Genomic DNA, 57,061 nt, shown 5'->3' with positions numbered 1-57,061 from the left:
GACGACGCGCTGGTCCCAGTCGTCACCACCGAGGTGGTTGTCACCGTTGGTGGCCTTCACCTCGACGACGCCGTCGCCGATCTCCAGGAGGGACACGTCGAAGGTGCCGCCACCGAGGTCGAAGACGAGGATCGTCTGGTCGTCCTTGTCCAGGCCGTAGGCCAGGGCGGCCGCGGTCGGCTCGTTGACGATGCGCAGGACGTTGAGGCCCGCGATCTCACCGGCCTCCTTGGTTGCCTGACGCTCGGAGTCGTTGAAGTACGCCGGGACGGTGATGACCGCGTCGACGACCTTCTCGCCCAGGTACGCCTCGGCGTCGCGCTTCAGCTTCTGCAGGATGAAGGCGCTCATCTGCTGCGGGTTGAAGGACTTGCCGTCGATGTCGATCTTCCAGTCGGTGCCCATGTGGCGCTTGACCGACCGGATGGTCCTGTCGACGTTGGTGACCGCCTGGCGCTTGGCGACCTCGCCGACGAGCACCTCACCGTTCTTCGCGAAAGCGACGACGGACGGCGTGGTCCTGGCGCCCTCGGCGTTGGTGATGACGGTGGGCTCGCCGCCTTCCAGAACGCTGACGACGGAGTTAGTCGTGCCCAGGTCGATGCCGACCGCACGTGCCATTTCGATTCCTCCAGCTGACTGCTGACTACCGACTTACTTGAGTGGAACTGACTCAAGGATGCACGACGAGATCGAGTGCGTCAACAGACCTGAGTGGAGCCGACTCAACTCTTCGTCCTGAGGCTCACTCAAAGAGGTGGCGGGGGCGCGTCGGTCCACGGCTCGAGGCCGTACGGCGTGAGAGAGTCCGGGATGCCCTCACAGGGCAAAGCGGGCGTAGCGGTCACATGCGCATACACCCGTACATCCATACACCCCGAATATCCCATGAATGCCACGTGAGCGAACGTCACCCGAAAGGGCGTGGGGAAGCGTCATGACGGCCAAGCGCGCACTCGACCTCTTCGGCGGACTGATCCTGCTGGCCCTCCTCTCCCCACTGATCGCCGCCGTCGCCCTCTCGGTCGCACTCGCGACCGCGGGACCGGGCGGGGTGCTGCGCCGCAGGACCGTCGCCGGCCGGCACGGGCAGCCCTTCACGATGGCGACCTTCCGCACGAAGAGCCCCCTGGCCGCGCTCCCGCTCCTCGCACATGTCGTACGGGGCCAGATGTCCCTGGTCGGCCCGTGCCCCCTCACCCCCGGCCACCGCGAGTGCGTCGGCGAGTCCCGGCGCCGGCTCTCGGTGCGCCCGGGCATGACCGGGCTCTGGCAGATCAGCGGGCGCTCGGAGCTGCCCTGGGAGGAGCGCGAGCTGCTCGATCTCCACTATGTGGACCACCACTGGCTCGGAATGGACCTGGCCATCCTGGCGCGTACGCTTCCAGCAGTCCGCCGACGTCGCGCGGCGAGCGGCCCCACGGCCGGGCGGACCCGCCCGGCAAGGCTTGCCTGAGCGACACAGATCACCGCAGGCGCCGCTACAGCGCGGAGCCGTGAAGGGGTAATCTCGGCACGGACTGAATAAGTTACCGCTTAGTAGCGCCATGCTCAGTAGCGTCGCACTCGCCACACTGGAGAGTGCGGGCGCTCCGCCTCGCAGGCCCGCCCGAGGAGCCCCTCATGCAACTCGCCGCGATCATCGTGTCGATCGCCATCACGGTGGTGGCCGTCGCGCTGTTCGGCCGCGCCACCGCGCAGATCTACCGCTTCGTGATGCTCGGCCAGCCCGTGCCCGCGGGCACGCGCACCGGCGACCCGAAGCAGCGCACCATCACGCTGGTCAAGGAGTTCCTCGGCCACACACGCATGAACCGCTGGGGCGTCGTCGGCGTGGCGCACTGGTTCGTGGCGGTCGGCTTCTTCTCGCTGCTGCTGACGATCGTCAACGCCTTCGGCCAGCTCTTCCAGGCCGACTGGCTGATCCCGATCATCGGCGACTGGCTGCCGTACGAGATCTTCACCGAGTTCCTCGGCCTGATGACGGTCCTCGGCATCGTGACCCTCATCGTGATCCGGCAGCTCTCCAAGCCGACCAGGGCGGGCCGCAAGTCGCGCTTCGCGGGCTCCAAGACCGGCCAGGCGTACTTCGTCGAGGCCGTCATCCTCATCGTCGGCGTCTGCATCATGACGCTGCGCGCCCTCGAGGGCGTCCAGCACCACGTGACCAGCTGGGAGCCGGGCTTCTTCGCCTCGTACCCGCTGATCGCGCTCCTCGACGGCCTGGACCTCTCCACGATCCAGCAGCTCACCTACTTCTTCGCGGCGCTGAAGATCGTCACGTCCTTCACCTGGATGATCACGGTCTCGCTGAACACCAACATGGGTGTCGCCTGGCACCGCTTCCTCGGCTTCCCGAACATCTGGTTCAAGCGGAACGCCGACGGCTCCACCGCCCTCGGCGCGCTCCAGCCGATGACGACGGGCGGCAAGGAGATCGACTGGGAGGACCCGGCCGAGGACGCCGTCTTCGGTGTCTCCCAGGTCGAGCAGTTCTCCTGGAAGGGCATCCTCGACTTCTCCACCTGCACCGAGTGCGGCCGCTGCCAGTCGCAGTGCCCCGCCTGGAACACGGGCAAGCCGCTCTCCCCCAAGCTCCTGATCATGTCGCTGCGCGACCACGCGCACGCCAAGGCCCCGTACCTGCTGGCCGGCGGCGGCAAGACGATGGAGGGCGAGGAGAAGGCGTCCGAGGAGCAGCTGGCCGGCGTGCCCGCCGCCGCCCTCGCGGAGGCCGAGCGCCCGCTGATCGGCACCGCCGAGGAGAACGGCGTCATCGACCCGGACGTGCTGTGGTCCTGCACCACCTGCGGTGCGTGCGTCGAGCAGTGCCCGGTCGACATCGAGCACATCGACCACATCGTCGACATGCGCCGCTACCAGGTGATGATCGAGTCCGCCTTCCCGTCGGAGGCCGGCACGATGCTCAAGAACCTGGAGAAGAAGGGCAACCCCTGGGGCCTGGCGAAGAAGCAGCGCGTCGAGTGGACCAAGGAGGTCGACTTCGAGGTCCCGATCGTCGGCAAGGACGTCGAGGACCTCACCGAGGTCGACTACCTCTACTGGGTCGGCTGCGCCGGCGCCCTGGAGGACCGGGCCAAGAAGACGACGAAGGCCTTCGCGGAGCTGCTGCACATGGCGGGCGTCAAGTTCGCGATCATGGGCGGCGAGGAGAAGTGCACCGGTGACTCGCCGCGCCGCCTGGGCAACGAGCCGCTGTTCCAGCAGCTCGGCCAGGAGAACGTCGCGATGCTGAGCATGGCGTTCGGCGAGTCCCTCGACGAGGACGGGGGGGTGGACGAGTCGACGAAGAAGCCGAAGTCGGCGAAGAAGATCGTCGCGACCTGCCCGCACTGCTTCAACACGATCGCGAACGAGTACCCGCAGCTGGGCGGCGAGTTCGAGGTCATCCACCACACGCAGCTGCTCCAGCACCTCATCGACGAGGGCAAGCTGATCCCGGTGACCCCGGTCGACGGCCTGATCACCTACCACGACCCGTGCTACCTGGGCCGCCACAACAAGGTCTACACGCCGCCGCGCGAGATCATGACGGCCGTCCCCGGCCTGCGCCAGCAGGAGATGCACCGCCACAAGGAGCGCGGCTTCTGCTGTGGCGCCGGTGGCGCGCGGATGTGGATGGAGGAGCGGATCGGCAAGCGCATCAACAACGAGCGCGTCGACGAGGCCCTGTCCCTGAACCCCGACATCGTCTCGACGGCCTGCCCGTTCTGCCTGGTCATGCTCACGGACTCGGTCAACGGCAAGAAGAACGAGGGCAAGGCGAAGGAGTCCGTCCAGGTCGTGGACGTGGCCCAGCTGCTGCTCGAGTCGGTGAAGACGAAGCCGGAGGACGCCGAGGGAACGGCGGACGAGCCGGAGCCGGTGTCGGCGGAGTAGGACCCGGTACGCAGACACGGCAGAAGGGCCGCCCCGCGCGAGACGCGCGGGGCGGCCCTTCCGTGTTCCGTGTTCCGGCTTCCGTCAGCGCTCCTGGCGCTGCCCGCGCCGCTGGTAGAGGGCGAACCCGAGCCCGGCGGCCCCGAGGGCGGCGAGCCCACCACCGGCGCCGACGAGGGCGGCCTGGCTGGAGAACCCGGCGACGTTCTCGGCCCCGGCCTTCACGGCGCCCTTGGGGACAGTGCCCTGGGGGACGAGGTGGGTGGAGGTGGAGGTGACCTTCTCGTCGGCGGCCTTGGTGGGCTTGGCGGGCTTCTTCTGGACCTGGTACTTCTCGACCAGTCGGCCGTGGAAGTCGTACACCCAGCTGTTGCCGCCCTGCTTGGGGGTGTCGATGACGACGAACCTGTACTGCCCCTTGCCGACGACGACGATCTTGTAGGTCCAGCCGTCGTTGGTGGCGGTGGGGTTCCTGAGGTCGAGGGTGCCGAGGTGGTTGCCGTTCGGCATGGAGATCACGGCACGGGGCCCGTGCGGCCCCTGCACGAGCTTGGCGACGCGCCCGTCGGGCAGGGTGATCCGAACGGAGGAGACGTCCTTGTGGCCGTCCTTGTGGCCGTCCTTCTTCTTGTCGTCGGGCTTGGGCTCCGGCTTGGGCTCGGGCTTGGGACCGCCCTCGACCCAGGAGGTGACGGTGCCGTCGGGCTGGAGGACGACGTGGAGGCCGTTGTTCTGCCCGTAGGCGGGGCTGCCGGTGGTGGTGAGGGTGTCGATCAGCGACCCACCGGCCCAGATCTCGGCGGCGTACTGGTCGGTGCCGGTCTGGTAGACCTTCGCGACGGAGCCGTCGGCGAGCTTGAAGGACTTGATGAAGGCGCGCTCGACGGGCGGGTCCACCTGCGGCTGCTGCTGGTCGCTCTGGCTGCTCTGGCTGCTCTGATCACTCTGGCTTCCCTGATCACCCTGTTCGGCAGGGTTGTCGGCGGCGAAGGCGCCGGCGGTGGGGAGGGCCAGGGCGGCGATGGTGCCGGTGGCGATGGCTGCCGTACGGATGGTGCGACGGGTGACGCGCATGAGGACCCCTTGAATACCTGTTCAGTGCGTTTGGCGCGCTTGGCGCTCTTTGGTGCGTTTCGTCCTGCAACACCCACAAAGCTACGGATGCGATGTATAGGCCACCCCTCGCCCGTGTAACAGTCGGCCCGGGAAAGCCCCTAGGGGATGTCACAGCTCAGTGGCAGCTACGGGGCTGAGGCACGGACCCCGCGCGTGAACGGGTACGTTCAATGACGTGGCTGGATTCAGGAACGGACGCGGCGGCCGGAACAACAACCGCCCCCCGCAACAACAACCGCAGCAGGCGCCGTACGGGTACAACAACGCGCCTCCGAGCCCCCACCACCCGCAGCAGTGGCCCCAGCAGGCCCCGCAGCAGGGCGGCGGCGGGTACGGAGAGCCGGAGTACTTCGGGGACCCGTACGGAGCGCAGCAGCAGCACCATCAGCAGCAGCAGTACGCGGCGAACACGCCGGGGCACACGCAGATGTTCAGCGTGAACGAGGACCCCTACGGCGACGCGGCCACGTACGACGCGGGCGGCGGCGCCCCCGTCCCCACGGGCCCGCGGCTGCCCTGGAAGGCCCTGCTCAGCGGCATCGTGCTGCGCCCGGGTCCGACGTTCCTGCAGATGCGCGACCACGCTGTCTGGGGCCCGGCGCTGACGGTGACGTTCCTCTACGGCCTGCTGGCGATCTTCGGCTTCGACAAGGCGCGTGACGAGGCGATCGACGCGCCGCTGTCGATGGCGATCCCCATGATCCTGATGACGGGCGTGGGCTTCGTCGTGGCCGGCCTGATCATGGGCGCGGTGACGCACACCCTCGCCCGGCAGCTGGGCGGCGACGGCAGCTGGCAGCCGACGGTCGGCCTGTCCATGCTGATCATGTCGATCACGGACGCGCCCCGCCTGCTCTTCGCGATGTTCCTGGGCGGCGAGAACGGCCTGGTCCAGGTCCTCGGCTGGCTGACCTGGCTGGCGGCGGGCGCGCTGTTCACGGCGATGGTGAGCCGCTCGCACGACCTGCCGTGGCCGAAGGCGCTGGGAGCGTCGGCGATCCAGCTGGTGGCGCTGCTGTCACTGATCAAGCTGGGCATGCTGTAAGCCGTAAGCCGTACGCGTCGACGCGAAAGGCCCCCGCCGACCAGGGCGGGGGCCTTTGACGTACGCACACACAGTCATCGACTCAGGCGTCGAGAACCTGACCCTCGCGACGCACGACGGGCGGCTCGACGGACCATGGCAAATGGACTGTATGAGGGTAGTAACCTCATCCTGCATCGTCGGAGTGGTCGCAGGCAGGGGAGGCCCCGATCGTGGCACGCAAGGTGGGGATCTACACCCGTATCTCTCGCGACGACGAGGGGGACGCACTCGGCGTGGCCCGCCAGCGCCAGGACTGCGAGCGTCTGGCGGATCTCCGTACCTGGCAGCCGGTGAAGATCTACGAGGACAACGACGTGTCCGCGTTCAAGCGGAACGTCGTCCGCGAAGAGTTCGAGCTCATGCTCAAGGATCTCCGAGCCGGCCTGATCGACGGAGTCGTGGCGTACGACCTCGACCGCCTGGCCCGCCAGCCCCGCGACCTTGAGCGCCTGATCGAGATCTTCGACGAGCGCCCGCGGCTGGAGTTCGCGACGGTCACCAACGATGTGAATCTCGGCACGGCCGACGGGCGGACCATGGCCCGGATCATGGTGGCGTTCGCTAACAAGTCGTCGCACGACACGTCGCGGCGCATCAAGCGCAAGCACTTGGAGCTGGCACAGCAGGGCAAGAGCAACGGCGGTCCGGCACCGTACGGGTGGCGGAAGGACGACCGCGACAAGGTGGACCCCGAGGCGGCAGCGCACATCCGCGCGGCACAGAAGGAAGTGCTTGCCGGGGTGCGCATCGGCACCATCCGCACGCGGTGGCAGGAAGAGGGACTGGGCAACCCTCGCGCCGGCACCAAGCGCATGGCCCACCACCACGTCGAGCACATCCTGACCAACCCGAGGTTGGTGGGATACCGGACGTACCACGGCGAGATCCTGCACGGCGAGGACGGCAAGCCCGTCAAGGGCGAGTGGGAGACGATCAACACCCCGGAGGAGTGGGAGGCCGTCTGCGCGGCCATCGCCGAGCGCAAGCAGAACAAGACCGGCCAGTCCCTCGCGCGTAAGTACCTGCTCTCCGGGATCGCCCGCTGCGGCCTGTGCAAGAACAAGATCCGGGGGCAGGTCAACGCCAGATGGAAGCCGGGTTCCAAGGGCGCGCAGTACACCTACCAGTGCTCCGGGGTGAACGGCGGCTGCGGCAAAGTCGGCCGCGTCGGCGAGCCCGTGGACAAGCTCATTGCCCGCCTCGTCCTCCAGGAGCAGCGAGAGAAGGCCGCCACAACGGCCGTGCCGGCCGAGGAACGGTGGCCCAAGGAAGAGGAGTTGGAATCTCTTCTTCTCGACATCGCCCAGCTCATCGAGGCGGAGAAGGCCAAGACGATCACCGTCTCCACGCTCCTCCAACTCCTCCCCGACAAGGAGCGTGAGCGGGACGCCCTGAAGCTGGAAAGAGCCCGCTTCTACAAGGAACAGAAGCAGGCGGAGGCCAAGGGGAACACGGCAGATCTGACCGAGGCAGAGTTCTTCGATCTCCCGATCGAGCGCCAGCGAGAGATCGTGCTGCACAGCCTCACAGCCGTGATCGTCCACCCCGCAGGGCGAGGCAAGAGGAAGTTCGACCCCGATCTGATCGACCCAGTCTGGCGTTGAGCGAGAGAGCCCCCGGCCACACGTGGCTCTCCCCATCTCCCTGCGCCACTTGGTCCTTCGCCAGCGTCGGCCACTAGCCGCCCCTGCAATAGCAGTCGTCTGCTGCCAGCGCCGCGTAGGTCACGCCTTCGATGCTATTGGGTTCCTGGGACAACCGGGTCTCAGCCTCGTCCTGTAGGTAGTCGCGGACAAGAACCGCACCACCAGGGCGTGCCCGTAGTTGGTCTAGGCGGTGCGCCACGTCGCAGATGACTCGGTTCGCATCGACCGCGTAGCGATGGCCCAGACTGAAGACCTTGAAGTGGTGGTCGATCCGCGCCCGGAGCGTGCTATCCCACGAGGTCGGGTGGCTGACGAAGAACTCCAGACGTACAGAACCGGAGTCGTGGACTGCCCGGGCATCCAGCCACCGTTGGTGGGCTATTCGGTCGAGGTAAGGATGCATGAGTGTGTTCTCAGCGCGGTCTGGACTCATGTTCCCTTTGATCGAGTTGCACTCACCGCACACCGGGACCAGGTTGAGCGGGTCGACACACAGCGAGGGGAACAAGCTCTTGGGCATGAAATGGTCGAGCTCCCGGACGGCGCCCTGCCGACACAGTGGGCACCGGTCGTTTATCGGAGCAGTCATCAGCTCGTCACGGATCTTCCGGCCGGCGACGGTCTGCATGCCGTTACCGTATGCCCACTTCACGAAGTCCTCAGTGGGGATCTGAGGGACAGCGAAGTCCTCTCGATCGAGGTCATGCAGAGACTTGGCGGCTGCGGCTTGACGAAGAGCCTGTCCGGCCTTCCGTACCGTGCTTGCAGCCTTCAGCAGTCGCTTACGGCGTTCGGCCTCGGCTGTTTTGATGACGCACACCAGGTAGCTGCGATCTGCCTGACGGAGGGGTACTGGCAATGGCCACATCAAAGGAGCCCGTCTCTTTTCTCCGAGAGCAGGATGCGCACGAGCCCCTTGGCCTCTCCGCCGAGATTGCCGCCAAAGTGGGCCAGAACCTCCTCGTAGGAGTCCCGCTGGGCCACCGCATCGGCGATCTCGGAGTAAAAGCCCGACTGCATGACCTCCAGCCCGAAGACCTCGTGGGTCAGTACGCCCACGTTCTCGCCGTACGTCTCAATCTGCGGGCGCTCAACACGGCTGGCGTCGCCGTGCCGGATCAGCTTGTACACGCAGGAGCGAGGGACCGTCTGGAGGACCACAGGTGAATGCGTAGCGATCACTGCGACGCCGTTGCGTTCAGTCAGCAGATCGGAGATCGCCTGAACGAAGGAAGCAAGTAGCGGTGGATGCAGGTGCGTCTCGGGCTCGTCCACAAGCACCAGAGACTGCTCAGCCACACGTCCTACGAGCTCTGTCATGGTGAGTACCACTATTGCGTGCCCCGAACTCAACCGCCCGAAGGCATCACTCAAGGCATCCAGGTGGGAGTTCATGATCTTCATGCCAGCGCGCATATTGCCGGCGTAGGAGGCGATCGCGGTTTCGGCGAACTGCGGGTCTCGGCCGAGCGTCAACACTGCGCGACGCCAAGACGAGAAGTTGTGTGCTTGGCGGACGTGCGCAATGGCGTCGCGGAAGTCCGACCGGAGACGCTCATGCTGAGGTGTTTCCAGCCCCCCGGTGGTGCGCGCTGAGCGGTGAAGGCCGACATAGGTGTAGGCAACTGCATTCGGAGGCAGTGGGACACCAGGCCGGCCGAGTGTCTCAACGGTCGTGAACGGGTCGAATGCACTGAAGGTCACCGAGACCACGTTGACGAAGCGTTCTCCCACTGGCGAAGTGGAAGTAGGGGACATCGTCACACGCCCGAACTGTTCGTGCATGTCCGGGCGTACGACGGCGGAGGCGAGTCGTCGCAAGAGGTGGGTCTTGCCCACTCCGTTGCGACCGATGATTACATGGACATTGCTTGACGGTCGGGTATCTGGGGTGACGTCAAAGCGGAGGCGGTTGTCTGCATCCTGGCTCGGTCCGACGTAACTGAATCGGTACTCGCTCAGCCGAGCCCCGCCGCGCGCGATCCGGTTGAACTGAACCCTGACCGTCTGCTCCTCCACGGACCGCAGTAGCGACGTGCGTACCACCTCATGCGTCTTCGCCTCTTCGAAGCGGTCGAGGCTGTAGGCCAGATCGCCGAGAGTGTGGAGGATCTCGACGCGCTTCTCAGAGCCGAGTTTCCTGATGTTGTCGTAGTAGCCATCGCTCAGGCCGAGCGAGAAGATTGGACCTGCCGGTGGGTCGTAGTAGGTCCCGTACTGAAAAGGATGGGGGCCCCTCTCCTGCCCGGCGACAGCGACCTTGACGTATCCCAGATTCCTGAGATCGGTTGAGTTGCGGTACCAGAGGGTGAAGCTGGTCCGGAAGCCGAAATCGTCCCAATCGCCAGCTTCCAAGACCAGGGCCTCGGAACCGACGTGCACGGGCTGGCCGTCTGCCTGAACGATGAACTGCACGGCTTCTCCCTCGTCGCGGGAGAGTGAGCTGTCAGCCCCCACGGCACCGTCCCGCCTCCCAGATCCTATGCCGCGGCTCCAGGAGGCGGACGGCAATCACTGCTTTCCCTGAAGCAGCAGTGCGCGGCGGATCCACTCCTCGTCACGTTCGGGGGCACGGGCCAGGTGTCGCTTCAGCCACGCAACCTCTCGCTCTGCTTCATCGTCACTAGCCATTGGGCGTAGCTGAACGGGCGGTTGGATTGCGACGCTCACCGCCGGGGCTCCCCTTCCGTCCTACAGCGTTCGGAGTCGGCGAGGTCTTGGCGAACCTGGGCAGCAATGAGTTCTTCGCCGGGGCGGTAGCCGGAAGCGAGGTAAGCCCAGGAGGATTCCGTCACGAGGGTGGTGTTCTCGTCGGGGGCCGGGTGGCCGGCGCGGACGCGGGCTGCCTCGGCCTGGGCAGTGCGCCAAGCGCGGCGTACGTCGCGGAGCGCGCCGAGGGTGGTCGAGTAGGCGCGGGACTTGGTGGAGAAGTGGCCCCGGAAGCCGAGCATGTGGGCCCACTTCCACAGCTTGAGGTCCGCGAATTCCGGCAGGTGGCCGAGCGCCCAGGCGGTACGGATCATCTGCCGCACGTGCTGCTGCACCCGGAGGTCACGCAGCGGTTCGGCCTGCCCAGTGCCGTCGCAGTCGGCGCACAGGTCCCGGAAGCCATCCGGACCGCTGGTGTAGCCGCGTCCAGCGCAAGCACGGCAGACAAGGGTGCGGTCAACCGTTCCGGAGCCCTCGGCGCTCTTGGTGGCGTACTTGGCGACGTAGGCCGCCACCTTCTGGTCAGTGAGCTCGCCGTCCCCCAGGGCCTTGATCTCCCGCACGTCGATGCGCTCGCCCCAGGCGATGACGCGTTCGCCCACGGCGTCCGACTCGATGGTGAGCTGAGCGCGTCGGGCAGCGGCGCGTGCGGCGTGGTCCAGGGCATCGAGGGTGGCCCAGGGCGGGGGCGCGGTGGTGTGTCCGTCGGGGCCGTCGAGGCGGATCACGGCGTGGAAGTGGACCAGGCCGCGCTTCTGGTACTCGGCGACCTTGGCGAAGGAGACACGCAGAGCAGCCTTCAACGCCTTCTGTGTGATGCCCAGTTGGGCAGCGAGTTCGCGTCGGAGGTAGATGGTGAAGCGTGCCCAGAGCGCCCCGGCATGCGCGTTCCAGAGCACGGCGCCGGTGTAGTCGTACGAGGCCGGGGCGAGCGGCGTGCCAAGGACGGGGGCGTCTTCGGCGTGGTGCCGGCCGCAGCGGCATTCCAGGGGCTTGCCCGAGGGTGTGGTGGGACGGTTGTGGACCGGGCCGAAGGAGGGCGCGGTGAGCGTGGCGAAGACGCGGGGGTGGGTGCGGACGTCTTCCGCGACGGTCTTGCCACCGGAGAGTCCGGCCTTGATCAGGTGGTAGGTGTCTGCGGCGTAGACGCGGGAGCAGGCCGGGCAGCGGGAGGCGCGGCGGTTGCCGCAGGTGGTGAGGAGTCGGCCGATGGGTTCGTCGGCGGTCGAGTAGGCGCGGACCACAGTGCGGGTAGCGGCGTCGAGGGTGGCGGTGTGGCCGACGAGGTTGACCGGGCGGGTGCAGCCGCGGACGTTGCGGACCTGCTCCGTCACGCGGTCGAAGTCTTCGAGGTGGGCCAGCTCGATCAGGTCCCGCAGGGCGGGGCTGACGACGTGGCGCAGGTCCAGGGGGCGCTTCATGGGGCGGGGTTCTCCCTTCGTGCTGGGTTGGGCCCCGAGCAGGCCGACGGATGTGCGGGCTGCTCGGGGCATGGCGGACCGACCCCTTGGGGGCCGGGTACGGGAGGGGAGCCGGAAGGCCGGCGGGAAGGTCAGGCCGTCAGGGCCGAGTGAAGGGCGGTGGCCATGGGCAGGCCGACGCCGAGCCGCGCCTTGAGCTGAGCGGTGGTGATGGGCTCGCCGTGCTGGACGCGGTGGGCGTTCGCGATCGACCGCGCTTCGTTCAGCAGCGGCTCGGGCACCTTGACCGCAGGCACCAGGGCCGGGGCGGGCACGGGCGGGGGCGGGGCCGTCACGGGTGCGGACTCGGGCACGGGGGCCGGATCGGCAGGGGCCGGGTTGGCGGCAGGCTCGTCCTTCTCAGCCGGGACGACCGGCGCGGGAACGGGCCCGGGTTCCGGTCTCGGCTCCGTGACGACGGGGACGGGCGCGGGGGTGCCGATGGTGTGGAAGGCCCGGAGGAGCTGGGGGCCGACGGCTCCCCAGCCGAGGAGGAGTAGCGGAGCCACAGCGTCCACGGCGGCACGGCCATAGTGGCCGGCGGCCAGGGGCTCGGCGATGTTGAGGGCCAGGGTCAGCAGGCCGGAAAAGTGCATCAGCCGGGTAGCGGCCTTCATCTGCTCCGGTGGGACACCGCGCAGGGAGAGGTAGCGCAGGGCGACCAGGAGTCCGACCACGGACAGGTCCACCATCGGAGCGATAAGCGGTGCGATGGGCTCGGGGATGCCGAGCCGCAGGGCGAGGGCCCAGACATTGCCGAAGGAGAAGACGAAGGCCAGGGCGGCAATGACGACCATGACCACGGTCACTGTGCGCTGAGTGATCCGGTCCTCAGTCATTGGGGGTTCACCTCCTTCCAACGATGCGTAGCGTCGAGCGAGGGGCGGGGTCAGGCAGCGAGCGGCACGCCGTCGCCGTCGTCCGTGTCGTCGTGCTTGGTGAGGTCGCTGCCGGCGGGGAGCTGGGCAGCGAGCAGGTCTGCGGGGTCGGCCGTGAGGTGGGCGGTCTCGGCAGCGATGCGGGCGGCGTCCTCCTCTTCGACGTACGGGGTACGCAGGCGGGTGAAGCCCGCCTTGCCAGGACTGTTCATGACCGCGACGCCAACATAGGCGGGGTCCTGCAGCGTCGTCGGATTGGCGTCGGGCCAGGCGCGGATGTCTTCCCCGAGGGCGGCCACGGCCGCGTCGGCGGTCTTCTGCGCGAAGGACATGCCGACCGGGCACACGTCCCGGATGGAGGTGGGGATGGCATCGCCCGTGGGCTTCTGCGTGATGAGGATGACCAGGATTCCGACGCTGCGGCCCTTCCTGACCAGCTCTTCCACGAGCCGGGTGTTCTCGGCCGCCAGGGCGGCCAGGCGCTTGGACTCCTTGTCGGAGCCCTTGTGGTCGCGGAAGTAGGTGTGCGCCTCGTCGATGATCAGCACCGTCCACGGCCACGCGGCAGACGGGCCGACGTGCCACATGTCCTTGCGTCCGAGCACGGTCTTGATCGCGGCGGACCGGTCACGGCGTAGCTTGACGAGCCGCTTGAACAGCGCGTTGGCGTCGTCCAGGTCGTCGCCGACGAAGGCGAACAACCGGCTGACCAGGTCGGCGTAGTCGCCCTCGTACGCGGCCGACACCTTGCCGTCCGCAACCGCGATCTGCACGGCCGGTGAGGGGGCGCAGTCGCAGATGAAGCGGTTGACCGTCGAGGTCTTGCCGAAGCCGGGCAGGCCGGCCATGGTCACCCCGGGCACCTCGGCCAGGTTCACGGCGATGGGCTGGGCGTACTCGTCCAGGCCGAGTTCCCACCACACCAGCTTCTCCGGGGCCTGCCCGGAGGGGACGTGCGTGGTCGGCGTCAGCAGCGGATCAACGCGAACACCACGGATCAGCACCTGACCGGGCTTGTCCTGGACAACCGACACCCGCGTGCACCGCCAGGCGTCCGCCAGATACGGGGCCGCCTTCTGGAACTCCTCCAGCCCCACCTTCGGCAGGCAGTTCGCCCGAACGACGACGCCGAACCGATCGGGCTTCACCTTCAACACGGGGATGAGCACCCGTGGCTTGGGCGGCTTGCCGTCGCTGTTCGTCAGCGAGGCCAACGCGGGCGGGGTCTTGTCCGTGACCGACAGCCCCGCCATCGGCGCGAGCCGCTTCCAGGTCCGGCGAACCCGTATCGCCTGCCGGATGCTGGCCCGCGTGTCGGTCTCCGCCATCGCGTAGCGGACGAGCCAGACGGCCGCCCACACGGCGATGAGGACCAGGCCCGCCCCGACCACGAGCGGGGCGTAGCCCGTCACCTCCCCCACAGTCACGTCGTGTCCTTCCTTTCGTAGAGGTAGCCCGCGAGGGCCGTTTCGAGGCCCGCCCAGTCCTCCGGGGACTCGAAGGGCGGGTAGCCGTAGCCGACGAGAACGGCGGCCACGGAGTTGATCAGGGACTCGGAGAACCGGGGGTCCGGTCCGGCGTGAGCGAGTGGATAGACCCGCTCAGCGCCGAACCGGAACCCGACAGCGCCCGTCACGCGGCGATCCCGTCCGGCTCGTCGCCCATCGGGGCGGCCATGGCGAGCACCTCCAGGCCCGAGGCCCGGTAGGCGATGCCGTCCTGAAGCTGACCGTTGAAGACCCGCGCCCACGGAGTGGCGAACAGGTCCAGCGGTCGCACGAACGCCCCGACGTTCAGCCCGTTCGGCAGGCCGCTCTTCGGGATCGTGACCTTGATCGCCTCGGCGGCGCCGTCCTCCATCGCGAAGACGGTGACCGTGTAGAGCGGCTCGCCGGTCTCGCGGTCGGTGGCGAGCTGGGTCTTCTCCATGTCGGTGAACTTCGGGGTGGGCAGGACGCCGAGCATGTGACGGGTCGTGCTGGTGAAGCCAACGCGGATACGCGCCATGGATGAACTTCCTTTCGTTCGGTGCCGCTCGGTGCGGCGTGATCACTACAGTGCACCACCCCCGTCGCCCCCGTCAAGCACCTAGCGCACCTGGTGCAGAGATCCAGCTAGCCCAGTGAGCACGGGGGCCTGTATTCAGGTGTCCTAGTGCGATTGGTGTGCTAGGCGGGCTACCCTCGGCACATGACTTTGCCGAGGGACTCCCACACTCCGCCGTACCAGCTGGTTGCCGACGAGATCCGCAAACAGATCCGGTCCGGCCGCATCAAGCCGGGTGAGCGCGTCCCGTCGTCCCGCGACCTCGAAGCCGAGTACGAGATCGCGAACATGACCGCCCGCTCAGCTCTGCGCGTCCTGCGAGACGAGGGCTTGATCTACTCCAGGCCGGGTGTGGGCAATTTCGTCGTCGACACACTGCCGGCCAGCACCAGCCGGAAGGCCGACACCGACGAGCCGGGGGCGTACCGGCACATGCCCACACCCGAATACGTCGAGCTGTCCGAGCGCCTGAACGCGATCGACGCCAGATTGGACAGCCTTCTGAACGTCTTTCAGCAGCTCGCCGGAGTCAGCGAGAAGCCGAAGAAGCCATAGCGGCCCTCTGCTCACCGGCCTGACGCACCAACTCCTCCAGGCGGGCCACTTTCCGCTCCATCTTCGCCAAGCGAGCCGCAATCTCCGCCGCCTCGTGCTTCTTCATACCCGCCCCGTTCATGTCGTGCCGTTCCTTGCTGACGCGCTCGATACAACTCACCGGGGCCTGCCCGAAAGCTTGCCCACGGCTTGCCCGTTCACCTCCGAGGGCTTGCCCATTCCAGCGGGCAAGCCGGACACCACCCCAGGCAAGCCCGTCGGCCGAACGCCCCGCGACCTCCAGGTCTAGCCGCCCTCGCCAGCCCCGTCCGCCGTCACGACCTCCGGGTGCCACCAGACGGGAAACGACCGTTGAGGCCGTCCCGCATGACGGACGGCACAAGGGAGAGCCGGCCCCGCCGACGTCGCGGCCACATCTTGGCCACACTCCCGGGAAAAATGCACACGCCGCATCAAGATGCATCACGCCTTCCGACCTCCTTTCGCTTCCGGCCCTTCTATGTTCCGGAGAATCCCCGGTTTGGCTAACCGGCGATCGTCGGCTATGTTCCGCCGTTTCCCACCCAGGAAGGCACTCCTGACGCCGTCCGTTTCTCATGCGCTCCCTCCACACCTGTCTCGCGCCCTTCACCTTCCGCAAGTGCGAAAAGCAGGCCCCGTGTGACACCCGCGGCCGAAGAATCTGCAACAGACCCCACCGCGGTGAGTCCGAGCCGCCCACCGAGGACCACCCTGCAATCCCGAGCCTGTGGATAAGTCCCGCCAAACCGTGGAACAGACCGCCATGAACCGTCATCACTGGGACATGCAGACCCTTGGTTGCCAGAGACGCGGAGGCCGCGCGGAATCGATTCGCCAGGGAACGGCCAAGTACCGTGCGAAAGCAGAGCTGTTAAGAGTTTCTTTACTGGATCAAGGCGGCCCGCACGCGGGCCGCGCGGCGCGGCGGCTCCAGGCCGCCGACGCTCCTTGTCTCCGCCACCGCTCCGGCGGCCGGCCCACTCGCGCCGCAAAAGCCCGAAGGCGAACCGGATGAGTCAGGAAGCAACCCAACCGCCCGCAGTCGCACCGCCAGGCAGCCCCCGCGAGGGACCCGGCAGATGTCCGCGTACTGGAGCACCAGCACGCCAGCCCCCACGAGCCGATCCCACCGACGTTCACGGAAGCGCGGCACGTGGCCGAGGCCCTGTGGCCGGGGCGACCGGCTTCCACGGCTTTACCCACCTCCCCGGTCCGGGTCCCGCGTCGGGCAAGTCCAGGGGGCCACTCGTTCAAATTCCGGGCAGGGGCAAAGCCTGCCCGAGTTGCCGGCCAGCGTACGGCCCCCTGAACATGCCCGACCCCAGACCGGGCAGGCCACCGGCCAAAGCCGCTCCAGCCGGACGCGATGCCACGTGCACCACCCACCAACTCACCAGGACAACAAGCTCGCCCGAACCTCACGCCACGCGCCCCTCTCCAACTCGACGAGTCGAAAGCGGGGTTGGCCTCAGCCCGTTCTCCTGGCACGACGACCACCCCGGTACCATCGGCACCGGGGTCCTGAACAGGGATTCCACGACCGGACCACCCCGGATGCTGTCCAGGCGAGGGGTGGTCCGGTCTCTCGTTGTCGTAGCTCAGCCCGTAGCGGGCACCATCTGATCGGGCCGGTCGAGCCACGGCGCGTGCGCACCGTCGGTCCGCACGGTCAGGCCGAAACGTTCCGGGCCCGGCCTGCCGACGTTGTGCCACCAGGCATGAGCCGCCTCCACCTCGTTCCACAGCCGACGCGGCCCGTGCTGCCAGACCGTGAACCGGTCCTCGCTCCGCCCGTCCCAGTCGACCGCCGCCCATGAGGTGGCGTCCGTGGTGGCCAGCCAGAGCCGCGAGGCCACCCCGTCCACGTCGGGGTTGTCGTGCCAGGACCTCCACACGTCCCGCGTCTGGAGGCCGACGGCGAACTGGGCGGCCCAGTCATTGCCCGTGACCGCCCACGGAGACAGAACGGTCGAGGACTCAGCAGGCACATGGTCATCCCGCACCACGTCTCGAAAGATCCGCAGGTCCGTCCGCTGGTTGCGCATCAGCATGAACGCCGAGTGCGGATGGAACCAGCCCGAAGCGAGTCCCTGGGCATCCACGACCAGGCGCGCCAGCCCGTAGCAGACCCACGGGGTCTCCCACGGCGTGAGGATCACCCCACCCGGGCGGGTCTGCTCCACCCAGGCACGAGGCACCTCCCGCACGGAACACGTGGCGATGATCCGGTCGTACGGAGCCGAGGCCGGGTAGCCGGCCGCGCCGTCACCGCAGATCGCTTCCGGCTCAAGGCCCGCCTTCTTGAGGTTCAGCGCCGCCTGGACGGCAAGGACCGGGTCGACCTCGACCGTGGTCACGTGGTCCGCCCCCAGGCGGTGGGCGAGGAGACCGGCGTTCCAGCCCGTTCCCGTACCCACCTCCAGCACCCTGTGTCCGCTCGTCACGTCCAGCATGTCGAGCATGCGGAACACGATCGAGGGCGCGGACGCCGAGGAAGACGCCCACGATTCGGCAACGGCGGGGGCGTGCCCGTCGTTGATCTGCGTCACGACCGAGTCGTCCGCGTAGGCCGCGCTCAGCCATCCGCCCGGATCAGTGTTCCGGTCGCACGGGTACAGGTCGGCACCGAGCCAGACGCGGTCCGGAAGGAAGCGGTGCCGGCGCACCGCCCAGAACGCCTCCTCCCACCCACGCGCCAGGGGCACGCCGAGATCCGCGGTGACCTCGCCGAGCAGACCACGCATCGCGATCTGCTCGGCCGCCGCATCGTCCATGGTCACTGCCTCAGTCCTTCTTGTGCTTCGGGTCGGCCTTGGGCGACTTGGTGTCCGGCGAAGGCTTGGACGTACCCGGGTCCTTGCCGCCCGAGTGCTTGCCGTCGCCGCCACTTCCGCCCTTACCAGTTCCCCATCCCATGGATGCTCCCTATGTAGTCGCTGTCAACGAACGCGGTGCAACCCGCCCTCGGTCTCCCCGTCACGACCCATTGCGGCCGGAAGACCGAGGGCGGGAGATCATCGGTAGTAGCCGCCGGCCGCCGAGCTGAACTCATAGGCGGACAGGAGGCGCGTGTGGAAGGTCCCCCTGGACGGGGACGGGGGAGCCATGGATTGGCACCCGTCCAGGGGAACCGGTCTAGTGGCTGGTGCCCAGGGCCATGCCCAGCACCAGGCCGCACGAGCCGCTGATGCAGATGATGAACAGGACCCCGGCGTACCGGCCGATGACGCGCATCACAGACCGGACCGGCTGTTGCTGTTCCTCACGTCCAGGCGCGCACTCAGCTCTTCCCGCGCCTTGGGTGCCACGACGTCGTCGGGCATGGCTTCCCATTCGATGCCCCCTCGCATCGGCCGCAGTTGCACGCGGCCACCGACCTCGCCCATGACGACGCCAATGCGCCCACTGGCCAGGTCCTTGGCCACTTCACCGATGTCCGGTCTGGTCTGCTGGTTGCTCGCCATGCACTGAGGATCGCGATCTGTGGGCCGCCGCCAAAAGGTCCGGCTGATTACCCAACTTGGGTAAAGTCACGGGAGGTAGAGAATCAACGACGTTGCGTGGCCCTCATGTGGGAGCTTGCCCGATGCCCGAGCCGACTCGTCCGCAGGAGCTACCTGCCGGCCTGCTCACCGATCCCGAGATGATCAAGGCGTGTCGGGTCCGGGACTTCGCGCGCGTGTTCTCGCTGGTGAAGACCCGCGCGGGCATCTATCCGTCCATGATCGCGCGGCGGTGTGATCTGACCCCGAGCCGTGTCGGTGAAGTGATGGCCGGACGCCGCCAGTTGCTCCACATGGACGTGATCGAGCGCATCGCGGACGGCTTACGCATCCCAGGACACATGCTCGGACTTGCCCGCCGAGATTGGGAAACCCCTGTCGGACTCGGCGTCACCGAACAGGAATCGCCTCAGCCGTCAGTCCCAGCAACGCCGACTCCGGCCGTTCTGCCCGGCTCCGACGTGGACAGCATTCTTGCTCTCACCTCACGGGCCAACCCGAGCCCGTCGACGCTTCAGGCACTGCGTTCGTCGATCGAGGACTACTGGCGACGGGACGACCAGCACGGCGGGGAAGCCTTGAGGCCGGCGGTGGTCGGGCAGCTCCGCTACGTCGTCGAGCTCCTGAAGGAGCACCGCCCCGCACCGATCCAGCACGGCCTGTACGGCGTGGCTGCCGAGCTCGCGCGCCTCACCGGCTGGACCCACTTCGACGCGCGCCAGTACAACCAAGCTCGGGCCTACTTCACCGAGTCCTTGCAGTTCGCCCGGGAGATCGACGACCGCCAGTTCATGGCCAACGTGCTGGCCTGCATGAGCCTGCAAGCCACGTACCAGGACAAGCCCGGGGACGCGTTGGCGTTCGTCAACGCCGCCCAGGACGAGGCCCGCGCCGCAGTCGGCACCACCCCGCGAGTCCTCTCCATGCTCTCCCTGCGGGAGGCGTTCGCCCATGCGTCCCTGGGCAGCCACACGGCCACCCACGCGGCGATCACCGAGGCTCATCGTCAGTTCGAGCGAATCCGGGACAGCGACCCTGACCCCGCGTGGGTGACCTACTTCGACGAGACCAAGCTCATCGTCGACACCGGCATCGCCCACGGCCGTCTGGGTGAGGCGGCGACCGCCGAGCCCCTGATCGCCGACGCCCTGAGGCGGGAGAACAGCACCAATCAGCGAGGACGGGCGTTCCACTCGTTCTGGCTCGCGCGCACTCAGCTCCGACTCGGCAAGCTGGACCAGGCGTGCCAGACGGCCACGGAGGCGTTGCAGTCCGCTTCGTCGGTCGCCTCCGAGCGCGTGGCGGGACACCTGCGCGAGTTCTACGACGAGCTGGCCCCGCATCGGCGGGAGCCCGTAGCCCTGGCTTTCGAGTCACGGCTACGGGATCTCCTGCCCTCTCAGGTCAGCGGATTCCCTCGTCCATGAGCACGTACAGGAGGCCGACGAGAGATCCACTGCTCACGATCTCGCGGCGGTCGATCATGCCTCGGATATCCGCCAGCGGGATCCACTCGATCCGATCGGACTCGTTCTTCTCGGTGGGCGGACCGGCGTACGTAGCACCGTCGGCGCGGAACAGGTGGTGCTGGGAATCGGTGATCCCGTTGGCCGGCTCCGCGTAGATCAGCGGCTTCATCGGCCCAGGCCGCCAGCCCGTCTCCTCCAGGACCTCACGGGCGGCAGCGTCAGCGGGGCCCTCGCCGTCCTCGACGAGGCCCATGGGCAGCTCCCAGGCCCAGGAGTCCGTGATGAAGCGGTGCCGCCACATCATCAGGATCTCTTGCTTGTCGTTGATCACGGCGGCCACGGCCAGGTGCCGGAGCTTGACGACGTGGTACTCCCACCGGCGCCCGTCTGGCTGCTCCACATCGGTCAACCAGAGGTTGACCCACTGGTTCTCATAGATCGGACGTTCCCCGTGGATCTTCCACTGCATCGCTGCTGCCCCTCTCGATCAGCCCCCAGCATCGCAGAGCGGCTAGCCCAGATGGCCAGCTTGGGCAAATTCACGTCACCTTGACGAGAAAGGGCCATCTGTCGCGGCGGGAGATTGCTGACCGGTTGCTGCCACTGGCTACCCCACGGCAGCAGCGGGTGCAAGCACTGCGGCTGGCACATTAGGCGATTGCGTTCGTGCCACATCGCACCGTATGGGGCACACCGCCGCCCGCTCTCGTCGCGGAGACGACGACTCGAACCGGGGCACGCCGAGAAAGGCTACGACTGCCTCAGAAGCATCGTTTCCTCCCAGCGCCTGGGCCACCATCGGTGAACCATCGAACGCAACATATCCGGCTCGCCGACACCACCGAAACAATGAGCACAGGGCCGAGCGCCTCCTTGCCCCCCCCGAGCGTCGCCTGCACTCTCATTTGGTATCGACAGATTCGCCAACTGGGATCAGCTAGAAAGGCACACCAGTCACACTTGCCCGTACGTATAAGCACCTCACGATTCAGCCGTTAAGCATTTCTCATCAAAAGCACATGCAGGTCAGAATCCCGGCGCGTCTCGAGCAGCCGGCAAGCAGCCGTGTCAAACTCCAGATATCTACAAGGAGGAGGCCGTATGGCAGTCAACCACCATCAGCGACTAGTAGCGGAGCTCGAAAGCACGTTGGCCGGCGCAGATATGACCTTCGGGGGCGGGAAGCCTTCTGCGATCTGCGCGACAGTACGACGTGAGGAGAAGATGCAGTTCATCTTCCTGGCCATCTATCAGTTCCTACTCCTCGTACTCTCGCTGGCTGCGGTGCTATTGCTGCTCGGAGGTATTTGGCGCGTTTGGGACTCGGCCCCAACGGGACCGCAAGTTGTAGCCCTTTGCGGCTCCCTTCTATCCGGAGGAGCGTCTACTTGGCTCGTGACACGAGTAAAGGATGCCCGCGCAGCACACAAGGCAGCACAAAGACTGCTGGATAAATACTGCAAAAGCACCTAAGGAATCACACGCCGCCACCTACTCAGTGCCAGCGTCAAGTGGACGGACCCACCTTCGGGAGGGACAATGGAGGAGGAAAGCATGTAGAGAGCTCTCTACGAGGGGTCGAACATGCACATCATGCTCCAAGTGCGCCCTATTCCGGAGGACATCCGTGATGCACTCGGCAACGGAGCCGCGGTAGCAGACCTGGCAACGACTACCGCCATTCGGTCAATGCCTGGAATAGTCCTAGACGACGACTACGCACCGGTCGCTATGACGCATGCCAGTATCGCAACGATCGATGATCTGAGCGCCATGGACGCACCTACAACAGCGAAGTTCCTGGTCCGCGGTGAGATCTCGGACAATGCCGTTGAGGTAATCGGCGACCGACGAATAGCGTCGCGGCAAGCGGGTGCGGAGATATTCGCGGACCCAAGCATAGAACCACTGACAAGCTGTATGGACGAGCCCGCCGTGGGCAATTGGGGAGACGTTGCCTCCCTCTTGAGAACTGGCGATCTGAGCGAGCAAGGCTGCGACGGCCACCTGGCAACCATTGCCGTGCTGGACACCGGAATAAGTAGAGAAGTCGTCGAGGCATCCCTGGGCCGGGAGATAAAGCTGGACGTCGAGCGCAGTTGGGCACCTTCAAGCGTGAGACAAAACCCCGGCAAGCACTCGGCTACACCTCACGGATCCATGTGCGCTTTCGACGCTCTCATCGCAGCCCCGTCTGCGAATATTCTCGATTTGCCCGTCCTTCTGTCAAATCGCCCAGGCGGCTCCGCAATCGAAGGGCGTTTGTCAGACGCAGTCGCAGCGTTCGCCCATCTGCGCACCCTGCTGGAATCTATGCCAGAGGATAAGGAATCTCTGGTTGTGAATAACAGCTGGGGGGTGAAGTCACCGTCGGATGACTATGCCGTTGGCGACCCGGGGAATTACACAGATAATCCATCGCATCCATTCAACATAGCCGTGTCCACACTCGCGAAAGCAGGTGCAGACATACTGTTCGCTGCCGGAAACTGCGGCCAAGAATGCCCCGAGTGCAGCTTTCAACAGCGTCCACTTGTCGGAGCAAACTCTCATCCACAAGTCCTGACCGTCGGCGGCGTCGACATCTCTAAGCGCCGCGTCGGTTACTCTACGCAAGGGCCGGGACGCCTAGCCGACGAGAAACCCGACCTGTGCACCTATACCCACTTCGCCGGCAGCAACTGCTTCATGGCAGACGTCGGGACCTCCGCGGCCTGCGCCGTGGCCAGCGGTGTCGTGGCCGCTCTACGCAGCTCATGCCCGAGAAGAGTGGCGAGTCCAGGGAACATGCGAGCCACCCTGCGGCGGACGGCCGAGGCCATCAGCAAGTACGGATTTGATTACAACTATGGCTACGGGGTAGTCGATCCCATAGCGGCCCTGACTATGCTGCTGGCTCATTGACCGGGCGAAATTGGCGGTGCCGGATGCTTCACGTTCGAACCAGGATGGTCACTGTTACTCTGCCCCCACATTCCACCCTGGAGGCAGCTCTGGAGCTGTTGGGGCTTTCCGCGGATGAGATCGATCTCGACTACGGCTTGGTAGAGGTCGACCCTGAGCGGTCCCAGTACGTGCTCTTGGTTGCAGCATCTGTCGCAGACCGCCTGCAAGGCCGGGCGGCTAAGAGCCGTGCGTATTCCAACCCGGGCATCCACCCCTTCTAGCCTCACGCTTCATATGCGGTACCCGTCCGGCGATCAAGTAAGCGGGATTCGTCAGTGGGGAGTCGTAGCCCTTGCCGGTTGGCATGGACGTGGGTGTCTTGCGCCCACCTGCGGTCTTCGATCTCGGAGAACCGCCGGTGGGCTGTTGCGGACGACCCAGGTTGGCAACCGCACGGATCGGTGCCACCGCCTGCACGGATAGAAGGCGGCCGAGCGGACCACACCCTGTCCCAGCCACGCGCCCACGCGATTACACCCCGTCCCACCGTCCGGGCCTACTTCGGTGCAAGGACTACAGTGCTTCCAGGTTCGGCTTGGGCGGCTCGCCCGACTTACTTACTGGAGGCAAGACCGACCACGGGAAGTTGATCCACTCGTCGGTCTTCTTCCACACGTACTCGCACTTCACGAGGGAGTGGGACTTCTCGTAGATGACGGCGGAGCGGACCTCGGCGACGTGGTCGACGCAGAAGTCGTGGACGAGCTTGAGGGTCTTGCCGGTGTCGGCGACGTCGTCGGCGATCAGGACCTTCTTGTCGGAGAAGTCGATCGCGTTGGGGACGGGCGCGAGCATGACGGGCATTTCGAGCGTGGTCCCGACCCCGGTGTAGAACTCCACGTTGACGAGGTGGATGTTCTTGCAGTCGAGCGCGTAGGCCAGACCGCCGGCGACGAAGACTCCGCCGCGGGCGATGGAGAGCACGATGTCGGGCTCGTAGCCGTCGTCGGCGATGGTCTGCGCGAGCTCGCGGATCGCGCGCCCGAAGCCCTCGTAGGTGAGGTTCTCCCGTACGTCACTCATAGCTGCTCACACCTGCGTCCGATGGAAGTTCTGATAGGAGCGGGAGGCCGTCGGCCCGCGCTGCCCCTGGTACCGGGAGCCGTACCGCTCACTGCCGTACGGGAACTCGGCGGGCGAGCTCAGCCGGAACATGCAGAGCTGGCCGATCTTCATCCCCGGCCAGAGCTTGATCGGCAGGGTGGCGAGGTTCGACAGCTCCAGGGTCACGTGCCCGGAGAAACCGGGGTCGATGAACCCGGCGGTGGAGTGGGTGACGAGCCCGAGCCGCCCGAGGGAGCTCTTTCCCTCCAGCCGGGAGGCGAGGTCGTCCGGCAGCGTGATGACCTCGTAGGTCGAGGCCAGCACGAACTCACCGGGGTGCAGGATGAACGCCTCGTCGCCCTCGGGCTCGACCTCGCGGGTCAGGTCGAGCTGCTCGGTGGCGGGGTCGATGTGGGGGTAGCGGTGGTTCTCGAACACCCGGAAGAAGCGGTCAAGCCTCACGTCGATGCTCGAGGGCTGCACCATGGATTCGTCGTACGGGTCGATGCGCACCCGTCCGGCGTCGATCTCGGCCCGGATGTCCTTGTCTGAGAGAAGCACGCCCCCACGATACGCAGAGGGCGCGGACCTGCCCCAATCGGGAAGACTCGTCCGCGCCCGTCCGGCCATCAGCGCCGCTCGTGCTCCACCGGCACCGCGTGCCGCAGCCGCGCACACCGTGGACACCGTACGAGCCGCCCTGGCCCGATCCGCCCGGCCCCGAGCTGCTGCAACGGGAACGAAGCGGTACTGAACACATGCCCTTCGGCACAGCGGACGACGGTGCGCTCCATCGAACCCATCAAGTCCCTTCCCCGACAAGTGGTGGACGAGACAGCCACATTAGGGGATGAACAGGACACCACTCCAGGCGGCACTCCGTCACAGCGAGGTACGCCGCGACTTCACGATGGGGTACAGTGTCCGAGTCTGCGGAGCCGATCAACGGACCGCCAGGCGGATGTAGTTTAATGGTAGAACATGAGCTTCCCAAGCTTATAGCGCGGGTTCGATTCCCGTCATCCGCTCTTGAATGAAGGCCCAGGTCAGCGACCTGGGCCTTCATTGTTGTCTAGACCTGTCTGGGCTCGCGTGCCATTCGCGTGCCATACGGGACCTCATGGGGCGTCAGGCCGAGGGCTGGAAAGAGGGTGCGTGCGACCTCTGGGTCAGGCGCGAGAAAGACGCCGTCCGCCTCTACGAGGACGCTGTCGGGGTGCTGTTCTGTGGCGATCGCGCCTCTCAGGAAGATCTTGCGGTCGTCGGTTCCTGTGATGTGGGCGGTCGCTCGCAAGGGGGTCTCCAGGGGGACCGGGCCGCGGTAGCGCATCTGAAGTGAGATGGTCATTCCCGGTTTGCCGGCTGCGGTGCATGCCCAGCCCATCAGTTCGTCGAGGAGCATGGCGCTGATGCCGCCGTGGCCGTAGCCGGGCGGGCCCTCATGGGCGATGCCGAGAAGGCACCGTCCGGTGACGCCGCCGTCGACGGGAGTGACGTGCATCGGTGGCGCGAGCGGGCTGCCGGGGCCGGTGACGGGGCTGTACATCCGTACGCCGCCCGGGAACTCGTCCACTTCGGGGATCTCCGTCGGCCCGCGACGGCGGCCGGTGAGCTGTCCGGTGAGGGCGCGGACTCCGTCTGCCAGGTGGTTCAGGGCTTCCGGGGAGGCCGCGGTGCGGACGGTGGCGTCGACAAGCAGGCGCAGCTCGTGGCCGAGAGCGGCGACCGCCGCCCGCCGGTGCGCCAGGCCGCCCTCGGCCACGGGATGGTGCGGGGTGGTGGTCAGGGGCTTGTTCATCGGGTGTCTCTGTGCGTGGTCGCGGGTACGACGGCGTGGTCAGCTTGCGGCCTGGGGCGGGGTGGTGTCGCGGACGAAGACGGGCTTGAGGTGCTTCTCGGGCAGGGCGTCGGGAAGTTGCTCCCAGTCGAGGACGTGGGAGACGACCCGTTCGGGGGCGACGGTGCCGGAGGCGGCGAGGTCGAGGGCGTCGGGGATGTGCGCACGGACGTTGTCACGGGCGATGCGCAGGGTGACGCCGGTGAGGTACATGTCGAGCAGCGGCAGTTCGCCGGGGCGGAAGTGGTTGCCGGCCGACTCGCAGATGCCCTCGGGGGCGAGGGACTGCACGGCGAGCGTGAGTTGGTCGACGCGGCCGGTCGCCTCGACGGCGAGGTCGAAGCCGTGCCGGATCGGTTCGATCGACTCGGCGGTACGCGCGCCGAAGCCCTCGGCGAGCTTGCGGTGTTCGGGGTCGGGGTCGACGTACAGGACGTCGGAGGCGCCGAGGGCGCGGGCGATGTCGCAGACGTACAGGCCGATGCTGCCGCGGGCGACCACCAGCACCCGGGCGCCGGGCCGGTCCTTGAGGTGGGGGGCGACCAGGCGCCAGGACAGGGACCAGTTGTCGCTGGCCGAGGCCATGGCGACCGGGTCGAGGCCGGCGGGCAGCGGGACGAGCATGGCGTCGGCGTACGGGACACGGACGAGGTCGGAGAAGAGGCCGCCCCAGGTGCCGCCGATCGGCGCGCCGTACATCGCCATGTGCGGGACGGCGGTGCAGTGGGCGGTGAGCCCGGTGCGGCAGGGGTCGCAGGTGCCGCAGCTGATGGACCAGGGCACGACGACGAGGTCGCCGGGAGCGACGGCGGTGACGTCGTCGCCGATGTCGGTGACGCGGGCGACGCACTCGTGGCCGAGGGCGAACGGCGGGTCGATGAAGCCGTGTCCGGCCAGGATCGCGGAGTCCACGTCGCACGAGGTCGCGGCGACCGGGGCGACGATCGCCTCCTGGCCGGACCGGAGCTTCGGGTCGGGGGCCTCGCGCCACTCGACCGTGCGGCGGCCCACGTAGGTCAGTTCACGCATCGGCCTGCTCCTTGCCCTGCTGCGCCAGCGCGACCAGATCGGCGTAGCGGATGACGGAGCCGCCGGCGCCCCAGGTGCCGTCCGGCTGTTCGTGGACGAGCACCCAGACGCGCAGGGCGTCGTGCGGGGCGAGGCCGGCGGCGGACAGGACCGTCTTCGTCGCGTCCTCGACGAGTCCGGCCTTGCGCCGCTCGGACAGTGCGCCTTCCGGCACGGTCACCTCCACGAGGAAGCGGGGCGCGTCGTCCTCGGCGGTGGTCTGGGCGCCCTCGGGCAGCTCGACGAGATAGCTCCACGCCTGGGCGCGGAAGAAGGCGGTGTCGGGCGCGCCCTCCCAGCGCAGCAGTACGGAGGCGAGGTCACGCTGAACGGTGGCGCGGGCCTCCTCGGTGAGGGCACCTGCGGGGACGGTCAACCGGATCATGGGCATGGCTGCTCCTATGACGATCGTTATAGATGCCGGTCACGCTAGACTATGACGGACGTTATATCCAGAGGGGAAGTGCGCAGGTGCCCAAGAGCAGCACGCCGTCGCGCGAGCGGATCGTGGCCGGTGCGGCGGACATGATCAGCCGGCGCGGTCTGAGCGCCACGAGCATCCGGGAGATGGCCAAGCACGCCAAGGCGCCGCTGGGCTCGACGTACCACTACTTCCCCGAGGGCAAGCAGCAACTGGCCACAGAGGCCGTCCGGTTCACGGGCGAGTGGGTGGCCCGCAGCCTGCGCAAGGAGCTGGAGGCGGGCCCGGCCGAGGGCCTCCGGGCATTCCTCGCCCTGTGGCGCAAGATCGTCGTCGAGAGCGACTTTCACGCAGGCTGCCCCGTCCTGGCGGTGGCCATCGAGGAGCCCCCGGCCGACGAGATCCCACCCGCCCTGGCCGCCGCCGCCGAGGTCTTCGAACAGTGGGAGAACCTGCTCGCCGCCTCCCTGCGTGAGCACGGCGCCGAAGCCGAGCAGGCCGCACAGCTCGCGACGCTCATCGTCGCCGCCGTCGAGGGCACGGTGGCCATGTGCCGCGCCCAGCGCAGCACCGAGCCTCTCGACCGCACCGCCGAACAGCTCGAAGCCCTCATCGCCGGCGCTACCAGGAACTGACTGGCCGCGACGCATCCGTCGGGCGTCATGCAGGGCGGCCCGCTGCGGCAGCAGCGCGGCCGCGCGCGGGAGTCGTTCTGGAGGGCGGCGCGGAGGGCGGCGGCCATGGCGCGGCCCTCGCCGTCTCCAATGCTGCGGCCCGCCGTGGCCGAGCACGCCGTGGGAACCTGAACGCGGTGGCGGTGGAAACCGCTTGAAGCGGCGACCGGCAGGCCGTCACACAGGCCGACGCTCCCGGGTAGGCGCGACCGAGCGGCTCGTGCCCCCATCAGGCCCGCGCGTCCACCCATCCTGATGAGAGGCGAACGCGCGAGGCCGAGGTCAAGCGCCGAGCGCGGCGCGGATCGCCTTGACCTTCTCCTCGGTGAACACGCCGCTGTCGAAGAGCGAGAGGACGGACAGCACGCCGCCGCTGGAGCCCCAGCTGCCCTCGTCGATGACACGGAAGTTGACCCACCAGGTCGGCGACGGCTGCGGCAGGCCGCAGGCGTCGGCCATCGCGGCGAGGATGCGCTCGATGACGGCGGCCCTGACCTCCCGCCGCCAGTCTCCGTCCATCACCGCCACGTCGATCACCATGACGTCGGCGTCCGGACCGATGTCCGCAAGGAGCCGGCCGCCGATGGCCATCATGTCGGGCTCGCGCTCCACGAAGTGCACCTGGAATCCGACCCGCGCGGGCGGGGCGAACTGCCCCACCTCGGGCACGAGGACCGCGTCCGTCAGCGATTCGGCCAGCTTGCGGCGCTGCTCCTGGCTCAGGCGCCCCGTCGGGGTGTTCACGGTGATGATCGTCACGAGATTCTCCTATGACAGTCGTTATAGACGACTCCAGGGTACACGCGGCTATAACGACTGTCATAGGAGGAGGCGGGCCCGGGCGCCCCTGGGCACCGTGCCCGGCGAGCTGACGGACCTCGGCACGAAGTCGCCGCTCTGGAACCCTCGTCCGTGCCGGGTACGTCCCGAGTTCAGTGGTGCATCGCCAGCTCATCTCGCCGTGACGGTCACGGAAGCTGGTCAGCTCGCCCGCGTAGCTCCGCTGGAGCCTCCGGGCGGAGCCGGAAGCCTCTGGGCCGCAGGGGCTGCGCCCAGGCCCCGAACCGCTGCGCGCTGCCGCCGGACATCGGCGTCGATGTCGTCGGCGAGCTTGCGCTGGTGGGCCTTGGTGGAGTGCTGGTAGATCAGCTGGGCCCGCTCGGAGGACTGGCCGGCCCGGACCATCAGATCCTTCAGCTTGGCGCCGGTGTCGGCGGCGAGGGTGTTGCCAGTGTGCCGGAGGTCGTAGAAGCGGAACCGCTTCGGCATGCCGACCGCGTCCCGCGCCTTGCGCCATTTCCGGCCGAAGGTGGTGCCGCGCAGGGCGGCGCCCTTCTCTCCCACGAAGACGAGGCCGTCGGGCCCGTCCTGGGCGAACCATTCCAGATGCCGGCGGACGTCGAGGAGGATGAAGCCGGGCAGCATGATCTCCCGTTTGCCCGCACGGGACTTGGGGTCGCCGATCACCCGGCGTCCTGTGTTCAGTTCCGGGGCGGCGCGCCGGACCCGTACCGCGCCGGCGTCGAGGTCGATGTCGGCTCGGCGCAGTTCGGCCAGCTCCTCCGGGCGCATGGAGGCGAAGGCACCGAGGAGGACCATCAGCCGCCAGCGGATGCCGATGGCCTCCGCGAGCGCGAAGACCTGCTCGACGGTGGCCACGGGCCGCTCGTCCGCGTCCTCGCGGCCCGCCCCGCGGATGAAGCAGGGGTTGCGGCGGAGAAGGTCGTCCTCGACGGCCGTCTGCATGATGGCCTTCAACAGGCGATACGACTTAGCAGTCGTCGTGGCGCCGGTCGCCTTGCGTCGTTCCGCACGCCAGGTCCTGACCTTGGCGGGGCTGATGGCGTTGACGTACTGGTCGCCGAAGGTCGGCTCCAGGTGGAGGCGGAGCAGCCGCCGATACAGCTCCTCGGTCGTCGGCGCGACGCCGCGCTCGTCAATCCAACGCTTGGCGTATTCGGCGAACATCACCTCGCCGGCGGTCGGATCGATCCAGTCGCCTCGCGCCTGGTCCGCCTGGACCTGGGCGAGGAAGAGCTCGGCTTCACGCTTGGTCTCGTACGTGTCGGGCGCGGCGCGCAGGACACCGTCTGTTCCGGGATAACGGGCCTGCCAGCGGCCCGAGGGGAGCTGGCGGATCGCGCCGAAGCTGCGGCGTGGAGCCCTCTTGCGGGATCGTGCCATCAGGCCACCAGCCCGAAGCCGGTGCGGCGGGTGCGGACCGGTTCGACGGTCCGCTCCTCGACGTACGCGGTCAGCACGCTCTCCGCGATGCGGACGTGCTTGCCGAGCTTCACGTAGCGGATCCGGCGCTCGGCGATGAGGCGGCGGACGAAGCGCACGCCGGTACCGAGGCGTTCAGCGGCCTCGTCGACCGTGAGCAGGCGGTCGTTGTTGTTCACCTCCTCCGCCGTGCGGGGCTGGACGGAGGCATGGGGTATCGCCGTGTGGCGCAAGCAGGGTCCTCTCCTGGCCTCGGCTGATGGGGCGGCAACCCCGGCCGGGCCGGTCGTTCAGGGATGGGATGGGCGTGTGACTGGCCGGGGCCTGGGGTTTGCGGTCCAGGACGGCCGTAGGAGCGGGCTACGGCTGGGGCGGCGGGCCGAACTCCTCCTGGTTGATCTTCATGGTGTTCTCGGCGATGGCGTTGCTGACCATCACGTCGGCCTCCTCGCGGATGTCCGGGTGCTCGTCGAGGTAGGCGGCGAGTTCGGCGGTGGCCCGGCGGGCCGCGTGCTGGGCTCTCTGGGCAGCCGCGTTGGCGGCCACGACGGTGTCGATCAACTCCATGGCACGGCCGGCCGCGGCCAAGGCCGGCGGGCCGACGAGGTTGGACAGCGACACCCCGAAGACCTCGGCGAAGCCGATGGCCTCGTCGAGGTTGATGCGGCGCTTGCCGTTCTCGATCCGCCACACCGCCGAGGGGTTCATCTCGTAGCCGGCCTCGTTGAGGCGGTCGGAGAGCGTGGTGGTGCTCCAGCCACGGTTCTCGCGCTCGGCTTTGATCCGCTTGGCGGCGTTGTCCTCGCCCTTTAGCAGGACGCCCTCGGGTGACGTGTCCTCGCCGTCATCGTCGGACATACCCCCTCCTTCCTCTCGCAGCATGTTCCTGCAATTCGCAGCAGCCTAAACAGTACACCATGTTCTGCCGCTTGCAAAGTAGCTCTGCTTCATGCATAGTTGTAGACATGCCGTACCGCTGCGATCCGCTGGAGACCGCCATCACCTAGCCCGACATACAGAAAGCCCCCCGGTGCTACCAACACCGAGGGGCTCAAAGCGCAAACCTCACGCCGCCCATCCCTGAACGACTAACTGCATGGCCGGGATTGCCGTCCCATATGGCCCGCAGATTGAGGAGCTCGATGTCCAGTATGGACGAAGCCACCCCGAACACGCCATCGCTTCCCGCCGCCTGGCCGCCGCCCGCCATCCCAAGCCAGCCGACCGCCCCCGCGCCCGCCGCAGGCGCCGAGGGCATAGAGGTCCTGGACCTGCTCCGGGACGCGATCCGGCGCTATGTCGTGATGCCGAGCGAGGAGGCCCTGACGGCGACCACGCTGTGGGCGGCGGCGACGCACCTGCAGACGGTGTGGCAGCACGCGCCGCGCCTGGCGGTGGTCGGTCCGGCCAAGCGGTGCGGGAAGTCGCGGCTGCTCGAAGTTCTGATCGAGGCGGTCCATGAGCCGCTGATCACGGTCAACGCGTCCGCCGCCGCGATCTTCCGGTCGATCGGCGCGGGCGACCCGCCCACGCTCCTCGTGGACGAGGTCGACACGATCTTCGGCAGCGCGAAGGTCGCGGAGAAGAACGAGGAGATGCGCGGCCTGCTCAACGCCGGCCACCAGCGCAACCGGCCCACCCTGCGCGTCACCGGCCCCAACCACGAGGTGGTCAAGTTCCCCACCTTCGCCATGGCGGCCCTCGCCGGAATCGGGGACCTGCCCGACACGATCATGGACCGGTCGGTCGTCATCCGTATGCGCCGCCGTGCCGAGTCCGAGAAGGTCAGCTTCTGGCGTTACGGCCGTGACGACCTGGCGCTACGCGAGGTCCGGACCCGGCTGGCGGCCTGGCTGGCCTCCGTACGCGAGAAGGCCCTCGCCCTGGAGCCGAAGCTGCCGGTCGAGGACCGCGCCGCCGACACGTGGGCACCGCTGATCAGCGTCGCCGACCTCGCGGGCGGACACTGGCCCGTCCTGGCCCGCACCGCGTGCACGGCCATGACCGACTACGAATCCGGGCGCGACGAGGACGGCGGACTCAAGATCCGCATCCTCGCCGACATCCGCCGCGCCTTCGCCTCCGAAGGAGACCAGCCGGCGATCCGCACCGGCCGCCTCCTGGAGATCCTCAACGCCGATCCCGAGGCGCCCTGGGCCGAGCACAGCCCCAACGGGCTCACCCCGCGCGGCCTGCAGATCCTGCTCCAGGACTACGGCATCAAGTCGGGCAACCGCCGCTTCCCCGGCGGCCACCAGGCCAAGGGCTTCACCCGCGCCCAGTTCACCGACGCCTGGACCCGCTACTGCCCTCCCGAGGCAGCAGCCACGCTCCCGGTCGAGCCCGACGCCTGACCCTCCCCGACTCGTCCCACTCGTCCCCGCGCAGGTCAGCGCGGGGACGAGTCACCGACGCGCAACGAGTCGACTCGACATCACCGCCCCACCCGTACCTGCCCTGACCAGCGGCGGGACGGGTGGGACGAGTCCCCACCGCCCACGGCGGCCACGGCCCTTCCCCACCCTGGAGACCGCACTCTTGCACTTCCCTGCCCCAAACACCCCGGCAGCCATACGCCGTATCCGCGCCCGCATCGCGCGGCTCACCTCGGCCGCCGAGGGCAAGACCGTCAAAGAGAACAACGCTCGCTGGGCGCCCGCACCCGATGGGGGTCGTCGCTTGAACCGCGCGGGCCGCTTCACCCTCGTCCTCGGCCTGGTGGTCGTCGTCCTGATGGCCTTCCGGGTCTCGTGGAACGCCCTGTCCGACGTGGCCCGGGCCATCGGCGCCGACCCCACCGCCGCCCTGCTCTACCCGATCGTGGTCGACGGGCTGATGGCCCTCGCGCTGATCGCCGCGCTCGTGCTGACCGGTGCCGACCGGACGTTCGCGCTGCGGGTCCTGGCGTCCTACACGATCGCCAGCCTCCTGCTGAACTACGTGCACGGCCTTGTACCGGCCCTGCACACCGACTCGATCCAGTGGGGCCGACTGACCGACCTCGACTACGCGAACTGGGCCCTCGTCCTGCTGGCCACCTCGCTCCCGGTCGGGTCGATCTACTTCGGGTCGGACCTCGTCGCGAAGGTGCTGCACCACAACCACGAGTCGGCCGACTCCCCCGAAATGGCTTCTGCCCAGTCGGCTGGGGAGCAAGTCCCACAGTCGATGCCTGACCGGGCCGAATCAGCTCCTGAGCAGCTGACCGAGTCGACCCCCGTGAAGGTCACCGAGGCACCCGTAGTGGAGCCGACCAGGGGCGTCGAATCGGCCCCCGCCACCCGACCGCGCCAACCGGCCCCAGTGGCGAAGCCGACCGGAGTCGCCCCGCGTCGGGCGACCGGTCGGGTCCCCGCCGCCAATTCGACCGCCGACCGCACCCTCACCGACACCGAAGTCCTCGACAGGGCCCGACTCCTGACCGCCGACTGGACCGACGATCAGCTGACCGCCGAGCGGCTGCGAACCGAACTACGGATCGGCCAGAAACGCGCCCGCATCCTGCGCGACCAACTGCAGGCCGACCGCGCTGGCCAGGCCCGGCCCGTCGCGGACGACGGCTTCGAGGTCGGACCACTCGACGGAGTCGATGAAGCCGCCTTCCCCGCCGGCGCCGTCTGACCCCCGCGAAGGCACCAACCCCGCCTTTCCGGCGCATCCCGTGTCCCCGTGAGCCAAGCACGGGGACACGGGGCCGCACACAGCCAAGCACCCCACGGAGAACCGATCCCATGCACGACCCGAACCACGAACTCCCCACCTTCCAGCAGGAGATGACCACCACCAACGGCGCAGCAAGTTGTCGGGTAAGGAGTCCTTACCCGGCCTCCGCCCCAGGGGCGGCGGAGGCTTCCGGCGCCGAGGGGGCGCCGGTGTCGGCCGGCCCGGGGGAGCCGACTCGGGGAGAGGCCACGCAGTCACGCGCGCCGCGCCGTCGTCTTCGCGAGCCCACGCTGCGCGAGAAGCGCGTCCACCCGCGCTACAGCAATGACGAGTTCGCCCTCCTCGCGACAGCCGCCGACCTGAGCCGCATGTCGGTCGGCGGCTACGTCGCCGAGACCTCGCTCGCCGCCGCCCGCTCCGACGATCCCACCGCCGCGGTGGCCGACTACCGCGCCATGGTCAAAGCCCTGATGGCCGCCAACCAGCAGCTCGCCGCGATCGGCCGCAACCTCAACCAGCTCACCTGGCACCTCAACAAGGACGGCGCGTGGCCCGCGTCGGACGTCGTGGCGCGTCTGCTGGACCGGGTCGAGACGTCGATCGAGGACGTGGACATAGCCGTCGCCCAGGCGACCTCCGGACGGTGAGCACGTGATACCGAAGATCATCCTCGGCAGGGGCGCCCGCGCCACCCGCCGTCTCATCGGATACCTGTACGGGCCCGGCGGCGCTAACGAGCACACCGACCCGCACCTGGTGGCGTCCTGGAACGGCTTCGCCCCCGACCCCGGCCGCAGCCCCCACCGCACCCCGAAGCAGGTCGAGGACCAGCTCGCCTCTCAGCTCGACCAGCCCGTGAAGATGCTCGGCGACAAGGCCCCGACGACCACGGTGTGGCACTGCCCCGTCCGGGCCGCACCCGAAGACCCGATACTCACCGACGCCCAATGGGCGGACATCGCCCACCGGATCGTGGCCGCCGCCGGCATCGCCCCCGAAGGCGACGAGGAAGCCTGCCGCTGGGTCGCCGTCCGCCATGCCGACGACCACATCCACATCGCCGCCACCCTCGTACGCCAGGACGGCCGCCGCCCCCGCCGCGACCACGACATCCGCGCCGTCCAGCGCGAAGCCCGCAAGATCGAAGCTGACCTCGGACTCCGTCGCCTCAATGCTGGCGACGGCACCGCCGCCAAACGCCCCACCAGCAAGGAGCACTTCAAGGCCAAACGACAAGGCCAGGACACCACCACCCGCGAGATCCTGCGCCAGCGCGTCCGCCGGGCGGTGGCCGCCGCCTCCAACGAAGCCGAGTTCTTCGGGCTCCTTGAGGCGACTGGCGTGAACGTACGTCCCAAGACCGGACCGTCCGGCGACGTCCTCGGCTACAGCGTCGCCCTGCCCGGCGACCTCAACAAGGACGGCGAACCGGTGTGGTTCTCCGGCTCCACCCTCGCCGGCGACCTCTCCCTGCCCAAGATCCGCCACCGCCTCACCACCACCAGCCCCGAACCCGTCACCGCACGGCCGGCCGACCCTTGGCACCAGGCCACCGCCGCCACCGAACGCATCCCCCACCACCTCACCCACAGCAGCGACCACATCGCCCAAGGCCAGCTCGTCGCCCTCGGCGGAGCCCTCGACCTCCTCCCCCTCACCGCACCCGCCGCAGCGCGGACCGAACTCGAACGGGCCGCCGCCCTCTTCGAGCGCGCCACCCGCTCCCGCATCACCGCCGATCTCGAAAGCACCCGAGTCCTGCGCCGCAGCGTCCAGACCATCCTGCGCACCCCCGCCGCGACAGGCGACGGAGCCGGGCTGGCGATGCTCCTGGACGCCGTGCTCATCGCCGTGGCGTTCGCGAGGCACTGGCACCGCACCCACCAGCACGCCCAGCAGGAGGCGGCAGCCGAGCAGGCCCTTGTCCATCTCCAGACCGCGTACGCGCACGTCGCCGTCCCGGTCCTGGACGACCTTGCCCACCGGACCCCAGGCATCCAGACCAAGCACCGCTACGCCCGCCACGTCCAGCAAGCAGTCCCCGAACACGCCGACCGCATCCTCCAGGACCGCGCATGGGACGCCCTCGCCACCGTCCTCGCCGACGCGGAAGCAGCCGGCCACAACCCGGCCAACCTCCTCGACCAGGCCCTCGGCCAACGCACCCTCGACGACGCGCGCAACCCCGCCCGCGCCCTGACCTGGCGCATCCACCGCCTCGGCCAACGCCACACACCCGGCCCCCGCGCCCAGGCAGCCATGGCCCGCAGCACCACGCTCCCTACCGCCCCGACCCACCTGACAGCAGTCACACCGGTCACCATGCAGCAGCAGCCGCACACGCGACGGCGGTGATCAGCCGGCCTGTTCCGAAGCGGAACACCGACGCGTTCCGTTTCGGAACACCCGTCTCGTTCCGAAGCGGAACAGGCCGCAGCCCGTTCATTCTGTGAACGGCGGTCGTGTTCACTCGGTGAACGGCCGGCCTGTTCACCGAGTGAACAGGCCGGCCTGCGGAGTGCGGAAGGGATGCGCAGGACCGCCGCCGCACCTGCAACTGCCTCACGCGCTCGCAGTGTCCTGGGTACCGTGCTGGTGACGAACTCTGTACGGACAGACCGGCGCACCCCGCACGGACGTCCGGCGGTTGGGGAGGTGTCCTGATGCTGGAGGAAGCCGAGGAGATCGGCCGGCGCGTCCGCAGGGCGAGGCTGCGGCTCGGGATGCCGCAGGCCGATCTGGCCACGGCCCTGGGAAAATCACAGGGCTGGGTGTCGAAGATGGAGCGGGGCCTGATCGAGCTGGACCGGGTCGGTCTGCTCAACCAGGTGGCCGCCGAGCTGCACGTCCACCCGAACGACCTGATCGGGCGCCCGTACAGTAGCTCCCCGGACGACAACCAGTGGCAGGTCGCCGCCTCGTCGATCCTGCGCGAACTGCGCCGCTACGACCTCACCCCCGTCTTCGACGGGACACCGCGCCCGGCGCCGCAACTGTGGCGCGAGGTCACCCGCCTCCACCGGCTCCGGGACACCGCCTCGAACGTGGCGATCCTCCGCGTGCTGCCTGACCTTTTCCGCGAGGCACGGGCCCTGGCCGAGGTCTCGGAGGGGCACGAGCGGGAGGAGGCGTACGCGATCTACGCGGTGTGCTGCAAGTTCGCCCACACCGCCGCCCACTCCCTTGGCCACCCCGAGCTCGTGGCGATGGCCTGCGAGCGGGCCGCGTGGTCGGCACGCCTTTCCGGCGACCCGGTGCTGCCGGCGATCGCGGACTGGATGCGGGTCTGGGACATGTGGGCGACGGCAGACTGGGCGGACGCGCTGGCGCTCTCGGACAAGGCCATCGGGTCGGTGCAGCAGGCGTACGAGCACGGCGAGCCGCTGGCCGTACGGGCCTGGGGCACCCTCCAGCTCCGGGCGGCGGTCTCCGCCGCCCGCGCCGGCCGGGCGTCGGAAGCAGAGGACCGGATCGGGTACGCGAAGGACGCCGCCGAGCGGATGGACGCGTGCGTCGGAGCCCCGGTGTACGACCGGCATTCGCTGACGTTCTCCGCCGGGAACGTGCAGATCCATGCCATCAGCGTGGCCCTGGAAATGGGCGAGCAGGGCAAGGCCCTGGAGATAAACCGCCGCACCAGCCCCGAGCTGGTGGCCGCGCTGCCCAACTCCCGTCAGGGGCACCATCACATGGACATCGCGCGGGCCTGGTTGTGGGACGGCAACCGGGCCAAGGCCCTCGGAGAGCTGGAGACCGCCGAGCGGATCGCGCCCCAGCTCGTACGGAACCACCCCATCGCCCGCTCCACCCTCCGCAGCATCGTCTACGCCGAACGGGCCGCCACCCGCGAGAAGTTGCGGCGCATGTCCGACCGCTTTCACCTGGACGGATAGGGGTCGTATTCCTCGGGCTCATATTCGGGGTCGCGGCCGTCCCTAACTTCGGAGCATGACCGGACGATGCCTTCCCCATCTCCCCTCCCAAGGAGCCGAGTTAGGAACCGCGGCTCCCTTCCACCCCCGGCTCGGTGACGTCGCCGCCGACACCGCCCGCAAGGGCCGGGTCGGCGTCGTGGTGACCCTCCCCGGCGAGGACTCCGCCACCACCTACCACCTGCGCCCGCCCGGCGGCGGCCCCGCCTGGTCCGCCCCGGCGGACGGCACGACACTGCGCCCGGTGCTGGCGCAGGCCACCCACGTCACGCTGCTGCCCGGCCGCGACGCCGTCTACGACCCGCGCGCCCGCCAGGTCTCCGTGCCCGTGGAGATCCACTTCGAGGACGGCTCGACCCGCGAGGGAGCCCTCGTCCTCACCTCTGCCGAGCTGGAGCGCCTCTACACGCAGACCAGCCGACTCCTCGACGCCCACGAGAGCGCCCTCGGCGGCACCACGTGAGCGGGGCCCGACACCGCCGGCCTTGCACCGCCGTCTCCGGCCGGGGTCGGTCCGACCGCAGCAGCCGGCTCGCGCTGACGTTCCTCGCCTTCGCCGGACTTGTCGGGCCGGCCTGGTCCCTGCGTATCCACGTCGATCAGTTCCTCGGCACCACCGGCCACCCGGCCGTTATGGCCACGCCCGACTCCAGCCCGCAGCTTCTCGCCGCCGACCGCTGAACGGCCCTCCGCCGAGGAGACCCGGAGCCTCGCCGTACTGCTCCCGCACCACTCGGTGGAGGGCGACCAGCCTCGTACTCCCGATACGCGAACGGTGAACCCATGACCACATCACTCGCACCGCCCGCCGTCCTGGACCTGGGCAGACCTCTGGAACGCACCACGCGTGGCCTCGCCTACCCCGACGAGCGCGACGGGGACCGCTCGATCGAGGGCGTGCTTCTGAGCAGGACCGGCTCGGAGACGTCGTCCCGGCGGACGGCCATGGAGAAGCTGCTCTGCGGGCTCTGCTCGGGACCGCCCGAGCGGACCGCCGACGGCGTCCTCTGGCTGCTGTCACTGCCCAACGGTGCGCCGGACGAACGGTCGTGGGACGGCTGGCCCGAGGGCGCGAGGACCACCGAGCCGCCCGTGTGCCTCCAGCACGCCACGCCACCGCGCGCGGGCGTCGGGCACAGGGCCTTCTACGTAGCCGAGGCCGAGCTCGTCGGCGTCCACGGAACGCTCCACCCCGCGCCCGGGGTTCTGGCTGCCCCGGTCGACCGGATGCTGAGGTTCGGCGACCCGCGGATGCCCTGGATGGTTGCCCACTCCTACGTACGGCAGCTCCACAGGCTCACCCCTGCCGACGAGCAGAGGAGGACGCGGTGACGACAGGCGTCGGGCCGCTCGGCCCGCACGGCATCCGCAGGGTCCGGGGCTGGGCGACACCGGCTGCCGCCACCGCCCGCGCCGCGCACCTGACCGCCAGGTACCGGGCCGACCGCACCGAGGTCGTCCGCAACCCGCATCTGACCGCCGAGTGGGCGCGGCACGCCGTACGCTCCCCGGTCCTCCTCAACGCCGTACGGAGGGCGATCGGGCCGGACATCGCCGTGGAGAACACCTTCCTGGTGATCAAGTGGCCCGGCCACCCCTTCGAAGTGCCCTGGCACCAGGACGGCATCAACGACCGGATCATGCTCGACCCTCGCCGTTCGGTCGCCGCCTGGCTGGCCCTGACCAACGCCGACGAGACAAGCGGCTGCCTCCGCGTGATCCCCGGCTCCCAGCAACACGGCTATCGGCAGTACGGCACCGAGCCGGACGCCGGAGCCGCCCGAGGCCGGGCACTGAGCGTCGGCGGCATCGACACCGCGCAGGCCCAAGCCCTGCCGTCACAGGGCGGGGACGGCTGCCTGATGGACGTCCGCCTCGTCCACAGCTCGGCCTCCAACACCGGGGCCGGCGTCCGCATCGGCCTCAACATCCGCTTCGTCGCGCCCGACGGATACTCCGTGCGCGACGGCTCAGACCCCAGCCTGTACCCGGTATCCGGGACCGGCTGGTAGTTCAACCCATCCACGAGAGGAGAGCACCACCGTGACCATCCTCAAGGAGTTCCTCGCCCAGGACGCGCCCGCGCGGGTCCGCGTTCTGAACGGCGAGGACACCGACGCCGCCCGCCGCGGCGACAAGAAGCCGGTCGTCCGCAGCGAGTGCACCTACTACTGCCCGGACGAGGCGACCGCCCGCCGCTGCATCGAGGCGCTGGAGGAGTCCGACAGGCGGCTGCGCGAGCGCCCGGAGGAGCTGATGCTCTGGGACTGGCAGGCCACGTACTTCGAGGCCGAGCAGGGCAACGCCAACGGCGGCGGCACCGTCATCCTCGGCGTCGCCTGGTACGAGGAGGACTTCTTCACCGACCGGCGTGACGCCTGGTTCGGCGTGATGCACCAGCGGATCTACAAGGACCTCGGCATCCCGCTGGAGAACATCGAGGTCTCCCACTGGCGGCTGATCGCCTGACGACCGGCCAGTGAGTAGGGGCGGGCCCGGGGCAGCTAGCGGCCCCGGGCCCGCCCGCTCGCCCCCGTTCCGACGGGCTCCTGACCGGGTACGGAACCGGCCGGAGCCCAGCGGACGGCAAGGACCGCACCGAAGAGCCCTACGCCGACCAGGCCAAGGCCGGCCACGGCGAAGGCCAGGCTCGGACGGTGCGCGGCGAGCGCGGGTACGAACAACATCGAGGCCGTCCCCGCAGTGCGGATGACGGTGAGGTCCACGGACATCAGGCGCAGCCGGTGGGCCGGAGGAAAGCCCGACAGGTGAGTGACGAGAGCGACTTGGACGAACGGATTGACCGCCCCGAGCAGCACGGACAGCGCCAGCAGCGCCGGGACCGACCCCGCGAGCGCGATCGCCACGAGGGCCGCGCCGGAGACCGCCCAGGCCAGGCAGTAGAACGCCGGCAGGTTCGGCGGCAGGCGGAGGTTCCCGGCGAGACCGTTCGCCGCGAGGGCTCCGGCGCCGGTGGCGGCGAGCGCGGCCCCGTACGTACCGGCTCCCGCGCCGAGCTGAAGGGTGATGAAGGCGGGCAGCGCGAGGGCGACGGTATGGGCGGCGATGCCGATGCCGTGCACACCGATCGCGACCCCCGTGTCCGGCCGCGTGCGCAGGAGCATCCTGGCCTGCGGCCGGATCGTCTCCTTCTCCGGCACGTGGTCCTGCCGGACCGCCGGACTCCGGCGGGCCAGGATGGCTAGGGCGGCGGCGGAGACGAGGAAGGTCGCCCCGTCCAGCCAGAACAGCGTGCTCATCGGCATGACCGCGAGCAGCAGTCCGGCCCCGCCCGGACCGGCGATCCGTGCGATCCGGCCCGACAGATCCATCAGCCCACTGACCGCCTGGACGTCCCGCTTCTCGACCAGCTCGGGCGTCAGGGCACCGAGGTTCGGATCGAACACGGCCCCCGCGAACCCGGCCACCAGCACCAGCGCGAGCGCCCCAGCCAGCCCCAGGTGCACCCACGCCAGCGGCAGAGCGGCCACCAGCCCGGCCCGTACGACATCCACCACTGCCAACGCTCGGAGAGAGCCGAACCGGCCCACGATCCGGCGCCCGACCGTGCCGAGCACGATGTACGGGACGGACTCGGCGATCGCCACGAGCCCCATCGCGAACGCCCCGGACTCCTCGAAGGCGATCCACATGACCGCCATCGCGTACAGCCGGTCCCCGAAGACCGACAGGGCCTGCCCCACCCACAGCGTGAGCACGGACCGGCTCCGCAGCAGCCGCACGTAATCCAAGATCACCACCGGTCCAGGAACGAACAGAACCCGGCGACACCACAGAGCACCGGGAACGCACGTCACCCTAGAGCACCACGACAGGAGAGTCAGTCGATGTCCGAAGAAATCAGGATTCCTAGTGAGGCCATGGCCTCAGTCGAATCCCACTGCGGACGACCGGTGCTCTGGGAGATCGTCAGCAGTCGCCGAGGCTCCACCGTCTGGAAGGGCACCGGCCCCGCCGCCTCGGTCGCCCTCAAGGCGGGCCAGGACGAAGGCGCCCCGATCACCTCCCGAGAGACCACAGTGGCTGAACACATGCCGGGCCACAGCCCGCTCATCGCCTCCGGCAGCACCAGGACCACCTCCTGGCTGATCACCCCATGGCACGACGGCCCGTCCACCTGGGACGTCTTCCACACGGTCCGCACGACCCACCAGGGCACGCAAGAGGCCCGGGACGCGGCCGTCGACCTGTGCCTCGCGGTCGGGGATCTTCACCGGCAGGGCTGGGTCCACGGCGACCTCCAGCCCGAACACGCGATCCACACGAAGACCGGCATCCAGCTCATCGACTGCACCTGGGCCGCCTCTCCCGGCCTCCTCACCCCCTCAAGGACCTTCCAAGGCGGCCTCCCCCACCTCCTGGCCCCCGAACTGGCCGCCGAGATCGAAGCCGGCCACCGCCCGGTCCAGGTCACGCCCGCTGCCGAGGTCCACACCCTCGCCGCCACCCTGTGGCGCGCGGCCACCGGCACTTGGCCGCGTAGCTGTACAACCGCCCGCAGTCCTGCCGGCCCCGAGATCCGCCGCCTCATCGCTCAGGACCGCTTGCCCTTCGCTGACGTCCCTCAGTGGCCCGGCCTGATCACGATCCTTCGGGGCGTCCTGACCCAGACTCCGAGCCGACGCCCCACTGCCTGGGACCTGGCCGGAGATCTGCGCTCCGCCTCGCTGCGGTGAGAGCGCTCCTCTCATGGCGACACAGGATCACCCCGCTGTTCCTTTCCCCCGATCTCCTGTGTCAGCGCATTCGCCCCTGTTGTCAGTGGTGCCTCGTAGCGTGGTAGTACGAGTGGGTGAGTCGAAGGGCCACGTGATGAGCGCGAGTTACTACCGGAGTCAGCTGGATCACAAGCAGAAGGCACGGGCCGCTGCGGACAAGAAGGTCGGCGAGTACCGGAAGAAGGAGGCCGACAAGCGAGCCGCCGCCGCGAAAGCCCAGGCCGCCGCTGCGAAGGCGTCCAGCAAGTCCACTCGGAACAGCAAGCTGCGGGAGGCGGAGCGACAGGAGGACGCGGCCAACGCCGCCGCGCGCGATGCGGCTTCGTGGAGCGGGAAGGCGGCCCGGTTCGGGAAGGAGGCAGCGGACCTCCAGGTGAACCTGGCCAAGGCAGAGCAAGCGGAGCGCAAGCGGGAGCGCAAGGAGAGCGAGCGCAAAGCGGCTGCCGAGCGAAGGAAGATCAACAGCCGCCTGTCCCTGACCGAGGAACACGTCGAGAGTGTGATCCGACAGCTTCGGGAGCCCAAGAAGGAGAAGCTGCGCGTTCTCATGCTCGGCGCCGCCTCGGGCGGCGACCTTCGTGTGAACCGCGAGCAGGCGCGCATCCGTTCGGCGGTGGAAAGGTCGCTTCACCGTGACCTCGTGGAACTGGACGTCCATCCCGCCGCGACCATCGAGCACCTCCTCGACGGCCTCACGAGGTTCCGGCCCCACGTCGTGCACTTCTCCGGCCACAGCGACAAGGACCTGATCGTTTTCGAGCAGGACCTCGACGAGCCGCACGACGGAGCGATCGTCTCCGCCCGCGCGTTCTCCAGCGCCATCAAGGCGGTCGACGAGCCTCCCCTTCTGGTTCTGCTGAACTCCTGCCATTCCGCGGCCCAGAGCAAGCGTCTCGTCGAGACGGTCCCGTTCGCGATCGGCATGGCCGACGAGGTCGACGACACCGATGCCATCAACTACGCCGCACGCTTCTACACGAGCGTGGCCGACGGCCAGTCGATCCAGGCGGCGCACATGATGGGCCGGGCGATCGTCGAGATGACAGGGTCGCCCGATCACGAGCTGCCCGTCCTCACCTGCGCGTCGGACGTCGACCCGAGCGAGGCGTTCCTGGTTCAGCCACCACATTGACCCCCAAGCTACGGCAACTCACTCAAACCTGAGCGCATGCTGCCTCCTTCACGCCATCATCCTGCTATGGCAATTACACCCAACCAGCAGACCGACCTTCGCAAGGTCTTCTACCAATGCAGGCTCGGCCGCGACGACCTTGAGCGCATGTTCAACATGGCATGCGAGGGAATTGAATCGCCGACAATAAAAGTCTCGACAGTCTCCGGAAATACTCGATTCTGGGAGGAAAACCTCCCTAGCCTAGTGACGGCAGTTCAATCACAATCGGCGGAATCCGGCGACGAGTGGACGAACCTAAACCTGGAAGCCGAGAACCCGGGGAAGGAAAGGGTTGTCTCGATAACGATTGCCACCGACAGAACCGAGTACAACGTATCGGGATCTGACGCCGTCTGGGCCTACGGCCAGTCAGCACGAATCGAAAACTTCCTCAGCCAGAGGGGGGCGGTCACAAAATCACCCAAATACGAGGCCAAGATTTCAGCTGGATTCATCTTCGTGTTCTTGATGATTGGCACCTTCTTCCTCATGGCCGACGACGGTCCTGACACGGTATCCGAGTGCCTCAACCGAGCGAAGAAGATCCGAGAAGACGCACCCACTGTCAACACAATATTCGCCACCCTGATGACACTGGGCCTCGCGGGTGCCATCATCCCCCTACTGAAGCGGAGAGCACTCCGGGCACGCCTGAACGTAAGTTCCAATATTCCGTCCGGCGGGTGGTGGTTCCACCTATCCGCTGCAGAAAAGATCGCAGCAATCGGCATCCCCATCGCCATAGTGGCCGCCGTTGGCGCCGCAATGTCAGGGTTCAGTGACGTATTCGGAAAATAAAGTAGGGGCCCCGAAAGGCCCCTACCCCTGGCCGCGATTAACTCTTGATCTTCACGATCATGAGAATGATTGCAAAGACCAGCAGAGAAATCGGTTCCATCGTGGACTCCCTCAAGTCATGCCCCTCGGGGCGGTGTATGCAGGGAGCCCGCGCTGTTGCCAGTAGGAAGAGTATGCCTCGCGCTGGCACACACCGTCCCTGTTTCGCAGCGAGAAGGCCGGAAGATTCAAGCCAGTCTGTCGACACCTTCTGGACCGCTTCTATGTCCCAGCTCCGCTGGCGGTACCGGTGAGCAGCTCCGATCGGCCGAGCCGCCTACGCGAAGCAGGTGGCTTTGCTCAGACCGCCGTCGCAGCTTTCGACATCAAGACGTACGCCATCGACTGTGTCGACGGCACCGTCGGGGTGCACACGACATGACGAGGGGAGCCTTGCAGCTGGACGTGCCCCGAGCGTGCCCTTCGGGGTGGTGAACAGCGGTCAACACGGGTGCCTGGCAGTCGGCGAAAACCATGACCTCAGTGGCCGTTTACGCAGGTCAGAGGCTATATCGACGCTCTGGGCGTCGGTGATTCCCAAGCTTATAGCGCGGGTTCGATTCCCGTCATCCGCTCTTCTAGGAAGCCCCAGGTCAGCGACCTGGGGCTTGCTTATTGTCTGGGCTTCTCAGCCCACAACGTGTACCCGCCCCACTCCGGATGCCCTGCAAACGCTGAAACTGGGCAGACGTGGAGTTGACGCGTCCCCGATGCCTCGCGGAACGCGGGATCACCTACGCCGGACCGTGCAGGACCCAGGGCGCGTACCGCGCTCGGACATCTCACGATCTTCGTAACCGCACGGATCTCCGGTCGTTTGATCATGCCGTGAACCGTACGTATGCCTTCCGCCATGACGTGGCGCTGGATCCTGACCCGTTCATGGCCTCCTTACGCCGGGAGGAACCCGTCGCGAAGGTCGAGATGCCCTACGGCAGCGGTCCGTGCTGGCTGGTGACCCGGTACGCCGACGTACAGATGGTCACCTCCGACCGCCGCTTCAGCCGGGCCGCTCTCGTCGGCACGGACTTCCCCCGCATCACTCCCGCGCCGATCGCCCAGCCCGAGGCGATCAACCTCATGGACCCGCCTGTCCTGGCGCGCGTCCGCCGTCTGGTCGGCCAGGCATTCGGCCCACGCCAGTTGGACCGGATGACTCCTTGGGTGCAGTCCAGGGTGGACTCCCTGTTGGCGGCGATGGAGACCGCAGGGCCCGGCGCGGATCTGGCCGTGCACCTCTCGGACCGGCTGCCGCTCGAAACGATCTGCGAACTGCTCGGCGTCCCCGCACAGGACCGACCCCGGCTGCGCGGATGGGCGATCGCCATGATGACGATGACTCCCGAGGCCCGCGACGCCGCCGTGAACGCCAGGCAGGAGCTGCGCGGCTACTTCGACGGACTCACCGCAGTCCGCCGTAGCGTGCCGGGGGAGGACCTGCTGTCCGCCCTGGCGACAGCCCGGGTCGGGGAGGAGACCCTGACCGACGGGGAACTCGCTGTACTGGCACAACTTTTGATGGTCAGCGGGCACGACACCACCACGTACGACATCTCGAACATCGCGTACACCCTTCTCACCCATCCCGGTCACCACGCCCAGCTCCAGGCCCGTCCCGAGCTGCTGGAGCCGGCGATCGAGGAGCTGCTGCGCTACATCCCATTCCGTCAGGGGGTCGGCATTCCACGGGTTGCCCTGGAGGACGTCGAGGTCGGCGGGGTGACCATCCCCGCCGGTGACACCGTCCACGTCTCCTACCTCACGGCCAACCGCGACGAGGCGATGTACGAGCGCCCCGACGAGTTGGACTTCGGCCGGACTCGACCGGCCCCGCACATGGCCTTCGGGTACGGCATGCACCACTGTCTCGGCTCTCATCTGGCACGGCTGATGCTACGCACCGCGATCGGCACGCTGCTGTCCCGCTTCCCCGGGTTGCGCCTGGCCGTGCCCGCCGGGGAGATCCGCTGGAACACCCGCTCGATCTGGCGCTATCCCCTCGCCCTGCCGGTCGCGTGGTGAGCACGGTGGCGACCCTTTGCCGTCCAGAAGTGGCGGTCCCCGAGTACGTGGTCACCGCCGAGGAGACCCTGCACACCGCCCGCACGCTGCTCGCTGGGCATCCGCAGCTGGACCTGGTTCTGCGGTTGATCACCAACACCGGAGTGCAGACTCGTCATCTTGTGCGGCCGCTGGAGGAAACCTTGCGCCACCCGGGTTTCGAGGCGCGCAACCTGGTCTACGAGAAGGAGGCGAAGCGGCGGCTGCCGCACGTAGTGGAGGCGTCGCTCGCTCACGCCGAAATCAGCGCGTCCGACATCGACATGCTGGTGTACGTGTCGTGTACGGGCTTCATGATGCCCTCGATGACGGCCTACCTGATCAACAACATGGGGTTCAGGTCGGGCACCCGGCAGTTGCCCATCGCCCAACTGGGCTGCGCCGCCGGAGGAGCGGCCGTCAACCGCGCCCACGACTTCGTGACCGCCTACCCGGGCCGCAACGTGCTGATCGTCGCCTGCGAGTTCTGCTCGCTGCTGTACCAGCCCACCGACCTGGACGTGGGCAGCCTGCTGTCCAACGGCCTCTTCGGCGATGCGATGGCGGCCGTCGTCGTACGCGGCGACGGCGGGAACGGGATCCGCCTGGAGCACAACGGCTCCCACCTGGTCCCCGGAACGGAAGAGTGGATCTCCTACGCCGTCCGGGACACCGGCTTCCACTTCCAGCTGGACAAGCGGGTCCCGGCGACCATGGAGTTCCTCGCCCCCGCGCTACGGGCGATGGCCGAGCCGTACGCCTGGGACGTCGGCGCCCTGGGCTTCTACCTGGTACACGCCGGAGGGCCGCGGATCCTCGACGACCTCGGCCGGCACCTCAACCTGCCCCCGCACGTCTTCCGGCACAGCCGGGCCACGCTCACCGAACGCGGCAACATCGCCAGCGCCGTCGTCTTCGACGCCCTCGCCCGCCTCTTCGAAGAGGGCGGCCCGCAGCCCGGAGAGCGCGGCCTGCTCGCCGGATTCGGCCCGGGCATCACAGCGGAGATCTCCCTCGGCCATTGGTCGGCACCCCCAGCGTCCGACGCCGCCACTGCCGCGGCCGACACCGTCGGCGCCCCGCGGTTCCGGCTCCCCGGCCCCCGAGAGGGGAGCCTGCTCTACCACGTGGCCCCCCGGGGGGAGTGGCTGGCGCGACCCGACCAGCCATACATGCCTGCCTTCCTGGCCAAGGACAATACGGCGCACTGCCTGCCGACCGAGGAGACCGTGCTGGCCGCAGTCAACCGCTTCCACCGGGACAAGCCCGGACCGTTGCTGGCCCTGGTCATCGACCAGGCCCAGCTCGACGCCCCGGTGGAGTGGACGGCCCCCGCCCCCGGAACTCCACTGGACGGGACCGGCCTGCTGCTCCCCCGGATCCGCGGCCCCATCCCCCGCGCGGCTGTGGTCGAGGTGCGCGAGATCGTACGGGACGGCCAAGGCCGCGCCCTGGCTCTCCACCGTCAGGACTGAACCCCCTTGGAATTCACCGTCACCTGATCGGCCGCTCGTCCACCTGGCCGGGCACGGTCAGGCTGGGGGAACCCTGGGGTTCATCACTGGGGCCGCGTGCCACAACGTGCCAGTAGGAGCGGTAAACAGCGGTCCACAGAGGACCCGACGAGAGACCTTCAAGGGCGTCGTCGGCTCCTGTCTTCGCAGGTCAGAGGCCATACGGAGATCCAAGTCACGTGTGATTCCCAAGCTTATAGCGCGGGTTCGATTCCCGTCATCCGCTCCATAGCGAAGCCCCAGGTCAGAGACCTGGGGCTTGTTTGTTGTCCAGACCTCTCGGGGCCCGTCGTGCCCTCCGTGTGCCCTATCTCGCGGGAATGCCCTGCTCGGAGGGCACACGGCGCACCACTTTGCACCACCTCGGCCGATACACCCGCCCCGCCTTCCATGCGCAGGTCCCCGGAGCCGACAACGGCAGCGCCGACGGCACCCTGGGCGCCTGGTGTCAGCGGGACCGCGTCCTCGACGGCGACCCCTTCTTCATCCGCATCGTTCCCTGACCGCCCCGGACCGCGTACCTCGAACAGGATCCTGCGGTCCTAGTTCTGGTCTCCTCACCGGTCACGATGTCGAAGGGCCCCACCATTCGCGGTGGGGCCCTTCGACGTTTCCCGTCCCAGTTGCTGCGTACTACGGGTTGCAGCTGGTCCCCGAGGAGGGGTTGGTGCATGTGTCGGTTCCCGAACCGCCGTCGTTCGTGTTCGTTCCGGGGCCGCCGTCGAGGTTGTCGCGACCGGCGCCGCCGAACAGGGAATCGTTGTCGGCGCCGCCGGTCAGCGTGTCGTTGCCGCTGTCACCCGACAGGTTGTCGCTACCGGCACCGCCGTCGACCTGGTCGTTTCCGCTGCCTGCAGTCACTGTGTCGTCGCCGGAACCGCCGCACACGAGGTCGTTGCCGCTGCGGCCGTCCACGATGTCATTGCCGGCACCGGCGATGATGACATCGCGCCGTGAGGTGCCCTGGATCGTGTCGTTCCCGGACGTCCCCACGATCGTGGCGGGCTGACCGAGGCACGTCTGGGTGACGGTGGTGTCCTCCGTGTCGGTGTTGTTCACCATGTTCGAGTCCGGCACGGACCCGGTCACCGACGCGGTGTCGGTGAAGGTGCCCACGGCGGTGGGGGTCGCGGTGATGTGCAGTGTCGTGTCGGCTCCGGACGCGAGCGTGCCGATCTCGCAGGTGACCACTCCGGGACTGGTCTCGCCGCAGGCGTTGGAGTCCGCCGAGGTGAAGTCGAGCTGCGCGGGAAGCGTGTCGGTGAGAACGACGTCCTCGGCCTGGTCCGGGCCGTTGTTGGTGACGGTGAGGGCGTACGTCACGGTGTCGTTGACCGTGGCCGGGTCGCTTCCGGCGTCGGACTTCGTGACCGCCAGGTCGGCGTCCGGCGGGACGACGCCGGTCTCGATCTTCCCGATCTGGTTGACCTGGTTCTCCGCAAACCACATGTTGGCGTCGGGCCCGGCGGCGATACCGCGCGGCGAGCTGTTGGCGGTGGGGGTGGCGTACTCCGTGATGGCCCCGGCCGTGGTGATCCGACCGACCCGGTCGCCGTCGGTCTCGGTGAACCACAGATTCCCGTCGGGCCCGGCGGCAATCCCCTGCGGGAACGAGTTCGCCTGGGGCAGGGGGTACTCCGTGATGTCTCCGACCGCGGCCTGGGCAGGGGCCACGGCCATGGCCAGGCCGATCAGAGCGCCGACGAGCACGGAACTCAGTCGGCGCGCCAGGCAGGGGCGTCGGCGTGGAAGCGTCCCTGACAGGGGATCACCCAGGGTAGTCACGGACATGGCAGCGGCACCTTTCGGCCAGGAGAGGACGGGGCCACAGACGGGGTAGAGGATCCGAGCACAGCCCGGGGGCGCCGCCGAGCGACCCGCGGTCGTGGCAGCGGGGGCGGCATGCTGCGCTTGTGCGGCCACCGCAGTCGCATCAAATCCCTGACGCACCATCAGCCCTCGCCACGGGAATCCGGCGCACGCCCCGGCCACCTTCCGTCGTCCGGAGCAACTCGCCGAAGAGCGTTGGTCCACCGCCGCTCCTTCGGCATGCCGACCGCGTCACGCGCCTTGCGCCACTTCCGACCGAAGGTGGTGCCGCGCAGGGCCGCGCCCCGCTCCCCCACGAAGACGAGGCCATCGGGCCCCGTCCTGCGCGATCCACTCCAAGTGTCGGCGGACGTCGAGGAGGATGAAGCCAGGCAGCATGATCTCCCGTTTACCCGCACGGGACTTGGGGTCTCCGATCACTCGGCGGGCGGTGATCAGTCCCGGAGCGGCCCGCCGCACCCGCACGGAACCGGTATCGAGGTCGATGTCGGCTAGGCGTATCTCGGCCGGCTCCTCCGGGCGCATGGAGGCGAAGGCTCCGAGCAGGACCATCAGGCGCCGGCGGATCCCGATGGCCTCGGCGAGGGCGAAGACCTGCTCGACGGTGGCCACGGGCCCGGCGCCTATGGCGCTGGTTCGATTCCCGTCACCCGCTCAGACACGAATCCCCCGGTCGGTAACCGGGGGATTCGTCGTCGTCCCAACCTGACCCGCCCTGCGGGGGCGGTGCGTCAGTTCGCTGCGATGTCGTCGCCCGTCGGCCCGGCGCCCTCAGCCACGCCTACCTTCTCGCGCATCTTGCGCACCAGCTCAGCCTTCCGGTCGGCGGCACCCTGGCGGTCGAGGTTGCGGTGCGGACCGTTGTTCTGCCGCTCGGCGCGGGACAGCTTCTTGCGCTGCCCGCCGCCCTGACCCACGGGGTTGTTGATGTTCTTGCTGTCGGTCACGGGTTCTCCCGGTCATGAGGTGAAAGATCTACGGATTCATCGGTGGGGACGGGCGCGGCGACGTCGAAGGACGTCAGCAGGGGCCCGTCACGTCCTCACTCGCAAATCGGCGCCCTGGAAGAACATGACAAAGACGTTACCCGGTTCCGTCGACCCCGCACACCAGTGCCTTTCCCCGCCCGGGCGTCGGCCGGCCCTTCGGCGGCGCCCGGGGCAGCATCCGGGTGGTACCCGTTCTGGGGACCCCTCCCTGGGGCTTTGTATCGGAGGCGTGTCGGACAGCGCTCGGGCCGGCATCGAATCGGTGTGCCGGGCGATGCCCAGTCAGCCGGTACGGCGCCGTTTCCAGGGCCGGCCGACAGGGGTTCGACCTGGGGTTTCTCGCGGGCAGGAGGAGGACGGTGCGGTGTCGCGCGTGCCTCCGGACGATGCGCCGGACTGTCCGCTGTCTGCCGTATCGTCGTGGATCTGAGCGGGGCCGTCCGCCCGTCCACCGCCCGAACAGGAGCCCCCTTGTCCTCGCCCGCCTCCTCCGCGCCGACTGCCCGCGTGCTGCTGGTCGAGGACGACGACCTGATGCGCCGGTCGTTCTCCGTCGCCCTGGAGCGCTACGGCTACGCGGTGCGGGCGGCGGCCGACGGGCTCACCGGGCTCGAGATCTTCCGGGAGGGAGACTTCGACCTGCTGATCCTCGACGTGATGCTGCCCGGCCTCGACGGGATCGGGCTGTGCCGCAGGGTTCGGGAGACCAGCCTGGTACCGGTCCTGATGATGTCCGCCCGCGGCGACGGACTCGACGTGGTCGCCGGGCTGGAGGCCGGGGCTGACGACTACGTCGTCAAACCGGTGGAGACGTACGTCCTGGTGGCCCGCATGCGTTCGCTGCTGCGGCGCGCCACTTACGCGCCTGTGCCCCCGAACGGACCGGCATCGGCTGGGAGCCGGCCGGCCGAGGACGACGTGCTGGAGTTCGGGGACCTGAGGATCGACACCGCCGGGATGGAGGTGTTCCTCGCCGGCCGGCCGGTGGCTCTGACCCCTACGGAGCTCAAGCTCCTGCTGGAGTTCGCCGCCCACCCCGGGGTCGTGCTGGAGCGGCACACTCTCCTCCGGGACGTGTGGGACTACGGCTGGGACGGGGACAGCCGCGTCGTGGACCTGTGTGTGCAGCGGCTGCGCCGCAAGGTGGGCCGGGACCGGATCGAGACGGTCCGGGGCTTCGGATACAAGTTCCGGCGGTGACCGTGCGTCCCCTCCGCAGGCCGTGGGCGGGCCACACCTCGTTGCGCCGGAAGATCGCCGCGCTCGCCGCGGCGACGGCCCTGCTCGTCGTGGCGGCGGTCGGCGTCCTGGTGCACCTGTGGACCGCCCACGACATCCGCAGCCGGGGCGAGGCACGGGCGTTGAACACCGTGTACGCGGCCATGGACGTGTACCGGCGCACCGGCGTCCTCACGGACGGTGCCGAACTCGACCCCGCCGACCTGCCCGCCGCGCTGCGGGCTCCGGCCGACGGCGAACGGCACCGGGTCTACGACGGGCACGTCGAAGGGAACGTCGGGCCGAGCGTCTGGGCCGCCCAGCGGACCGGCGGTCCGGGCAGCCCCGTCCTCGCCGTCCAGATCAACCTGAGCTCGGACCGCGCCAACCTGTCGCGCCTCGACGCGGCCATGGCCGTCGCCTCGCTCGTCGCGCTCGCGGCCGCCGTTCCCCTGGCCGTCTATGGTGCCGGGCTCCTGTCCCGGAGACTGGGCCGGGTCGCCGAGACGGCGGCACGCATCTCCGCCGGAGACCTGGACGCCCGCTCGGGGCCCACGAAGGGCCGTGACGAGGTCGCGGACATCGCCGCGACCGTCGACCGGATGGCCGACAGCCTCGCGCTGCGGCTGCGCACCGAGCGCCGGTTCACCGCGGACGTGGCCCACGAGCTGCGCACCCCGGTCGGAGGACTCCTTGCCGCCGTCGACCTCCTGCCGCCCGGTGAGACCGAAGATCTGCTGCGGGCCCGGGTGCGCGACCTGCGCGGCCTGGTCGAAGACCTCCTGGAGATCTCCCGCCTGGACGCCGGGGCGGAGGAACCGGTCCGGGTCCGGGTACCGCTCGGCGCCGTGGTCGCCGAGGCCGTCTCCCGTACCGGTCTCGTCACCGAGGTCACCGAGGCCGCCGAGGTCACCGAGGCTGCCGAGGCTGCCGACGACGGCGTCGCGCGGACGCTGGAGACCGACCCGCGACGCCTGGAACGGATCGTCGGCAACCTCGTCGTCAACGCGCACCGCCACGGCGCCGGCCCCGTGCGCGTCACCGTCGACGGACTGACGGTCGTCGTCCGTGACCACGGCCCCGGCTTCCCGCCCGATCTGCTGCTCCACGGCCCGCGCCGCTTCCACACAGGCGCCCGGGAACGCGGCTCCGGCCACGGCCTGGGGCTCACCATCGCCTTCGGCCAGGCCCGGGTCCTCGGCGCCGAGCTGCTACTGGCCAACGCCCCGGACGGAGGGGCCGTCGCCACCCTGCGGCTGCCCCCGTGACGGACGGCCGTACGGTCGGTACGCGGTGGAGCAGGCACTGATACACGGCGGCCCAGGGCCCGATACGTTGCTCCGGCACCCTTCGAAGGACACCACGTCACGTACCGATCCGGGCACGGGACCGCATTCGAGGAGGTCACTCATGAACTCGTCCGACCGCACTGCCGCCGCCCAGCCGCAGTGGGGCAGCCGGCCGCAGACCGCTCTGCGCCGGGGCGCCCTGGGCATCGGCGCCCTCACCGCTGTCCTGTCCCTGCTGCTCGTCCTCGGCGCCTTCACCGCGAACACCACGGCGGGCGAGACGGGACAGCCCGCCGGAGTGCTCGGCGTGATCGGACTGTTCCTCGGCGGAACGCTCCTGGCCGTCGGCGGGCTCGCCCGCTTCGTCGCCGCCCAGGCCGGACGCCGGTAACGGCAGCGCCCCCCAGGGCCTCGCCGCCGTGTCCGCGCTCTCGATGCGCGGACACCGCGGGGAGGCCCTTTCGCGTGCCCGGCCCGCTACACCTTTGCCGCACGCCCGAGCGGTCGCCGATACAGAGCGGCCCAGGCCCCGATACGTTCCCCGGACACCCTTCTCGTGCGTCTTTCCGTACGAGAAGAGGAGCCCCATGACCGCCGACCTCCTGTCGCGGCACCCGATGACCGGCATCGCGGCCGCCACCACCGACCTGTCGAAGATCTACGGCGGCGGCGACACCCGGGTCGTCGCCCTGGACCGGGTCAGCATCGCCTTCCGCGAGGCCGAGTTCACCGCCATCATGGGCCCGTCGGGGTGCGGCAAGTCCACGCTGATGCATTGCGCCGCCGGACTCGACTCGCCCACCTCCGGGTCCGTACGCGTCGGCACCACCGAACTCGGCGGCCTCAGGGACCGGCAGCTCACGCAGCTGCGCCGGGACCGGATCGGGTTCGTCTTCCAGGCGTTCAACCTGCTGCCGACGCTGACCGCGCTCGAGAACATCACGCTGCCGATGGACATCGCCGGACGCCGCCCCGACCGCGAGTGGCTGGACCGGGTGGTGTCGATGGTCGGCCTCTCCGATCGTCTGGGCCACCGGCCCGCACAGCTGTCCGGCGGCCAGCAGCAGCGCGTCGCCGTCGCCCGCGCCCTGGCCTCGCGCCCGGCGATCGTCTTCGGCGACGAGCCCACCGGCAACCTCGACTCGCGCGCCGGGGCCGAGGTCCTCGGCTTCCTGCGCGACTCGGTGCGCGAGCTGGGTCAGACCGTGGTCATGGTCACCCACGACCCCGTGGCCGCCGGCTACGCCGACCGCGTCGTGTTCCTCTCCGACGGCCGCCTCGTCGAGGAGATGGCCCGGCCCACCCCGGACCGCGTCCTCGACCTGATGAAGAGCCTGGGCTCCCGCTCCCACGACGGCTGAGCCGCGCCCCGCCGCCCGCCGCGTACCCGCGCCGCCCGCCCCGTACCGCCCCGTCCCCGGAAGTCCCCGACCTCCTCGGAATCCCTCGGAAAGCCCCGGAAGCCCATGCTGAGAACAACCCTGCGCAACCTCCTGGCCCACAAGGCCCGGCTGGCCATGACCGTCCTCGCCGTATGCCTGGGTGTCGCCTTCGTCAGCGGCACCCTCGTCTTCGCGGACTCCACCGCCGCCGCCCATCGCGCCGCCGCGTCGAAGAACTTCGCCGGGATCGACGTCACCGTGACCGAGAAGGCTCCCGAGCCCGGTGCCGAGGCGGGGCCGCCGGCCAGTGTGCTCGACGACGCACTCGCCGCGGAACTGGCCCGGGTGCCCGGTGTCGCCGCCGTACGCCCGTCGGTCGACGGCGCGGCCACCCTGAACGCGGCGGACGGCACCCCGTTGCGGGCCGACCGGGCCTGGTCGAACCTGGCCGCCGCGTACGTACCGGGCAAGGACGGCAAGGACAGCCGTCATCCGCTGGTCGAAGGCCGCGGCCCCGCGAACAGCGGCGAGATCGCCGTCGACAGCGGAACTGCCACCGCGGGCCGCTTCCACGTCGGCGACACGATCACCCTGGCCACGGACGGCCCGGTCATGACCAAGCGGCTGGTCGGCATCGTCACCACCGACGACACCCGCGTGACCGCCGGCGGGACCCTCGCCCTGTTCGACACGGCGACCGCGCAGAAGCTGTTCTCGACTCCCGGCCACTACACCGGCATCGACCTGGCCGCCGCGCCCGGCACCACCGCGAACGAACTCGCCGACCGGGTCAGGGCCGTGCTCCCCGCCGACCGTGCCGAAGCCACCACCGGCGCCGCCCAGGCGGCCCAACAGGCCATCCTCGTCGACACCCTGACCCGCGGTTACGAGAAGGTGCCGATGGTCTTCGCCGGGGTCTCGCTCTTCATCGGCTCGTTCCTCATCGTCAACACCTTCACCATGGTCGTGGCGCGGCGGACCCGGGAGACCGCACTGCTCCGGGCGATCGGCGCCTCGCGCCGCCAGGTGTCGCGCTCCGTCCTCCTGGAGGCCCTCGTCGTCGGCCTGGCCGCCTCGGTGACCGGCTTCCTGCTCGGGCTCGGCATCGCCGCAGTGCTGCCCGACGTCCTCGGCGCCGACGGCACCCTACCCGGCGGCCCCCTGGTGATCGGCCCGCGCTCGGTCGTGGCGGCGCTCGGTGTGGGCGTCGGCGTCACCGTACTCGCCGCGTGGCTGCCCTCCCGCCGGGCCGCGAGAACCGCACCCGTCGAGGCGATGCGGACGGCCGAACAGCCGCCCACGGCGCAGCGGTTCCGGCTGCGTGGCGCGGTGGGCCTCGGCCTCCTCGTACTCGGCGCCGGCCGGCTGGTGACGCTCAGCGGCGCCAAGGACGCCTCGGAGGAGAACCTGCGCGACGCGATGGCCGGCTGCGGCCTGTTCGCCGCCGCCCTGATCATGCTCGCGCCGCTGCTCGCCTCCCCGGTGATCCGGCTGACCGGCCGGCTGACCGGGCGCTTCGGCCTCACCGGCCGCCTCGCCCGCGAGAACGCCCTGCGCGACCCGCGCCGCACCGCGGCCACCGCCGCCACCCTGCTGATCAGCACCGGTCTCGTCACCGGGCTCGCCGTCATCGGGCACTCCACCGGACAGGCCCTCGACCGCCAGGCCGCGGCCGGTCTCGGCGCCGACTACGTCGTCAGCACCCGTTCCACCATGACGGGCATCGACCCCGGTGCCGTACGACGGCTGGCCGACACCACCGGGGTGCGCACCGCGCACGCGATCACGGACTCGACCCTGTTCACCGGAAGCGGCGTGCGACAGATCTCCGGCGTCGACCCCGCCACCGTG

Annotated in this window: 55 protein-coding genes, 1 tRNA gene and 1 pseudogene (2 of these 57 cut by a window edge); 31 read left to right on the top strand and 26 right to left on the bottom strand. The window is 68.8% G+C overall.

The genetic code is table 11. The annotated features are described in order from the left end of the window. Positions 1-621 carry the 5' end (the start) of a molecular chaperone DnaK gene (gene dnaK / locus ACF09C_RS10950; RefSeq protein WP_362415054.1) on the bottom strand. Its footprint begins 1,233 nt before the window's first position, so the window shows 621 of its 1,854 coding nt (coding positions 1-621); its start codon is at positions 619-621; the stop codon falls past the left edge of the window. A 316-nt stretch (positions 622-937) separates the two neighbouring features. Here dnaK and ACF09C_RS10945 point away from each other — a divergent pair, with 316 nt between their 5' ends. Continuing rightward, entirely contained in the window at positions 938-1,456 is a 519-nt protein-coding gene (locus ACF09C_RS10945) for a sugar transferase (RefSeq protein WP_392091034.1), read from the top strand. A gap of 167 nt (positions 1,457-1,623) precedes the next feature. Beyond that, the gene (locus ACF09C_RS10940) at positions 1,624-3,900 is read left to right on the top strand and encodes a (Fe-S)-binding protein (RefSeq protein ID WP_392091033.1); all 2,277 of its coding nucleotides are present in this window, start codon (positions 1,624-1,626) and stop codon (positions 3,898-3,900) included. Positions 3,901-3,984: 84 nt separating this feature from the next. Here the strand turns inward: ACF09C_RS10940 and ACF09C_RS10935 are convergent, their stop codons facing one another. Further along, complete coding sequence (locus ACF09C_RS10935) at positions 3,985-4,974, bottom strand: hypothetical protein (protein ID WP_392091032.1); 990 nt, start codon at positions 4,972-4,974, stop codon at positions 3,985-3,987. 217 nt (positions 4,975-5,191) lie between these two features. Between ACF09C_RS10935 and ACF09C_RS10930 the strand changes: the two genes are divergently transcribed. Next, complete coding sequence (locus ACF09C_RS10930) at positions 5,192-6,061, top strand: Yip1 family protein (RefSeq protein ID WP_392091031.1); 870 nt, start codon at positions 5,192-5,194, stop codon at positions 6,059-6,061. A 212-nt stretch (positions 6,062-6,273) separates the two neighbouring features. Then, entirely contained in the window at positions 6,274-7,707 is a 1,434-nt protein-coding gene (locus ACF09C_RS10925; protein WP_392091030.1) for a recombinase family protein, read from the top strand. 73 nt (positions 7,708-7,780) lie between these two features. Here the strand turns inward: ACF09C_RS10925 and ACF09C_RS10920 are convergent, their stop codons facing one another. The 7 genes from ACF09C_RS10920 to ACF09C_RS10890 form a co-directional block, all read right to left on the bottom strand. Further along, complete coding sequence (locus tag ACF09C_RS10920) at positions 7,781-8,377, bottom strand: hypothetical protein (protein WP_392091029.1); 597 nt, start codon at positions 8,375-8,377, stop codon at positions 7,781-7,783. A 239-nt stretch (positions 8,378-8,616) separates the two neighbouring features. Continuing rightward, positions 8,617-10,164, bottom strand: coding sequence for an AAA family ATPase (locus ACF09C_RS10915; protein WP_392091028.1), 1,548 nt, complete (start codon positions 10,162-10,164; stop codon positions 8,617-8,619). Positions 10,165-10,415: 251 nt separating this feature from the next. Then, positions 10,416-11,879, bottom strand: coding sequence for a replication initiator (locus ACF09C_RS10910; protein WP_392091027.1), 1,464 nt, complete (start codon positions 11,877-11,879; stop codon positions 10,416-10,418). Positions 11,880-12,010: 131 nt separating this feature from the next. Further along, positions 12,011-12,757: a DUF2637 domain-containing protein gene (locus ACF09C_RS10905; protein ID WP_392091026.1), complete on the bottom strand. Its 747-nt coding sequence runs from the start codon at positions 12,755-12,757 to the stop codon at positions 12,011-12,013. A gap of 50 nt (positions 12,758-12,807) precedes the next feature. Continuing rightward, entirely contained in the window at positions 12,808-14,223 is a 1,416-nt protein-coding gene (locus ACF09C_RS10900) for a cell division protein FtsK (RefSeq protein ID WP_392091025.1), read from the bottom strand. Then, on the bottom strand, positions 14,220-14,432 hold the full coding sequence (locus ACF09C_RS10895) for a hypothetical protein (RefSeq protein WP_392091024.1): 213 nt from the start codon (positions 14,430-14,432) through the stop codon (positions 14,220-14,222). The genes ACF09C_RS10900 and ACF09C_RS10895 overlap by 4 nt, the downstream gene beginning before the upstream one ends. After that, on the bottom strand, positions 14,429-14,803 hold the full coding sequence (locus tag ACF09C_RS10890; RefSeq protein ID WP_392091023.1) for a hypothetical protein: 375 nt from the start codon (positions 14,801-14,803) through the stop codon (positions 14,429-14,431). Before ACF09C_RS10890 ends, ACF09C_RS10895 begins: the two co-directional genes overlap by 4 nt. A 183-nt stretch (positions 14,804-14,986) precedes the next feature. Here ACF09C_RS10890 and ACF09C_RS10885 point away from each other — a divergent pair, with 183 nt between their 5' ends. Next, a complete protein-coding gene (locus ACF09C_RS10885; protein ID WP_392091022.1) occupies positions 14,987-15,397 on the top strand; it encodes a GntR family transcriptional regulator in 411 nt (136 codons plus the stop codon). Between the two features lie 1,619 nt (positions 15,398-17,016). Here ACF09C_RS10885 and ACF09C_RS10880 read toward each other — a convergent pair. The 3 genes from ACF09C_RS10880 to ACF09C_RS10870 all read right to left on the bottom strand — a co-directional run bounded on the left by ACF09C_RS10880 (position 17,017) and on the right by ACF09C_RS10870 (position 18,882). Next, positions 17,017-18,192, bottom strand: coding sequence for a methyltransferase domain-containing protein (locus tag ACF09C_RS10880; RefSeq protein WP_392091410.1), 1,176 nt, complete (start codon positions 18,190-18,192; stop codon positions 17,017-17,019). A gap of 10 nt (positions 18,193-18,202) precedes the next feature. Further along, on the bottom strand, positions 18,203-18,334 hold the full coding sequence (locus tag ACF09C_RS10875; RefSeq protein ID WP_361968777.1) for a hypothetical protein: 132 nt from the start codon (positions 18,332-18,334) through the stop codon (positions 18,203-18,205). A gap of 317 nt (positions 18,335-18,651) precedes the next feature. Next, a complete protein-coding gene (locus ACF09C_RS10870; protein ID WP_392091020.1) occupies positions 18,652-18,882 on the bottom strand; it encodes a hypothetical protein in 231 nt (76 codons plus the stop codon). A 122-nt stretch (positions 18,883-19,004) separates the two neighbouring features. Here ACF09C_RS10870 and ACF09C_RS10865 point away from each other — a divergent pair, with 122 nt between their 5' ends. Next, entirely contained in the window at positions 19,005-20,348 is a 1,344-nt protein-coding gene (locus ACF09C_RS10865; RefSeq protein ID WP_392091019.1) for a helix-turn-helix domain-containing protein, read from the top strand. Here the strand turns inward: ACF09C_RS10865 and ACF09C_RS10860 are convergent. Then, the gene (locus ACF09C_RS10860; RefSeq protein WP_392091017.1) at positions 20,326-20,859 is read right to left on the bottom strand and encodes an NUDIX hydrolase; all 534 of its coding nucleotides are present in this window, start codon (positions 20,857-20,859) and stop codon (positions 20,326-20,328) included. The two genes, ACF09C_RS10865 and ACF09C_RS10860, sit on opposite strands and share 23 nt — an antisense overlap. Positions 20,860-21,974: 1,115 nt before the next feature. On the opposite strand from ACF09C_RS10860, the gene ACF09C_RS10855 reads away from it, so the two are divergent. Then, a complete protein-coding gene (locus ACF09C_RS10855; protein WP_392091016.1) occupies positions 21,975-23,294 on the top strand; it encodes a S8 family serine peptidase in 1,320 nt (439 codons plus the stop codon). Positions 23,295-23,849: 555 nt separating this feature from the next. Here ACF09C_RS10855 and ACF09C_RS10850 read toward each other — a convergent pair. Both ACF09C_RS10850 and dcd read right to left on the bottom strand, forming a co-directional pair. After that, positions 23,850-24,359 carry a phosphoribosyltransferase gene (locus ACF09C_RS10850; RefSeq protein WP_392091015.1) on the bottom strand — a complete coding sequence of 170 codons (510 nt, stop codon included), beginning with the start codon at positions 24,357-24,359 and terminating at the stop codon, positions 23,850-23,852. A 6-nt stretch (positions 24,360-24,365) separates the two neighbouring features. Further along, positions 24,366-24,941, bottom strand: a complete 576-nt coding sequence (gene dcd / locus ACF09C_RS10845) for a dCTP deaminase (protein ID WP_392091013.1) — start codon at positions 24,939-24,941, stop codon at positions 24,366-24,368. A gap of 396 nt (positions 24,942-25,337) precedes the next feature. Here dcd and ACF09C_RS10840 point away from each other — a divergent pair. Beyond that, positions 25,338-25,408: transfer RNA gene (locus ACF09C_RS10840), tRNA-Gly, on the top strand. Between the two features lie 44 nt (positions 25,409-25,452). Here ACF09C_RS10840 and ACF09C_RS10835 read toward each other — a convergent pair. From ACF09C_RS10835 to ACF09C_RS10825, 3 genes are read right to left on the bottom strand one after another with little or no spacing between them, the layout of a single operon-like run. Beyond that, positions 25,453-26,178, bottom strand: a complete 726-nt coding sequence (locus ACF09C_RS10835; protein WP_392091012.1) for a PaaI family thioesterase — start codon at positions 26,176-26,178, stop codon at positions 25,453-25,455. Positions 26,179-26,217: 39 nt separating this feature from the next. Next, the gene (locus ACF09C_RS10830; RefSeq protein ID WP_392091010.1) at positions 26,218-27,246 is read right to left on the bottom strand and encodes a zinc-binding dehydrogenase; all 1,029 of its coding nucleotides are present in this window, start codon (positions 27,244-27,246) and stop codon (positions 26,218-26,220) included. Continuing rightward, positions 27,239-27,676, bottom strand: coding sequence for a 4-oxalocrotonate tautomerase family protein (locus ACF09C_RS10825; protein ID WP_392091009.1), 438 nt, complete (start codon positions 27,674-27,676; stop codon positions 27,239-27,241). Before ACF09C_RS10825 ends, ACF09C_RS10830 begins: the two co-directional genes overlap by 8 nt. A gap of 80 nt (positions 27,677-27,756) precedes the next feature. On the opposite strand from ACF09C_RS10825, the gene ACF09C_RS10820 reads away from it, so the two are divergent. Then, positions 27,757-28,341, top strand: coding sequence for a TetR/AcrR family transcriptional regulator (locus ACF09C_RS10820; protein ID WP_392091008.1), 585 nt, complete (start codon positions 27,757-27,759; stop codon positions 28,339-28,341). A 321-nt stretch (positions 28,342-28,662) separates the two neighbouring features. On the opposite strand, the gene ACF09C_RS10815 is transcribed toward ACF09C_RS10820, so the two are convergent. From ACF09C_RS10815 to ACF09C_RS10800, 4 genes are all read right to left on the bottom strand, one after another. Beyond that, positions 28,663-29,139 (bottom strand): 4-oxalocrotonate tautomerase family protein, encoded by a 477-nt coding sequence (locus tag ACF09C_RS10815; RefSeq protein ID WP_392091007.1) that lies wholly within the window; start codon positions 29,137-29,139, stop codon positions 28,663-28,665. Between the two features lie 222 nt (positions 29,140-29,361). Then, positions 29,362-30,564 carry a tyrosine-type recombinase/integrase gene (locus tag ACF09C_RS10810; RefSeq protein ID WP_392091006.1) on the bottom strand — a complete coding sequence of 401 codons (1,203 nt, stop codon included), beginning with the start codon at positions 30,562-30,564 and terminating at the stop codon, positions 29,362-29,364. Beyond that, positions 30,564-30,782, bottom strand: a complete 219-nt coding sequence (locus ACF09C_RS10805; RefSeq protein WP_392091409.1) for an excisionase family DNA-binding protein — start codon at positions 30,780-30,782, stop codon at positions 30,564-30,566. Before ACF09C_RS10805 ends, ACF09C_RS10810 begins: the two co-directional genes overlap by 1 nt. 181 nt (positions 30,783-30,963) lie before the next feature. Next, on the bottom strand, positions 30,964-31,461 hold the full coding sequence (locus ACF09C_RS10800) for a helix-turn-helix domain-containing protein (protein WP_392091005.1): 498 nt from the start codon (positions 31,459-31,461) through the stop codon (positions 30,964-30,966). A gap of 293 nt (positions 31,462-31,754) precedes the next feature. Between ACF09C_RS10800 and ACF09C_RS10795 the strand changes: the two genes are divergently transcribed. The 10 genes from ACF09C_RS10795 to ACF09C_RS10750 all read left to right on the top strand — a co-directional run bounded on the left by ACF09C_RS10795 (position 31,755) and on the right by ACF09C_RS10750 (position 40,667). After that, positions 31,755-32,957, top strand: a complete 1,203-nt coding sequence (locus tag ACF09C_RS10795) for a DUF3631 domain-containing protein (protein WP_392091408.1) — start codon at positions 31,755-31,757, stop codon at positions 32,955-32,957. A gap of 325 nt (positions 32,958-33,282) precedes the next feature. Next, positions 33,283-34,224, top strand: a complete 942-nt coding sequence (locus ACF09C_RS10790) for a DUF2637 domain-containing protein (RefSeq protein WP_392091003.1) — start codon at positions 33,283-33,285, stop codon at positions 34,222-34,224. A gap of 110 nt (positions 34,225-34,334) precedes the next feature. Continuing rightward, entirely contained in the window at positions 34,335-34,913 is a 579-nt protein-coding gene (locus tag ACF09C_RS10785) for a plasmid mobilization protein (protein WP_392091002.1), read from the top strand. 4 nt (positions 34,914-34,917) lie between these two features. Then, positions 34,918-36,621, top strand: coding sequence for a mobilization protein (locus ACF09C_RS10780; RefSeq protein WP_392091001.1), 1,704 nt, complete (start codon positions 34,918-34,920; stop codon positions 36,619-36,621). Between the two features lie 308 nt (positions 36,622-36,929). Next, entirely contained in the window at positions 36,930-38,159 is a 1,230-nt protein-coding gene (locus tag ACF09C_RS10775; RefSeq protein WP_392090999.1) for a helix-turn-helix domain-containing protein, read from the top strand. A 55-nt stretch (positions 38,160-38,214) separates the two neighbouring features. After that, complete coding sequence (locus ACF09C_RS10770; RefSeq protein ID WP_392090998.1) at positions 38,215-38,661, top strand: hypothetical protein; 447 nt, start codon at positions 38,215-38,217, stop codon at positions 38,659-38,661. Continuing rightward, positions 38,658-38,879, top strand: a complete 222-nt coding sequence (locus tag ACF09C_RS10765) for a hypothetical protein (RefSeq protein WP_392090997.1) — start codon at positions 38,658-38,660, stop codon at positions 38,877-38,879. The genes ACF09C_RS10770 and ACF09C_RS10765 overlap by 4 nt, the downstream gene beginning before the upstream one ends. 102 nt (positions 38,880-38,981) lie before the next feature. Further along, positions 38,982-39,530, top strand: coding sequence for a hypothetical protein (locus tag ACF09C_RS10760; protein ID WP_392090995.1), 549 nt, complete (start codon positions 38,982-38,984; stop codon positions 39,528-39,530). After that, complete coding sequence (locus ACF09C_RS10755; RefSeq protein WP_392090994.1) at positions 39,527-40,210, top strand: phytanoyl-CoA dioxygenase family protein; 684 nt, start codon at positions 39,527-39,529, stop codon at positions 40,208-40,210. Before ACF09C_RS10760 ends, ACF09C_RS10755 begins: the two co-directional genes overlap by 4 nt. 31 nt (positions 40,211-40,241) lie before the next feature. Then, positions 40,242-40,667, top strand: coding sequence for a hypothetical protein (locus ACF09C_RS10750; RefSeq protein WP_392090993.1), 426 nt, complete (start codon positions 40,242-40,244; stop codon positions 40,665-40,667). Between the two features lie 35 nt (positions 40,668-40,702). On the opposite strand, the gene ACF09C_RS10745 is transcribed toward ACF09C_RS10750, so the two are convergent. Further along, entirely contained in the window at positions 40,703-41,959 is a 1,257-nt protein-coding gene (locus ACF09C_RS10745) for an MFS transporter (RefSeq protein ID WP_392090992.1), read from the bottom strand. Positions 41,960-42,079: 120 nt separating this feature from the next. Between ACF09C_RS10745 and ACF09C_RS10740 the strand changes: the two genes are divergently transcribed. From ACF09C_RS10740 to ACF09C_RS10710, 7 genes and pseudogenes are all read left to right on the top strand, one after another. After that, entirely contained in the window at positions 42,080-42,895 is an 816-nt protein-coding gene (locus ACF09C_RS10740) for a hypothetical protein (RefSeq protein WP_392090991.1), read from the top strand. Between the two features lie 112 nt (positions 42,896-43,007). Beyond that, positions 43,008-44,069, top strand: a complete 1,062-nt coding sequence (locus ACF09C_RS10735; protein ID WP_392090990.1) for a hypothetical protein — start codon at positions 43,008-43,010, stop codon at positions 44,067-44,069. 66 nt (positions 44,070-44,135) lie between these two features. Beyond that, positions 44,136-44,909 (top strand): hypothetical protein, encoded by a 774-nt coding sequence (locus ACF09C_RS10730; RefSeq protein ID WP_392090989.1) that lies wholly within the window; start codon positions 44,136-44,138, stop codon positions 44,907-44,909. Positions 44,910-45,830: 921 nt separating this feature from the next. Further along, the gene (locus ACF09C_RS10725; RefSeq protein WP_392091406.1) at positions 45,831-46,970 is read left to right on the top strand and encodes a cytochrome P450; all 1,140 of its coding nucleotides are present in this window, start codon (positions 45,831-45,833) and stop codon (positions 46,968-46,970) included. 5 nt (positions 46,971-46,975) lie between these two features. After that, a pseudogene (locus ACF09C_RS10720) lies at positions 46,976-48,055 on the top strand (type III polyketide synthase); the annotation flags it as partial. Positions 48,056-48,160: 105 nt separating this feature from the next. Continuing rightward, positions 48,161-48,463 carry a DUF952 domain-containing protein gene (locus ACF09C_RS10715; RefSeq protein WP_392091404.1) on the top strand — a complete coding sequence of 101 codons (303 nt, stop codon included), beginning with the start codon at positions 48,161-48,163 and terminating at the stop codon, positions 48,461-48,463. 359 nt (positions 48,464-48,822) lie between these two features. Further along, complete coding sequence (locus ACF09C_RS10710) at positions 48,823-49,005, top strand: hypothetical protein (protein ID WP_392090987.1); 183 nt, start codon at positions 48,823-48,825, stop codon at positions 49,003-49,005. Between the two features lie 130 nt (positions 49,006-49,135). On the opposite strand, the gene ACF09C_RS10705 is transcribed toward ACF09C_RS10710, so the two are convergent. The 3 genes from ACF09C_RS10705 to ACF09C_RS10695 all read right to left on the bottom strand — a co-directional run bounded on the left by ACF09C_RS10705 (position 49,136) and on the right by ACF09C_RS10695 (position 51,279). Next, the gene (locus tag ACF09C_RS10705) at positions 49,136-50,293 is read right to left on the bottom strand and encodes a hypothetical protein (RefSeq protein WP_392090985.1); all 1,158 of its coding nucleotides are present in this window, start codon (positions 50,291-50,293) and stop codon (positions 49,136-49,138) included. 270 nt (positions 50,294-50,563) lie between these two features. After that, complete coding sequence (locus ACF09C_RS10700) at positions 50,564-50,944, bottom strand: hypothetical protein (RefSeq protein WP_392090984.1); 381 nt, start codon at positions 50,942-50,944, stop codon at positions 50,564-50,566. Between the two features lie 119 nt (positions 50,945-51,063). Beyond that, positions 51,064-51,279, bottom strand: a complete 216-nt coding sequence (locus ACF09C_RS10695) for a DUF6243 family protein (RefSeq protein ID WP_392090983.1) — start codon at positions 51,277-51,279, stop codon at positions 51,064-51,066. Positions 51,280-51,855: 576 nt separating this feature from the next. On the opposite strand from ACF09C_RS10695, the gene cseB reads away from it, so the two are divergent. From cseB to ACF09C_RS10670, 5 genes are all read left to right on the top strand, one after another. Continuing rightward, positions 51,856-52,521, top strand: coding sequence for a two-component system response regulator CseB (gene cseB, locus ACF09C_RS10690; RefSeq protein ID WP_392091403.1), 666 nt, complete (start codon positions 51,856-51,858; stop codon positions 52,519-52,521). Continuing rightward, entirely contained in the window at positions 52,518-53,807 is a 1,290-nt protein-coding gene (locus tag ACF09C_RS10685; protein WP_392090981.1) for a sensor histidine kinase, read from the top strand. Before cseB ends, ACF09C_RS10685 begins: the two co-directional genes overlap by 4 nt. A 142-nt stretch (positions 53,808-53,949) precedes the next feature. Beyond that, positions 53,950-54,219: a hypothetical protein gene (locus ACF09C_RS10680; protein WP_392090979.1), complete on the top strand. Its 270-nt coding sequence runs from the start codon at positions 53,950-53,952 to the stop codon at positions 54,217-54,219. A 196-nt stretch (positions 54,220-54,415) separates the two neighbouring features. Then, positions 54,416-55,189 carry an ABC transporter ATP-binding protein gene (locus ACF09C_RS10675; RefSeq protein ID WP_392090978.1) on the top strand — a complete coding sequence of 258 codons (774 nt, stop codon included), beginning with the start codon at positions 54,416-54,418 and terminating at the stop codon, positions 55,187-55,189. Positions 55,190-55,294: 105 nt separating this feature from the next. Next, positions 55,295-57,061, top strand: partial view of an ABC transporter permease gene (locus ACF09C_RS10670; RefSeq protein ID WP_392090977.1) — the 5' portion only. The gene runs 792 nt beyond the window's last position; 1,767 of the gene's 2,559 nt are visible here — the first part of the coding sequence; its start codon is at positions 55,295-55,297; the stop codon falls past the right edge of the window.

The sequence above is a fragment of the Streptomyces sp. NPDC014870 genome, assembly GCF_043081505.1.
Lineage (GTDB): Bacteria > Actinomycetota > Actinomycetes > Streptomycetales > Streptomycetaceae > Streptomyces.
The sequence above is the reverse complement of the archived record's forward strand: the minus strand, read 5'-3'. Positions and strand labels throughout refer to the sequence as shown.

Bases quoted from the DNA above. Each gene is read 5' to 3' on its own strand.
- ACF09C_RS10945 (WP_392091034.1), top strand. From the start codon at position 938: ATGACGGCCAAGCGCGCACTCGACCTCTTCGGCGGACTGATCCTGCTG.
- ACF09C_RS10940 (WP_392091033.1), top strand. From the start codon at position 1,624: ATGCAACTCGCCGCGATCATCGTGTCGATCGCCATCACGGTGGTGGCC.
- ACF09C_RS10935 (WP_392091032.1), bottom strand. From the start codon at position 4,974: ATGCGCGTCACCCGTCGCACCATCCGTACGGCAGCCATCGCCACCGGC.
- ACF09C_RS10920 (WP_392091029.1), bottom strand. From the start codon at position 8,377: ATGCAGACCGTCGCCGGCCGGAAGATCCGTGACGAGCTGATGACTGCT.
- ACF09C_RS10910 (WP_392091027.1), bottom strand. From the start codon at position 11,879: ATGAAGCGCCCCCTGGACCTGCGCCACGTCGTCAGCCCCGCCCTGCGG.
- ACF09C_RS10905 (WP_392091026.1), bottom strand. From the start codon at position 12,757: ATGACTGAGGACCGGATCACTCAGCGCACAGTGACCGTGGTCATGGTC.
- ACF09C_RS10890 (WP_392091023.1), bottom strand. From the start codon at position 14,803: ATGGCGCGTATCCGCGTTGGCTTCACCAGCACGACCCGTCACATGCTC.
- ACF09C_RS10885 (WP_392091022.1), top strand. From the start codon at position 14,987: ATGACTTTGCCGAGGGACTCCCACACTCCGCCGTACCAGCTGGTTGCC.
- ACF09C_RS10880 (WP_392091410.1), bottom strand. From the start codon at position 18,192: ATGGACGATGCGGCGGCCGAGCAGATCGCGATGCGTGGTCTGCTCGGC.
- ACF09C_RS10875 (WP_361968777.1), bottom strand. From the start codon at position 18,334: ATGGGATGGGGAACTGGTAAGGGCGGAAGTGGCGGCGACGGCAAGCAC.
- ACF09C_RS10870 (WP_392091020.1), bottom strand. From the start codon at position 18,882: ATGGCGAGCAACCAGCAGACCAGACCGGACATCGGTGAAGTGGCCAAG.
- ACF09C_RS10865 (WP_392091019.1), top strand. From the start codon at position 19,005: ATGCCCGAGCCGACTCGTCCGCAGGAGCTACCTGCCGGCCTGCTCACC.
- ACF09C_RS10860 (WP_392091017.1), bottom strand. From the start codon at position 20,859: ATGCAGTGGAAGATCCACGGGGAACGTCCGATCTATGAGAACCAGTGG.
- ACF09C_RS10855 (WP_392091016.1), top strand. From the start codon at position 21,975: ATGCACATCATGCTCCAAGTGCGCCCTATTCCGGAGGACATCCGTGAT.
- ACF09C_RS10850 (WP_392091015.1), bottom strand. From the start codon at position 24,359: ATGAGTGACGTACGGGAGAACCTCACCTACGAGGGCTTCGGGCGCGCG.
- ACF09C_RS10835 (WP_392091012.1), bottom strand. From the start codon at position 26,178: ATGAACAAGCCCCTGACCACCACCCCGCACCATCCCGTGGCCGAGGGC.
- ACF09C_RS10830 (WP_392091010.1), bottom strand. From the start codon at position 27,246: ATGCGTGAACTGACCTACGTGGGCCGCCGCACGGTCGAGTGGCGCGAG.
- ACF09C_RS10825 (WP_392091009.1), bottom strand. From the start codon at position 27,676: ATGCCCATGATCCGGTTGACCGTCCCCGCAGGTGCCCTCACCGAGGAG.
- ACF09C_RS10810 (WP_392091006.1), bottom strand. From the start codon at position 30,564: ATGGCACGATCCCGCAAGAGGGCTCCACGCCGCAGCTTCGGCGCGATC.
- ACF09C_RS10800 (WP_392091005.1), bottom strand. From the start codon at position 31,461: ATGTCCGACGATGACGGCGAGGACACGTCACCCGAGGGCGTCCTGCTA.
- ACF09C_RS10795 (WP_392091408.1), top strand. From the start codon at position 31,755: ATGGACGAAGCCACCCCGAACACGCCATCGCTTCCCGCCGCCTGGCCG.
- ACF09C_RS10785 (WP_392091002.1), top strand. From the start codon at position 34,335: ATGCACGACCCGAACCACGAACTCCCCACCTTCCAGCAGGAGATGACC.
- ACF09C_RS10775 (WP_392090999.1), top strand. From the start codon at position 36,930: ATGCTGGAGGAAGCCGAGGAGATCGGCCGGCGCGTCCGCAGGGCGAGG.
- ACF09C_RS10770 (WP_392090998.1), top strand. From the start codon at position 38,215: ATGACCGGACGATGCCTTCCCCATCTCCCCTCCCAAGGAGCCGAGTTA.
- ACF09C_RS10760 (WP_392090995.1), top strand. From the start codon at position 38,982: ATGACCACATCACTCGCACCGCCCGCCGTCCTGGACCTGGGCAGACCT.
- ACF09C_RS10740 (WP_392090991.1), top strand. From the start codon at position 42,080: ATGGCCTCAGTCGAATCCCACTGCGGACGACCGGTGCTCTGGGAGATC.
- ACF09C_RS10730 (WP_392090989.1), top strand. From the start codon at position 44,136: ATGGCAATTACACCCAACCAGCAGACCGACCTTCGCAAGGTCTTCTAC.
- ACF09C_RS10725 (WP_392091406.1), top strand. From the start codon at position 45,831: ATGGCCTCCTTACGCCGGGAGGAACCCGTCGCGAAGGTCGAGATGCCC.
- ACF09C_RS10715 (WP_392091404.1), top strand. From the start codon at position 48,161: ATGCCTGCCTTCCTGGCCAAGGACAATACGGCGCACTGCCTGCCGACC.
- ACF09C_RS10710 (WP_392090987.1), top strand. From the start codon at position 48,823: ATGCCCTGCTCGGAGGGCACACGGCGCACCACTTTGCACCACCTCGGC.
- ACF09C_RS10705 (WP_392090985.1), bottom strand. From the start codon at position 50,293: ATGTCCGTGACTACCCTGGGTGATCCCCTGTCAGGGACGCTTCCACGC.
- cseB (WP_392091403.1), top strand. From the start codon at position 51,856: ATGCGCCGGTCGTTCTCCGTCGCCCTGGAGCGCTACGGCTACGCGGTG.
- ACF09C_RS10680 (WP_392090979.1), top strand. From the start codon at position 53,950: ATGAACTCGTCCGACCGCACTGCCGCCGCCCAGCCGCAGTGGGGCAGC.
- ACF09C_RS10675 (WP_392090978.1), top strand. From the start codon at position 54,416: ATGACCGCCGACCTCCTGTCGCGGCACCCGATGACCGGCATCGCGGCC.